We start from the raw sequence: 45,412 nt of genomic DNA on the forward strand, positions 1-45,412 counted from the left end.
TGGCTCCACCGAGGTCGAGGTGAAGGAGCGCAAGGATCGCGTCGACGACGCGCTGCATGCGACCCGCGCCGCGGTTGAGGAAGGCATCGTTCCCGGTGGTGGCGTGGCCCTGCTGCGCGCCAGCCTGGCGCTGAAGGCGCTTGATCCAGCGAATGCCGACCAAAAGTTTGGAATCGAAATTGTTCGGCGCGCGATTGCCGTGCCGCTGAAGCAGATCGCCGAGAACGCTGGCAAGGACGGTGCGATCATCGCAGGTGAGGTGCTCCGCAGCGACGCCTACGAGTACGGCTATGATGCCCAGACCGACGAGTACAAGAACCTCGTTCAGGCCGGCATCATCGACCCAACCAAGGTCGTCCGCTCGGCCCTGCAGCACGCGGCCTCGGTAGCATCCCTTCTGATCACCACAGAAGCGATGGTAGGCGAGCACGTCGAGAAGCGGGGGCAGCCCAGCGGCTCGGGTGCGGAGATTGGCACTTCGGACTACTAGGTCGCGTTCACTTGAGAAGCCGGAGGACAGTGCCCAGACACACACCGCCTCCGGTGCCTCGCTTCTGGCCGAACCGCCGGTGTAGATAAGCATCCAACCGGGGCTCTGACGCAGTTTCGCTGATCGTTGGTGATCATGCGGCGCCGATCAGTCGTGCTTCGAGCAGGTCAAGCTTGGCACGGCCATACATCTGACGCTTGACCAGCTTGAGCCTGGTGATCTGGCCTTGGGTTTGTCCGTTCGACCAGGGTTCGGTGATGGCGGCCCGGATGGCTGCGACATCCCGGATGACGCCCCGAGCGAGCGGGGCGATCAGGCTGGCCCTGGCCTGCTCGATCCAGCCATCCAGTTCCGCAGCCGCTTTGGTCCGGATCATGGTCTGGACTCGCTCCACCAGGTTTCGGGCCTCGGCCAGGCCGGGCGCCCCTGCCTCGACGGTAGCAACGGTCACCGTATCGGCCTTGGGGAGGTGATCGCGTCCCACGCCCATCAGCCGGTCCAAGGTGCGGGCCGAGGGTGCTTTCTGCAGGCCCTGCGCTTGCATCTGGTCCGCTCGTTGGCGCCGCGTGGCCCACTCGCCGTGGCGAGGCTGGCGCGCTCATGCGTGCTCACGACTGGTCAGGTTCGCCGCTCGGCCCTCCGTCGACCTGGCCACACTCGCTCCGGACGGCCATCAGCATCGTCATCAACTTCCGTCCCCCGATGTTTGTCGCATGGGGGCTGGACCTCGCCTTCCTATACGATGACGGTTACGCGCCGATCCTCGGCGCCAAGCACCCCGCCGCTATTGGCAGACCTTTCCAAGCCGTCTGGCCGGATGTCCTGCCGCTCGTTGAGCGCGCGCTGGGCGGCGATGCAACGTGGTCCGGCGACCTCAGGCTCGTCATGGAGCGGAACGGCTACCCAGAGGACGTCTATTTCACCTTCTCCTACAGCCTGATCCGTGACGAGCGCGGAGGTGTCGGAGGCATGTTCTGCGCCTGCACGGAAACGACCGGCCGGGTTCTGGCCGAACGGCGCCTCCGTGAGGCATCTGAAGCGCTGGAGGCGAGCGAGCAGGCTCTGAGGGCGGGCTGAGCGGCGATTATGGAGAAAGCCCTCGCCAATCGCGTCCATCTGCCCGATGTTAGGCCAAAGCGGGCGGCGGTAAGCCGCCGGAGCTCAGATCGCGGCGTGCCCCCGCAAAATGGGGGCGCGCCCAAGAAGCAAGGGACGACGCTCACCAGGCGCACGGAGGTCAACCTGATCGACGATCAATTGATGACCCCGACCCGCCGCCACCTGCTTGCCGGAAGCGCCGCCATCGCGGTGTCCGGCATGCCCTATATCGGCCCTGCCCGCGGGCAGTCCGCCGCGCCACTGCGCTTCATCCCCTCGACACCGCTGCCCTCGCTCGATCCGATCGTAGCAACGAGCTACAACATCCGGAACCACGGCTACCTTGTCTATGACACGCTCTTCGCGACGGACGAGAAGTTCCAGATCAAGCCGCAGATGGTACAGGCCTGGGAGACCTCGGCCGACGACCTGAAATGGACCTTCCAGCTCCGCGGCGGACTGCTCTTCCACGACAACACGCCGGTGCGTGCCCAGGACTGCATCGCGTCGATTCGCCGCTGGTCCGCGCGCGACGCCTATGGACAGACCATGGCCGCCTTTGTGGAGGGCTACGAGGCGGTGGATGCCCGCACCTTCGCTATCCGCCTCAAGCGACCCTTCCCGCAGATGACAGCGGCACTGGGCAAGCTGTCCTCCAACGTGCCCTTCATCATGCCGGAGCGCATCGCCTCGACTGACGCGATGCGCCCGATCAGCGATCCCATCGGCTCCGGCCCCTATCGCTTCGTCACGGCGCAATGGGTGCCCGGGCAGAACAGCGTCTATGAGCGCTTCGCCGGCTACAGGCCGAGAGAGGAGGCGCCCTCATGGGCCGCCGGAGGAAAGGTCGCGAAGATCAACCGCATCGAGTGGCTGACGCTGACAGAGCCCTCGGCCGCCGTGAACGCCATCACCCAGGGCGAGGCGGACTGGCTGGAGCAGGCGCCGGTTGACCTGCTGCCCGTGCTCAAGCGGGACCGCAACGTCACCATCGAGAACGTTCCACTGGGCCTCGTGATGCTGATGCGCTTCAACCACCTGCAGCCGCCCTTCAACAACCCGAAGGTGCGCCAGGCCGTCGTCATGGCCATGAAGCAGGAAGACCACATGCAGGCTGTGGTCGGCAACGCGGAATACTACACGGAGGCGAAGACCTTCTTTACCAAGGGCTCGCCGATGTCCACGGGAAGGGGCGGCGCCGAAGCGATGCGCGGCGACATCGAACGTGCCAGGCAGATGCTCGCCGAGTCCGGCTACAAGGGCGAGAAGGTCGTGCTCCTCGCCCCGGCCGATCAGCCCATCGCCTACAACCAGTCCCTCATCACCCAGGCGATGCTCGCTCAACTCGGCATGAACCTGGAGTTCATCTCCACGGACTGGGCGAGCTTCATCGGGCGCCGCGGCAATCGCGGCCTGCCGGACCAGGGTGGATGGTCGCTGTTCCACACGCAGTGGTCGGGGGCGGACCTGCTGAACCCCGCCCTCAACCCGCTGATCCGCGGCAACGGCGCGCCCGCCTGGTTCGGTTGGCCAACCGACCCCGATATCGAGATGCTGCGGGACCGGTGGCTGGCCACGAACGACGAGGCGCAGCAGAAGGAGATCGCCGCAGAGATTGAAAGCCAGGCGTTCCAAAGCCTGCCTTACGCGCCCTGCGGGCAGATCGCGCAACCTATGGCCATGCGGAAGAGCCTCACGGGCTTCATCAACTCGCCTGCCCAGTTCTTCTGGAATCTGGAGAAGTAGGCGGATGGGCCGGGGTCCGTGCCCCCGGCCAGATCTGTTAAGGCTCAAGTCAGGCTTGGGGGGGCTACTGCGAACCGCATGCTTCGGCTCGGAAGACCGACGTATGTCCGCATTGCCTGATCCAGAACGTCGGAGGCTATGCTGCAGCCCCCAAGCTGCATCCGAGCAACGCAGATTCCGGCTGCCGCTTACGAAGCCGCCGTCATGAGGCAGAGGCGCGGGAGGCCACGCCGCGCGGCGTGGCCTCCTTGCGCCGCCGCAGCGCTTTACCAGTCGCCATCTGCCTGACGGCGGTGATGCTCAGCAGTTCAGAGTTGTTGGGGCCCGATCGCCAGAGATCCGGCCACGGATGACGACACCGGCCGGACCGCCGCGTTCATGCTGACCGGCCACTATTTCGATGATGGCTCGCTGGTCGGCGCCTTGCTCGACCAGATCAATAGTCTGGTCGTAGCGTTCGCTGCTGATGGCGCGATCGGGCCTTGTCAGGTTGGCGGCTCGGTAGGGCAGTGGCAGCCTGCGCAGTATGACGACCTCGCCCAATCCCTATCGCGGCTTCCGGTACCCGGTCGGGGTCATCCAGTATGCGGTCTGGCTGTATCACTGCTTTAGTTTGCGCCTGCGGGGCGTCGAGCTGATCCTGGCCGCCCGGGGGGTCGTGGTGAGCTACGAAAGCATCCGCGAGTGGGGCCTGCGTTTCGGCCGACTGTTTGCCGATGCCCTGAAACGGCGTCGGCCAAGGCCGGGTGACAAATGGTACATGGATGAGGTGTTCATCCGCATTCGCGGCAAGCAGCATTACCTCTGGCGTGCGGTGGATCAGGACGGCAACGTGCTCGACAGCACGGTGCAGAGCCGGCGTAGTGCCAGGGCCGCCAAGCCGTTCTTCCGCAAGCTGCTGAAGGGCTTGCAATACGTCCCGCGTGTGATCGTCACGGACAAGCTGAAGAGCGACGCCGCAGCGAAGCGCGACATCCTGCCCGGGGTCGAGCACCAGCAGAGCCGGTATCTCAACAACCGGGCCGAAGTGTCACACCAGCCGACACGACGACGAGAGCGGCAGATGCAGCGCTTCCTTTCCACACACAGCCGGATCCACAACCACTTCCAGCTTCGCCGCCACCATCTGACCGCCACTGCATACCGGACCGCTCGTGACGCCGCATTTGCCACATGGCGGGATGTGACCGGAGTCGCATCCGCCATGTGAGGCCACCACCAGCCGTAGGCTCTCGGCGTCGCCGTCGTCGCCAACCTGACAAGGCCATGCCGACGACGGTTCGAGGGTCGGGCCTTTGCTCGACCTCGCCGACGGGCGTCAGGAAGCCGAGGTGGCTGCCGCCGCCGACGTGCTGAACCGCATGCTTGAGCTCGGGCGCCCGGAGTACGTCCGCGTCACGTAAGCCCAGATCAGGGTTGGGCGCCATGCGCCCAAACTTGCGACCCATGCACCACGTTGGATCGGCAGGGCAGAGGAAGCCGCCCTCATCTGGGAGCAGGAAAATTGGCGTTCCAGTGCCGGGCCACGTCGATGCCCCGGCAGAACCACACGCCCTCAAAGCGCTTCATGTGCTCCAGTAGGCGGATCAGCCCCGGCGCGCGGCCTGGGCGCCCGATGAGGCGATCGTGCAGCCCGATGGAGAGGAGCTTCGGAGACCCTACCTCTCCCTCGCGGTAGAGCAGGTCGAAGGCGTCGCGCATGTACTCGAAGAAGTGGGCAGCGGTGGAGAAACCGCTGTTCTCGTTGAAGCGGTTGTCGTTCGCCTCGTAGGAGTAAGGGATGACGAGGTGGGGCCGGCCGTCCACCGCGAGCCAGTAGGGCAACTCGTCCGCCAGGGAGTCGCGGTCGTACAGGAACCCGCCCTCCTCGGCGAGGAGCCGCCGCGTGTTCGGCCCAGGGCGCCCGGTCATCCAGCCTAGCGGGCGCTCCCCGGCAAGGCGCGTGATTCCTTCGACGGCCTGCCGGATATGGGCGCGCTCCACCTCCTCCGGCACGGCGCCGTAGTCGATCCAGCGGTAGCCGTGGCTGACCAGCTCGTGGCCGCGCTCCACGCAGGCGCGCGCCAGCGCCGGGTTCTGCTCCAGCGCCCGCACCACGCCGAGTACGCTGACGGGAACAGCGTAGTCGCGGAAGATGTCGAGCAGGCGCCAGACGCCGCGGCGGCTGCCGTACTCGAACACGGACTCCACCGCCGGCACGCGACGCCCGGCGAACTCCGGCACGCCGATGTCATTCAGCATGGCCTCGGATACCGCGTCGCCGTTGGCCAGCGTCGATTCCCCGCCGCCTTCGACGTTGAGGTTGAAGTTCACAGCAATGCGTGCCCCACCCGGCCAGCGCGGGTCGGGCAGGCGCTCGCCGTAGCCTACAAGGTCACGCTCCACCATCGGGTCGGGTCGTGCCTCGAACATCGTCAGTCCTTTCACGCTACGAGGGGAGCGGTGCAGGCGTCATGGCCGAAGAACCAGTCCAGCTCGGTCGGCCCGCGCATCCAGCTGTTCTCGATTGAAATCCGCTGCACCTCCGCCACGCGGGGAATCCGGGTGGCGGCGTAGCGGCCGAAGGCGGCCTCCGGACTGCCGGTCTCCGCCAGGCAGCGCGCGAGCACGGCGGCATCCTCAATCGCGCTGGCACCGCCGGCGGCCATGTAAGGGCGCACCGGATGGCAGGCATCGCCCATCAGCACCATGCGGCCCCGGCTCCAACGGTCGTCCCGCGGGCGGTCGAGGATCGGCCAAGTCATCACCCGGTCCGCCGCATTCAGCACGTGGCGCAGGTCGGGATGCGCCGCGTCGAAGCCGTCCAGGAACGCCTCCCGCGTGCCGGGCACCGAAGCGTCATTGCCATCCCAGCCCGCCGCGGGCACGCTGGTCATCACGTAGACCTCCTCGCGCCGCGCGGTCATGAAGTAGGTCAGCACGTGACGGTCCGTGCCCCACCACTTGGTGCAGTCGCGCATCGGCACGCCGCGGAGGCGCGCGGCGGGAAAGATAGCGCGCATGGCGACGCGGCCGGTGAAGCGCGGCGCGGCCTCGCCCTGCACCGCGGCGCGCACGCGCGAGTGGATGCCGTCCCCGCCGACGACGACGTCCGCCTCCTCGGTCGCGCCGTTCGCGAAGCGCAGGCGAACTGGGCCGGGCCCGTCCTCCAGCGCGGCCAGGGCATAGCCGAAGCGGATCGTGCCGGGGAGGAGCGGAGATTGTAGCAGCGCGTGCAAATCCGCCCGGTGGATGTTCACGAAGGGCCCGCCGAAGCGGAGCTCGCTCGCCTCGTCCAGCGTCAGCTCGTAGGTCGTGTCGCCCGAGGCGATGTCGCGGCTCACGAAGGCGTCCGGACGGATGCCCGTGGCCAGCACGCCCTCCTCAAGCCCAAGCCGCCGCAGGACCTTCACGCCGTTGGCGCTGAGGATAATGCCCGCCCCGATCCGCGCGAAGGCCTCGGCCTGCTCGAATACCCGCGCCTCGAAGCCCTGCCGCTGGAGCAGCCCGGCCAGGGTCAGCCCGGCCAGCCCTGCCCCGACGATCGCGATCCGTGCCTGCGCCTGCATGAGCCATCCTGCGGGCAGCCGCGCCCGCGCCGCGATCCGGTACATAACCAGATCATTCGATAACGAATGATCGAACGCTATGGTTCAGGCGATCCGGTGTCAACGCCGGTCGGCCCGCCCTCCCCCTCGATGGCCTGTGCGAAGCGCCGCAGCAGCCCGGCAAGGTCTGCGCAGGCCTCCTCGCCGAGCGGCCGCAGTCGGCTCCACTGCGCGGCGAAGACGCGCGGGATCGCCTCGTTGATCAGCGCCTCGCCGGAGGCCGTGAGCATGATCCGCACGGTGCGCCGGTCGCTGGGCTCCGGCAGGCGGGCGATCAGGCGCTGCGCCTCCAGCCGGTCCAGCCGGCTGGTCAGGCCGGCGCCGCTCAGCAGCAGCGAGGTGGCGAGCTGCTTGGGGGTGAGGCAGTAGGGAGCGCCGGCCCGGCGCAACGCCGTGAGGACGTCGAAGGTGCCGCGGACAAGGCCGAGCGGGGCCAGTGCCTCGTCGATGAACGCCGTAGCGCGCTGCTGAATCATCGCGATCAGCCCGTAGATGTGCACCGGGGCGGGGTCGATGTCCGGACGCTCCGCGCGCCACTGCTGGAAGATGGCGTCCACCTGCGCCTGCGCGCTGCGCTGCCCGGCCAGCCGATGCCCTGCCCGACGCCGCCCCGGACCACCCGGTCCCGCCGCTTTCCCTGCCTGCATCCGTCGCGCTCGACCTCCGGCGGGCGATCCCTGCCGCCGCAGGCTGCCTTACCCCTTGTCGACGGCGCGGTCACGCCGCGGCCGCGGGCAGCACATGCCGCGCTGTCCTCATCCTGGGCACGCGCGACCCGTTTAGCGGCATTCAGCCGCTCCGATGGGCAGTCGCGCGCGCCCCCCCCGGCGGAACCCCCACCTCGGGGCCGCGATTTCCCCTTCCCGCGCCCTGCCTGATCAGAGATCATTCGAACTCGAACGATCTGTCCGGCGCCGGTTCAGCCACTCGGAGACCGCCATGGCCCTCATTTCCCGCTTGGCCGTCTGGGCCCTGCTCCTGACAACCTGCTTCCTCTCGGCGCAGGCACGGGCGGAGGCCGTGACCTTTATCACGGACTTCGGCTTCAACGGCCGCCACAGCTACTTCTTTGTGGCCCAGCAGAAGGGCTTCTACCGCGAGGAAGGATTGGAGGTGAGCATCCTGCGCGGGCAGGGCTCGGCGGACGCCATCCGCAAGGTCGCCGCGGGCACCGCCACCTTCGGCTTCGCCGATGCGGGCTCCCTGGTGCTGGCCCGGGCCAACGACGGCATCCCCGTCCGGCTCTTCTCCATCGTCTATGCCTCTCCGCCCCAGGCAATCTTCTCTCTCGCCGAGCGCGGCATTACCTCGCCCCATGCCCTCGAGGGCCGCACCATCGCCGACACGGCCTCGAGCGCCATGCGGTTGATGTTCCCCGCCTACGCCCGCGCCGCCGGAATTGATGCCAGCAAGGTGACCTGGGTGACGGCGGACGGCGCCGCCCTCGCCTCCATGCTCGCCGCCGGGCGGGTGGACGCGATCGGCCAATTCACCGTCGGCGAGCCGCTCCTCGCGGCTGTCACCGCGCCCCGCCCCCTCGCCCGGCTCGCCTATGGTGATGCGGGGCTGCGCTACTACGGCAACGGCCTCGTCGCCACGGAGCAGACCATTGCCACCCGGCCGGACCTCGTGCGCGCCTTCGCCCGCGCTACCCTGCGCGGCCTGCGCTACAGTATGGAGAACCCCGCCGAGGCCGGCGCGATCATGAACGCGCAGAACCGCCAGGTCACCGCCGAGGTCGCCGCCGCCGAGACACGGCTAGTGGGGGAACTGGCCGAGGTTCCTGGCCGCCCGCTGGGCGCCATCGATCCTGCCGCGATCCAGGCGACAATTGAGGTGGTGACCGGGGCCTTCTCCCTCCGCCAGCCCGTCCGTGCGGAGGAGCTGTTCGCTCCCGGCCTCGCGGAGTGAGCGCCCCTCCGCCCGCCATCGAGGCGAGCGGGGTTTGCCGCCGCTTCGCCGCGCACGGCAAGCCCGAGGTCCTCGCGCTCGGGCCGGTAGACCTACGCATCGCACCGGGCAGCTTCGTCTCCGTCGTCGGCCCGTCCGGCTGCGGCAAGTCCACCCTGCTGCGCTTGGTAGCGGGGCTGGACACGCCCAGTGAGGGGCGGCTGCTGCGGCATGGCCTCCCGCTCGACGGCCCCTCGCGCGAGGTCGGCATCGTATTCCAGGAGCACGTGCTGTTTCCCTGGGCCAGCGTGCTCGACAACGTCCTGCTCCCCGCTGAGGTGTTCGGCCTGCCGAAGGCCGCGGCGCGGGAGCGCGCCATGCACCTGCTGGAGCTGACCGGCCTGCGGGACTTCGCCCAGGCGCGCCCGCAGGAGCTGTCCGGCGGCATGAGGCAGCGCGCCGCCTTCTGCCGCGCGCTGCTGGCCGACCCGCAGTTGCTCCTGCTCGACGAGCCCTTTGGTGCGCTGGACGCGCTCACGCGAGAAGAGCTGTCGCTGGAACTATCCCGCCTCTGGGGCGAGCTCGGCCGCACCGCGCTGCTGATCACGCACGACATCGACGAGGCCATCCTGCTGGGCGACCGCGTGCTGATCATGTCCCCCCGCCCCGGGCGGATCCGCGCCGACGTGCCGGTAGACCTGCCCCGGCCGCGCGGCGTGGACACGGCCGCCCACCCCCGGTTCGGCGAAATCCGGCAGCAGATCCGCGCGATGATCTTCGCGCCGGCCCGGAGCTGAAGGCAGCCTGATGCAAAGCGCCATCCTCGGGCGGCTCGTCATGCCGCTCACCTACGTCCTGCTGCTGCTGGCCTGGGAGGCCGGCGTCCGCGCCTTCGCCGTCCCGGCCTGGCTTCTCCCCGCGCCCTCCGCCGTGCTGGCTGCCGGCGTGGAATGGGCGCCGGAGCTGGGCGCGAACACCCTTGTCACGCTGCGGGAAACGCTGCTGGGCTTCGTCCTCGCCCTCCTCCTGTCTGTCCCGCTCGCGGTGCTGATCGCCTTCCACCCGCTGGCCCGGCGCCTCCTCTACCCGCTGCTCTTGGGCCTGCAATCCGTGCCTAAGGTCGCGCTGGCGCCGCTGGTCACCCTGTGGTTCGGCGTGGGCGAGTGGCCGAAGATCGTGATCATCGTGCTCGTCTGCTTCTTCCCAATCCTCGTGAACGTCGTGGCTGGGTTCGAGGCGGTGCCCCGCGGGATGGTGGACCTGATGCACTCGCTCCGCGCCTCGCCCCTGTCCATCTTCCGGCGGCTCCGCCTCCCGGCGGCGGCGCCGCACCTGTTCACCGGCTGCAAGGTCGCGGTGACCTTCGCCGTGATCGGCGCCGTGATCGGCGAGTTCGTCGCGGCGCAGGACGGGTTGGGCTACTTGATCCTGATCTCCTCGGCCCAGTCGCAGACGCCGCTGGCCTTCGCCTCCATCCTCGTGCTCACCGTCATCAGCATCGGGCTGTTCGAGACAATCGAGGCGCTGGAGCGACACCTCATCCAATGGCGGTACTGAGGGCCGTAGAGGGACCTTGGTGCGTGGATCGGTCTTGACGCGTTCGCAGGGTAGGATGGGAAGGGACCGTGGTGCATGGATCGGATTTGAGTCCGAGGTAGGGAGGAATAGGCTGGAGTGCCCTGCTCACCGACGGGGACACCGCGCTTGCCCTTCAAAGCGAACAAGGACCGGCGCCACCGAATCCCGAGGCAGCGGCGTCGGGTTACGAACTGGGCCGAGTATGAGGCGGGCCTTCGCTCGTGGTAGCCTGACGGTGTGGTTCACCGAGGACGCCATTGAGGGCTGGCGGGCGGCGCCTCGGACCACCCGCGGCGGGCAGCCATCCTATTTGGGCTTGGCGATCCCGACTGCGCTGACGCTGCGTCCCCTGTTCCATCTGGCACTCCGCCAAACAGAGGGCCTGATCGCCTCGATACTACAGTTGCTCGGCCTCGATCTCGCCGTGCCCGACCATACGACCTTAAGCCGGCGGGCGGAGACGCTCGAGGTGCCGCGGGCACGCGGCGGGCAAGCGCCCCTGCACCTGCTGGTGGACAGCACGGGGTTGAAGCTCTGCGGGCCCGGCGAGTGGCTGACGGAGAAGCACGTGACACGACGACGCCGATCGTGGCGCAAACTGCACTTCGCCACCGACGCCGACACGGGGCGGATCGTCGCGTCGGTGCAGACAGGCCACGATGCCGATGATGGTGGGCAAGTCGGCCCGCTGCTCGAGGGAGTGGATGGACCCGTCGCATCCTTCACCGCTGATGGAGCTTACGATCGCGGCGACGTCCATGCGGAGATCACGGCACGTCACCCGGAGGCGGAGATCACCGTGCCGCCTCGGTCAGGCGCCGTGCCCGGCGCGTCAGCCGAAACCGCTCCAACGGAGCGAGACTGCCACCTGAAGGCCATCGCAGAGCGCGGCAGCATGGGCTGGCAGAGAGCGTCTGGCTACAACTGGCGTGCCCTGGTCGAGGCCGATGTGTCGCGCTGGAAGCGCGTCATCGGTGACGGCCTGCGCTCGCAAACGGACGGACGCCAAGCGACCGAGGTGGCCATCGCCGCCGAGGTGCTGAACCGCATGTTGGACCCGGGTCGCCCAGAATACGTCCGCATCGTCTGAACGTCAGGGTTCTTGGCGCCCATGCGTCCAGCGTCCTGATCGGTGCAACAAGGTCACGCAAAGGGCAAGTTTGGCAGGTCGGCGGGCGAGACATGCAAGCGCAGGCGACGTTCGCCGCCGAGCTGTTCCAGATCGCGGACTGATTAGGCGCCCTGCAGGACACCCTTCAGACCGCCCCCCCCGACTTTGCGACGGAACCGGCGGAGAGCGGCACGGCGGTGGCCGAGATCTGCCGCAATCCCGCCACTCACGCCGGCGCAAAGCGGTCAGGATACGAGCCGCTGAAGCATCTGCAGGAAAAGTTCCTGCTCCGCAGGTCGAAGCGCTTGCAGTGTCGCATCATGCGCCGCCCGGGCCTGACCCTCGATGGAACGAAGCAAGTTTAGGCCCGCCTCCGTGCAGCTACAGAGCCGCGCACGCCGGTCTCCCACAGAAACAGTGCGAGTAATCAGCCCACGAGTCTCAAGCCGGCGGATCGCTCCAGCCGTAGTGGTGCGGTCCAGCACCACGTCCTGGGCAAGTGTAGTCTGGTCAGCCTCTCCCCGACGGGCCAGCGCCCCGAGCAGGCTGTATTGCAGCGGCGTGATGTCGAAGCCACCGCAGTTCCTTGTGAACAGCGCCACATGGATCTGGTGCAGACGCCGGATCAGAAAGCCTGGCCGCCGGGACAGCGGCCAGGGGCGCCTGGGTGGGTCAAGCTGTGCCGGATTCTCCAAAAACAGCGGCCCTCACGCCTCGGCCAGGACGATGCCACGATCCTTCAGGACATAGCCCCGGTGCTGTCCGAAATAGTCGGAAGTCGGCCAGGGCTCACGGAACTTCAGCCACAGCCGCAGCATGTGCCGCTGCTGGTGTCGCTCCGGCCCGTCCACGAACTCGGTGCGCGAATGCAGCATGGTGTAGTTGTTGCAGAACTCCATGTCGCCGGGCTGCAGCATGAAGTCGAAGCGCAGATCGGCCCGCTGGGTCTGCGCATCCATGAAGTCCAGCGCCTCGGCCTCCATGGCCGTCAGCGGCACCTCGCGCTTCACTGCGCCGGCATTGATCTGGTTCCGCAGGTAGCGGCAGCTGATCACCCCATCCTTCTGCCCGAAGACCGGGATCGGCATCTCGGAAACACCCTTGCTGCCCAGCGCCTCCTCGCGCCGGATGTAATAGAAGCCGTTATAGAGCAGCCCCAGATACTCCGGATGCTCCGCCAGGATGGCGTTGTGCACGGAAACCGAACTGACCAGGCTGCTCAGCCCGCCGGACAGCCCCTGCCGCAGGCACATCAGCCCCAGGAAGTCGCAGCTGTCGGTATGATAGGGCAGATAGGCGGCCGTCTCGTAGCCCCGGACATCCAGGTTCCCGTAGCTCCGCCCCTGGTCATAGACATGGCCCAGCAGGTCGCCCTTGGGATTCTGCCCCAGTGGCTCCCCCAGATGCACGCCGAGGCCCCAGTAGATCATCCCGACTTCGTCATCCGAGAAGCCGGAGATATCCAGGCCGCGTAGGATGGTGATGCCCAGCCCGTGCCGGAGCTGCCAGGCCATGCCGGCCAGCTTCTCCTTCAGCGTCTCCAGCGGGAAGTCCCCCTCCCGCCAGTGCAGCATCGGCAGGCCCGTCTTCTGGGCATGGTGCAGCGCCGCCACGATCTCCTTCTGCTCCGCGGGCGTAACATGGAGCAGCCAGGGCCCATCCGTTCCCAGATCCGCTCCCCGCCAGGCCATCGGCCCGTCGATCTGCTCCTGCCAAACCATGCCCATGTCCGTACCTCTCCCAGATCAGCGGCGCTTGGGGTCCAGCGCGTCGCGCAGCCCGTCGCCGAAGATGTTGAGGGCGATTACCAGGATAAAGATCACCGCCCCCGGCGCGATCGCCATCCAGGGCGCCGCGGCCATATGCCGCTGCGCCGCGTTGAGCATGCTTCCCCAGGAGGGCGCCGGCGGCTGCTGCCCGAGTCCGAGGAAGGAAAGCGAGGCTTCCGCGATGATGGCGGAAGCCGCCATGACGCTCGCCTGCACCAGCAGAGGCGGCAGCATGTTCGGCAGGATGTGCCGGAAGGCGATCCGCAGATGCGAGCTGCCCACCGCCCGCGCCGATTCCACATAGTCCTCCGCCCGGATCGTCATCGCCGCCGCCCGCGCCAGCCGCAGGAAGACCGGCAGGGAGGCGATGCCGATCGCCAGCATGGCATTCCAAAGGTCCGGCCCCAGGAAGGCCGCAAGGGCGATGGCGATGATCAGATAGGGAACGGCCAGCATGGCGTCGGTAATTCGCATGATCACCATGTCGATCCAGCCGCCTGTATAGCCGCTCAGCACGCCCAGCGGCACGCTGAACACCAACGCCACCACCACTGGCACCGCCCCGGCCAGGAGCGAGCTGCGCGCGCCCCAGATCAGCCGGGACAGCACGTCGCGCCCCAGCTCGTCCGTCCCCAGCCAATGGGCGGCGGAAGGAGCCTTGCGCACGAGCATGAAGCTCGCCTTGGCCGGGTCATAGGGCGCGATCCAGGGCGCCGCCAGCGCGGCCAGGATGAAGACCAGGATGACAAGCCCGGCCACAAGGCTCGCCGGCTGCTTGAGCAGCCGCTTCCCGGCCCGGCGCAGCCGGCTCTCCGAACGCGGCATGCTCAGGCCGGCCGACAGGACAAGGCTCGCCATGGCTCAGCTCCGCAGCCGCGGGTTGATGAGGAAATACAGCATGTCCGCCAGCAGGCTCACCAGGATGAACAGCACCGCCGAAACCAGCACCAGCCCCTGCACCACGGCATAGTCCCGGTACAGCACGCCATCGACCAGCAGCTTTCCGAAGCCGGGGATGGAGAAGATCTGCTCCGTCAGCACCGCGCCGGCCAGCAGGTGCCCGAACTCGATCGCCCCCAGCGTCACCACCGGCATCAGCGCGTTCCGCAGCGCGTGGCGCAGCACCACCCGCCGCTCCGTCAGCCCCTTGGCTCGCGCGGTGCGCACGTAATCGGTGCCGAGCGACTGCAGCATGGCGCTGCGCGTATGCCGCATCAGCACCCCCGCGATTCCCGTGCCCAGCACGACGGAGGGCAGCACGAAGCCATTGATGCTGCGCCAGGGATCTTCACTGAACGGCACATAGCCCGAGGAGGGAAACCATTGCAGGTTCACCGAGAAGGCGAGCACCAGCATGATCCCCAGCCAGAAATGCGGGATGGAAATACCCGAGAGCGCGAAGGCGCTGCCCAGGAAGTCCGCCACCGATCCCCGTCGCGCGGCCGAGACGATGCCCACGGGGATTCCGATCAGCAGCGCGATTGCCATGGACGCCACGGCCAGCTGCAAGGTGATTCCCAGCTTCGCCAGCAGCAGCTCCGTCACCCCCATGCTGTTGCGGATCGAATGGCCCAGATCGCCCATCACCGCCCCGCCCAGCCAGATCAGGTACTGGACATGGATCGGCTCGTTTAGCCCGTATTTCTGCCGGATCTCCTCCAGTGCCTGCGGGTCCACCTCGTCTCCAGCCAGGGCCAGCGCCGGATCGCCTGGCAGCAGGTGCTGCAATAGGAAGACCAGCACCGTCAGGATCAGTACTGTCGGCACCGCAAGGGCCAGCCGCTGGCCGATGAAGATTAGGAACCGCATCGGTCTCTCCCTTCTGCCATCACGCGACCCTCGCGCCTCGCCATCCCTACTGCAGCTTCAGCCCGCGCACGCGGATTGTGCTGTCCGGATGCGGCACGAAGCCGCTCACCCGCGTGCTGATTCCCGTGAAGGTCTGCCGGTGCCACAGGATGATGCTCGGCACGTCCTCCGCGATGACCGCATTGGCCCGCCGGTACAGCGTCCGCCGCTCCTCCTCACTGCCCGTCTCCCGCGCCCTGGTCAGGATCTCGTCCAGTTCCTTGTTGCAGTAGCGGGAGTCGTTCTGCGGCCCCTGGCAGGCGTAATGGGCATAGACATTGCCGTCCGGATGCGGCCGCCCGCTCCAGAAAGAAAAGGCCGCCTCGAACTGCCCACGCTGCGCGCTCTGCAGCATGGTGGCGTTGTCCTGCGTCTCGATGTTCATCGTGATCCCGGCCTCGGCCAGCATGGCCTGCACGAACTGTGCGGCTTCCTGCCGCTCGCGCTCGGCCGGCACCAGTAGGGTGAAGGTCAGGTTGGGCGCCCCCGCCTCTCGCAGCAGCTTCCTCGCTGCAGCCACGTCGCGCTCCGGCACCGGATACGTCGGGTCGTAATAGGGGCTGGACGGGTTCACGAACTGGTTGCCCGCAAGATACTTGTCGTCGAACAAGGCCTGCACCATCGCGCGCCGGTCGATCGCCAGGCTGATCGCGCGCCGCAGTCGCACGTCGCGGCCCAGCAGCTGCCCGCGCGGCCCGTTATCCGTGTTCAGCCGAATGTTGTGGTAGCCCAGATCGGCCGTGGCGATCACCCGGATGTTCCGCTGCCCCTCTAGCTGGGGCAGGTCCGTCGGCGTCAGTCGCTCCGCGATTTGGATCTCGCCCGAGCGGAGCGCGGAAATGCGCACCGTGGAATCCGTGATCGGAAGGTACTCGATCCGCTCCGGCCCGATCATGGACTTGTCCCAGTAGTCCGCGAAGCGCTGCACGGCGATGCGCCCCTGCGGAACGCGCTCCACGAAGCGGTAGGGCCCGGTGCAGACCGGCTGGGTGCCGAACCGGTCCCCCAGGCTCCGTGCCGCCTTCGGCGACACGATCATGCCCGACCGCTCCGCCAGGTTCACAATCAGCAGATAGCCCTGCGGTCGTTTCAGCGCGATCCGCACCGTCAGCGGGTCCACCACCTCCACCCGCTCCACCGCCGTCAGTTCGGAGCGGCGCAGCGAACCGGCGGTGGTCATGTTGCGCTCGAAGGTGAAGCGCACGGCCTCCGCGTCCATCGGCTCGCCGTCATGGAAGGTCACGCCAGGCCGCAGCCGGAGCGTGACGGACATCCCGTCCGGCGCGATCTCATAGGATTTCGCCAGCTGAGGGACGACCTGGAGGTTGGTGTCCACGTCGAACAGCTTGTCGCAGATCGCGGTCAGCGGCTGCCGCCCGCTGGCCAGGCGATTGGTCACGGGGTCCAGCGCGTCCGGATCCTCGTTGATGCCGACGCGCAACGTGCCCTGGGCGGAGACCGAGGCGGCCCATCCCGCCATCAGCGCCATCGTGAGAAATCCAAGCCTGCGCCTCATGCGTCCGGTCCTTGTCCTGGGATCATGCCTCGGCCGCCGCGGGTTCGGCCTTCTGGCGGAAGCGCTCCAGCAGCCGCGCCAGGCGCGGCTCCACGGGGCGGGTCAGGGCGGGACTCAGCCCGGCCCAGCGCGGAATCTCCCGCCAGTTATGGCAGGCCACCGCATGCCCAGTGTCATCCTCCACCAACTCCGGCGCCTCGGCCGCGCAACGCACGCTGGCGAAAGGGCAGCGCGGATGGAAATGGCAGCCCGGCGGCGGATCCAGCGGGCTCGGAAGATCACCATCCAGCACCAGCTTCGGCCGCAGCTCGACCTCCGGCGCTGGAATCGCGTCCAGCAGCGCGCGCGTATAGGGATGGCGCGGCGCCGCGAAGATGGAGGGCGTTGGCGCCACCTCCACCAGCTTGCCCAGGTACATCACGGCCACCCGGTGCGCGATGTAGCGCACGGCCATCAGGTCATGGGAGATGAAGAGCAGCCCGATCCGCATCTCCCGCTGCACCCGCCGCAGCAGGTTCAGGATCTGCGCCTGCACGGAAACATCCAGTGCCGAGACCGGCTCGTCGCACACGATCAGCTGCGGGTTCAGCGCCAGCGCCCGCGCGATCCCGATCCGCTGCCGCTGCCCGCCCGAGAACTCATGCGGATACCGCGCCATGTGCCGCGGGTTCAGCCCCACCATCTCCAGCAGATCCGCCACGCGCCGCTGGATGCCTGATCCGGCATCCACATGGTGCACATGCAGCGGCTCTCCGATTATCTCCTGCACGGTCATGCTGGGATTCAGAGAGCTGAACGGGTCCTGGAAGATCAGCTGCAGGTCGCGCCGACGGGACACCATGGCCCGCGCATCCAGCCGCAGCAACTCCTGCCCCCGGAAGGCCACGCTGCCCGAGTTCGGCTCGATCAGACGCAGTATCAGCCGCCCCGTGGTGGACTTGCCGCAGCCGCTCTCCCCCACCAGCCCGAGCGTCTCGCCTTCCGCGATCTCGAAGGACAGCCCGTCCACGGCCGCCACGCGCCCGCGCCGGCCGAACATCCCGCCCACCGGGAAATGCTTGCGCAGGTCCCGAACACGCAGCAGCGGCACCGCCCCGCTCATGTCGCGCCATCCAGCAGCGGCGCGATGTGGCAGGCCGCCAGATGCCCGGGCTTTAAGGCCCGCAGCGCCGGCTCCGCCTCCCGGCAGGGCGGGCCGGAAAAGGGGCAGCGCGGCTCGAAGACGCAGCCCGGCGGCAGGCGCCGCAGATCCGGCACCATGCCGTCGATCCCAACCAGCGGATGATCCCCCGGCTGCGCCCGCGGCACCGCCCCCAGCAGCCCGATCGTATAGGGATGCTCCGGATGCCCGATCACGCGCGCCGAAGGCCCGCGCTCCACTACGCTCCCCGCGTACATGACCACGATCTCGGAAGCGAGGCCGGCGATCAGCCCGATATTGTGGGAGATCAGCATGATCGCCGTCCCCCGCGCCTGGATGCCGCGCAGCAGCTCGATCACCTGCGCCTGCACGGTCACGTCCAGCGCCGTCGTCGGCTCATCGGCGATCAGCAGCTTCGGGCGGCAGGCCAGCGCCATGGCGATCATGACGCGCTGCCGCATTCCGCCCGAAAGCTTGTGCGGATGCTCGTCGACCCGCTTCTCCGGCGCCGGAATCCGCACGTCACGCAGCAGCTCGACCGCCCGGTCCCGCGCCTCCCGCGCGCCCAGCGCCTCATGCGCGCGGATGGCTTCCATGATCTGGTCGCCCACCGTGAAGGCCGGGTTCAGCGACGACATCGGCTCCTGGAAGATCATGGAGATCGCGGCGCCGCGCAGCGCCCGCACCTCGCGCTGCGGCATAGCCAACAGGTCTCGTCCCTCGAACAGGATCCGTCCCCCGGTCACCCGCCCCGCCGGCTGCGGCAGCAACCCCATGATGGTCAGGGAGGTCACGCTCTTCCCGCTGCCGGATTCCCCGACGATCCCGACGCATCCCCCCGCCGGAATGTCGAAATCAGCGTTGCGCACGGCCGGCACGCGCCCGCCCTCCGCCGCGAAGCTCACGGACAGCCCGCGGACCTGCAGCAGCGGCGCGGTGTTGGCGGCCCGGGGCGGCTCCATCGAAAGGGCCTGGCTGACAGCGCCGTCCATGCTCAGTCCCCCAGCGTCGCGCGGCCATCCACGGCCACCGCTCCATGCCCCGCCGGGCGCACCATCAGCGGGTTGACCTCCAGATCGATCAGCCGCTCGCCTAGGTCCTGCGCCAGCCAACCGATCCGGACCACGGCCTCTACGATCGCGCCTACATCCAGGGCCGGCTGCCCACGCGCGCCATGCAGCAGTGGCGCCAGCCGTAGGGATTCCACCATCCGCCGCGCCCGCTCCGGCGAAACCGGCGCCGGGGCCAGGGCGACATCCTTCAGGATCTCCACGATGGTGCCGCCGAAGCCCACCAGCACCACCGGGCCGAACACCGGATCGCGCCGCGCCCCAACGATCACCTCGGCCTCGCCGCGGATCATCTCCTGCACGGAGAACCCGTCCAGCCGCGCCCCTGGCGCCCGGGCCGCGACCGCCTCGCGCATCGCCGCCATTGCCGCCTCGACCGCCGTCGCATCCCGCAGCCCGACCGCCACGCCGCCCACATCGCTCTTGTGCACGATGTCGCGCGACACCGCCTTCAGCACGACGGGAAAGCCCAGCTCCGCCGCGGCAGCCGCCGCCTCGGCCGGCCCGGCCACGATGCGCTCCCGCGCCGTCGCGATGCCATAGGCCGCCAGCGCCGCCTTCACCTCGCTTTCCGTCGCCGCACCCGCCGGCAGCGCCACGCCGCCCGGCAGCCCGGCCGGCCGCGCCGGGGCGGGCTCCGCCGCCTCCCGCAGCCGGTCATGCTGCGCGACCAGCTCCAGCACGCGCAGCGCATCCTCGAACCGGTCGAAATGCGGCTGCCCCAGCGCCCGCAGCGCCGCCCGGGGCTCATCCCCCGCATCACCCGGCGTCACCGCCACGAAGCAGGGCTTGGCATGGGCCGCCGTCACCTCGCCCACCAGCCGCGTCTTCTCCGTGAAGAAGGGCATGGAGGTCAGCACGACGAGCCCATAGGCCACCGCCTCGTCATCGAGCAGCAGCCGCGCCGCATCCTGGGTAATGTCGACGCTTTCCGGCCCCTTTCGCCCACCGATGTCCACGGGATTGTCGGCCTGGGGAGGCAGCAGAATCTCGCCCAGCCTCTCCTTCGTGGCGGCGGACAGCACCGCCATCTCCAGCCCCACCTCCGTCACACGGTCGGAGGAGATCCCCGCCGTGCCTCCAGAATTCGAATAGACACCCACCCCGCCATAGCGCCGGAGCTGCGGATGCCGGACCAGCATGTTCGCCGCCCGCACCATGTCGTCGGGGTCCTTGGCCAGCACCACCCCGGCATCGCGGCCGACAGCCTCGAACACGTCGAAGGACCCCGCCAGGCTCGCCGTATGGGAGCGCGCGGACTTCACCCCCGCCTCGGTCCGCCCCGTCTTCACCATCAGCAGCGGCTTGCCCGCCTCCCGGCAGGCCAGCGCCGCCTTCCGGAAGCGCGGCCCGTCCTTCAGCCCCTCGACATAGAGGCACACTGCCCGCGTCTGCGGGTCCTCCACCATGAACTCCAGGAAGTCGCAGATCTCCAGGTCCGACTGGTTCCCCACTGAGACGCAGTGGCGGAACCCGATCCCATCCGTCGCCGCCCGGTCGAACACCGACACCATCAGCGCGCCGGACTGGCTAACGAAGCCGATCTCCCCCCCCGGCAGCCCCTCGCGGTCCAGCACCACGGAGGAGCAGAGTGCCATGCGATGATGCGGCACGATCATGCCCATGCAGTTCGGCCCGACGATCCGCATGCCGGACCGCTCGCCGATCGCTGTCATTTCCGCTTGCAGCCGCGCCCCTTCCTCATTCGCCTCGGCGAAGCCGGTCGAGATGATGACGCAGCACCCGACCCCCGCCTCCGCCGCCTCGGCAACGTTGCGCAGCAACGTCTCGCCAGGCACCGCCATGATCGCCACCTCCGGCGCTACCGGCACGTCGGCCAGGCTCCCATAGCTCTTCCGCCCCAGCACCTCCGGGCGCGCGCGGTTGATCGGCACCAGATCACCGGCGAAGCCATGCTTCACCAAGTGATACATGATCCGCCCGCCGAATTTCCCCCGGCTCTCCGAAGCGCCAACCACGGCAACCGAGGCCGGCTCCAGGATCCGCCCGACTGGCAGCCGCGGCGGCGCCTTCGCGGGGGCGATGATCGTGTCCATCCTGGGCTCTCCTAGAGGAAGGCGGACATGCCGAGCGTCTCGCGCCCGACGATCAGGCGGTTGATGCCGCCCGTCCCATCGATGGCGGAGAGCATGGCAGCGTCACGCCAGCAGCGCTCCACCTCGGCCTCCTCGGCTGTGCCCTGCGCCCCCATGCTTTCCATCGCGGCTTGCGCCACGGCCTGCGCCGCATCCACCGCATAGGCCTTGGCCATGGACACGTCGCGCGGTGCCCGCCGCCCGCTGTCCAGCATCGCCAGCGCGTTGAAGCAGAGCAGCCGCGCCGCCTGCAGCCGCGTCGCGGCCTCCGCCAGAGCAAGCTGGATGGCCTGAAATTTCCCAATCGGGCGCCCGAAGGCCGTGCGTGACCTGGCATAGGCAACCGCCTTGTCCAGCGCATGGCCCGCAATGCCCACGGCTTGGACGCCGATGAAGGCGCGCGACGCCTCGATCCCCCGGTGGAACTGTTCCCCGCCAACGCCCGCCTGTCCCAGCAGGTTCGCGCGCGGCACCCGCGCATCCTCGAAGCTGATCTCCGCCAGCGAGATGGACTTCAGCCCGACCGTCTGGATGTCCCGGCTTTCCCAGGGCGTCGCCGCGCGCTCCACTACCAACCGGCTCAGCCCGCCACCCGCGGGATCGACCACCATCAGCGTGATCAGATCGGCGATCCCGCCCAGCTTCAGCCAGCGCTTGCGCCCGTTGACCACGTAATGGTCCCCGTCCAGCACCGCCGTCGTCGTGAAGCCGCGCATGTCGGACCCGGCCTGCGGCTCGGTGATGGCGGCGGTCGAGACCCAATCGCCGGAGAAAAGCTTTGGCATCCAGCGCCGCTTCTGCTCCTCGGTGCCGAGATAGTTGATCGTGCGCGGCGGCACGACCTCGCCGAACAGCACCGGCCCGCGCGCCACCGCCTCCAGCAGCATGCCGTACTGCACATAGCTGAGCCCGGCGCCGCCCAGATCCCGGGGGATGGTGCTGCCCAGATAGCCCAGCGGCTGCAGCGCCCGCAGGCCCTGCCGATAGGCCTCGGCGCTCAGCTTCCCCCCGGGCGGAACCGCGGCGGCCAGTGGCACGATCACGCGCTGCACGACCTCGGCCACCGCCTCCTGCAGCTCGCGGGTCGCGGGCGTATCGAAGACGGTCATCTCAGCGGCCCGGGAACACGGGCGCACGCTTCTCGCGCGATGCCGCCAGCCCCTCCCGCTGGTCCTCCGACTTCCCGCCGATCTCGCTCCAATGCGTCTCCAACGCCTGCGCCGCGGCGGGGGAGAGCACGTATTGCGCGCGCACCGTCTCCTTGATCGAGCGGAAGACGACCGGGGACCCGCCCGACACCCGTTTCGCCGTCCGCGCCACTTCGGCGTCGAAATTCTCCTCGGGTATCACGCGGGTGACGAGTCCCATCTCGCGCGCGCCCTCCGCATCCAGGTCCTCGCCCAGGATCAGCATGTCCAGCGCGCGGTTGCGCCCGATGAAGTGCGCGAGCCGCGTCAGGCTCATCCCCCAGCTCGGCACCACGCCGATATAGGCATCGGCCGTGCGGAACTTCGCCGTCGTGGAAGCCAGCCGCACGTCGCAGGCCATGCCGATCGCGAAGCCCCCGCCGATGCACCAGCCCCGGATCGCCGCGATCACCGGCTTGGGGAAGGTCTCCAGCCGGTCGACCACCGAACGCCCGAGTTCCCGGAAGCGCGGCCCCGATCCCGGCCCGCTGCCCGACGCCTTCAGGTCCGCGCCGGCGCAGAACGCCTTGGTCCCCGATCCCGTCAGCACGACGCAGCGCGTCTCGTCGCGCCCCTCCAGCGCCTCGAGCGCGGCCAGCACGTCCCGCATCAGCCCCTCGCTCACTGCATTCACCGGCGGGCGGGACAGGGTGATGGTGGAAACGCCCGCCTCGTGGCTCAGCTGAATGGCCTCGTACTGCATTGCGCCGCAATTCCCCCGAGAGATATCGAGCGTGCCCCGCATCGGGCCAAAGCTAGGTCGCGAAATTATTCCGGAAAGCGTTCAGCAAGGGCCATGCCAGCACCAGGCTGTCACCAGGACCGGCATTTGCGTGGCCGTAGCCACATATTGCACTCTCTTGCGCCACTTCCTGCCCGTTTTACGTTCAGCACGATCCCAGCAGAAAGGCCGAGGAAAGCATTCCCCGGCCTTCGGCACGTCCAAATTCTCGATCTGCGTCGCCGCTACGGAGCACCAGCGAAACCGGCCGCTCGGTCCAGAGGAGGCAAGCATTCCTCCTCTCGCCTGCCTCATTCTCAGGCCGCCGCAGCCGCACGGGCCAGCATGCGCTGGAACTGACCCGCGGACGGCCGCCCGATGCCCAGATGCTCCCGCAGCGTCGTCCCGCTGTAATCCTGGCGGAAGATCCCGCGCCGCTGTAGCAGCGGAACCACCTGCTCGACGAAGACCTGCAGCTGGTCCGGAAAATAGGGCGGCATGACGTTGAACCCGTCGCATCCGCCCTCGTCGAGCCAACGCTGCATCAAATCCGCCAGCTGCTCCGGCGTGCCCACGAAGTTCTGATGCGACCGGGACCGGGCGATGAAGCGCGCGGCCCCATCGATGGTCAGCCCCCGGCGCTCCGCCTCGGAAAGCAGCGTGTCCGCATTCGCCGTCGGCTTCTTCGCACTGCGGATCAGCTCCACGGGAAGCCTTTCACTGGGATCATAGTCATAGAGCGGAAAATTCAGATTCTCACTCAGCATCCAGATCCCGACCTCGGGATGCACGAGGTCGCCGATCTCCTCCTCCAGCCGCAGCGCCTCAGCCTCGGTCGAGCCGAGCAGAGGCGACAGACCGGGCATGATCACCACTTCATCCGCGCGCCGCCCGTATTTCGCCATTCGCGCATGGGTGGAGGAGCGGAACTCCTTCGCCTCGCTCAGCCTCGTCTGCGCTGTGAAGATCGCCTCCGCCACCATGGCGGCGAACTCGCGCCCGGGTGGCGACCCGCCCGCCTGTACCAGCACCGGCCAGCCCTGGGGCGGACGCGGCTGCCGCAGCGGACCGCGCACGCTGAAGCTGTCGCTCCGATGTTCCACCGGGCGAATCAGCGCGGGATCGAGGAATCGCCCGGAAGCCCGGTCCTGCAGGACCGCTGCATCGTCCCAGCTGTCCCAGAGCGCCGTGCAGGCATCGATGAACTCGCGCCCGCGCACATAGCGGTCCGCCTTCTCCATCGCCTTGCTGCGGCTGAAGTTCAGCGCAGCCTTGTCCTCCCAGGTGGTCACCACGTTCCACCCGGCCCGCCCGCCACTCAGATGATCCAGCGTCCCGAATTTCGAGGCGACGGCATAGGGCTCGTGATAGGTGGTGGAGAGGGTGGCGACGAGCCCGATCCGCTCCGTCACGGCCGAGAGGGTCGAGATCAGCGAGACCGGATCCGGATTGGAGGTTGCCTGCCGCCCGAAGAAGCGTCCGTCCTTCTCCCGCGTGAACAGCGTGTCGCCGACGAAGAAGAGATCGAACTTCCCCCTCTCCGCCCACTGGATCTGGGTGCGGTAATAGTCCAGCGAGGTCAGCCCCGCCGCCTGGACACTCGGATGCCGCCAGCCCGCGATGTGGTGCCCGCCGGGATAGATGAACAGCCCGAGATGAAGCTGCCTCGTCATCGTCCTCTCCCCTTTTCCGATCGCCTCAGGCCGCGCCCTGCAGGGCGAAGATGCTGGCCGGCCGCGGCAGCCCGAGATGCTCGCGCAGCGTGCACCCCGCATAGGTCTCGCGGAACAGCCCGCGCTCCCGCAGTAGTGGAAGCACCGCGCGCACCAGCGCCTCCGCATCGTCCGGAAGCACGGCCGGCAGGATGTTGAAGCCGTCGCACCCCGTCTCGTCCTGCCATGCGGCCAGCCGGCCGGCGAAGTCCGCCGGCGTGCCGGCGAAGCGCGCGCCGGCACCGGGCGCGGCCATGCCGTCCAGCGCCGCCTCTCTCTCCCGCGCCGCCTCCAGCGTTTCCGCCAAAAGCGGGGAGATGTTCAGCAGGATCTTCAGCGCGCCCGCCGGGCGGCCCTGTGCCGCCGCTATCGCGCGCAGCGCCGGAATTAGCGCCGCCTCATCCGCCAGGAAGAGATCGGCCTTCTCCGCCGCCAGCCGGAGCCCCTCCGCAGAGGCATCGCGCATCACCACCACCGGATGGCCCTGGATCGGGCGCACCGCGGTCAGCGGCCCGCGCACCGTGAAATGCGCCCCCACATGGTGGATCGGATGGATCCGGCTGGAATCGGCGAAGAGCCCTGCGGCCTTGTCGGCCACCACCGCGCCGTCCTCCCAGCTGTCCCACAGCTTCCCGGCGACCGTCAGATACTCCGCACAGCGCTCGTAATGCGCCACGCGCCCCAGCGCGCCGTCATGCGCGAAATCCGCCTCTTGCTGATCCACCCCCTCCAGATCGACCACCAGGGCAGTGCGGCCTGCCGAGAGATTGTCCAGCACCGCCAGGGCGCGTGCGGTGTGGAAGGGCTGCGTATGCGCCATGTAGACGGTGCCACCCAGCCCGATTCGCTCGCTGCACGGCACCAGCGTCGCGATCAGTGGCAGCGTGTCGATCTGAAGCCCGTCGCTGCGCCCCTCGAGTAGCACCCCGGGCCCCACCGGCGGGGGCAGGAACAGCACGGCATCCAGCCCGCCCTCCTCCGCGCGCCGCAGCAGCGCCTCGTAACGCGGCACGCCGGTCGGCGTCCGCTCCAGGCCGGACACGCGCCAGGCCGCGGGATGGTGCCCATGGCCATGGACGGAAAGGGTGATGTGCATCGGGTTTTCCTTCTCGGACCGGCCGCCGCGTCGCAGGCTCACTCGCACAGCACGTTCAGCAGCGCCTGGCGCCGCTCCGTGCGGATCACTTGGATGGCCCGCTCCAGCGCCGCCGGCAGATCCTCGGCGCGCTCCACGCGCTCGCCATGCCCACCGCTCGCCTGCACCAGCATCTCATAGGCCGGCGCCGGGGAGAGCGAGACGAAGGGTAGCGTGTTCGCGCGCGCCGCATACCCATCCGGATACATGGCGGCGGTCGCGCGCCGCACCGCACCCCATTCCAGGTTGTTGAAGACCACCGTCAACACGGGCAGCTCATAGGCCTGCGCGATCTGATGGCAGGCCGTGGGATTGGCGAACATGTAGGCTCCGTCGCCCAGCGTCGCGACGACCAGCCGCCCGCGATCCACGAGCTGCGCGCCAAGCGCCGCCGGCAATCCCCAGCCCAGCCCGCTGGCGGAGCTGCTGCCGAAGAACTGCCCGGGCCGCGTCAGCCCCGCGGCCTCCGGCATGAACGGATATTCGTTGACGATGATCGCGTCGGCATCGATCGCCTCAGCGATACAGCGGCTGATCCAGGCCCGGCCCATCGGGGCCGCATCGCGCGCCTGCCGCACTCGCGCTTCCACCACCTCGCGGATCGCCGCGCAGCGCGCCACGATACGCGCGCGCCGCGCCGCCACCGCATCCTCCTGCCCCGCCAGCCGCTCCGCCAGCTCCGCATCCAGCGCGCGGATCGCTGCCAGCGGTTCTGCCATGATGCTAATGTCGGAGGCGAAGCCGCGGATTGGGTAGCGCGCAAAGAGCGGATCCGGCCCGACCTGGATCACCGTGCAATCCGGGGAAGGCCCGCCATCCGGCAGCCAGGGCACGTCACTGTCCAGCACCAGGATCACGTCCGCCTCGCCGATCCAGGGCACCAGCTCATGACCCGCATGCATCGGATGTCCCGCCGGGAGGTTCAGGTAGCGCGGCCGGTACTCCACCACGGGCAGCCCATATCGCACCGCGAAGTCGCCCAGCACCGGCACCGCGGCGGGATCGCCTCCCAGCCGCGTGGCGATCACCAGCGGGCGCCGCGCCCGGGCCAGCAGCTCTGCCGCGGCCCCGATCTGTCCTGCATTCGGCCCGGGCGGAGCAGAAGCGGTGATCCGCGGCGCGTCCGTCACGCCCTCCTCCGGCACCTCCTCCGCCAGCACCTCGCGTGGCAGCGCCAGATAAACCGGCCCGCGCGGCGTGCTAGTGGCGATCGCCAGCGCCCGGTCCACCACCGTGCCGAGTTGCCGCGCATCCCGCAACTCGTAGTCCCAGCGCACCACCTCCCGGACGATGCCGGCTTGGTCGAACATCTCCTGCGCCCAATGTATCGGCATGGAACGTGCCCCCGGCGCTCCCTTTTCCAGGATCGGGGTGCGCCCGGCGGCGAGGAGCATCGGCACTCCTTCGCGGGAGGCGTTCATCAGCCCCGCCAACGCGTTGGCCGTGCCTACATTCACGTGCACCATCACGGCCTGAGGGCGCCCGGTGAGCATCGTGTATCCATGCGCCATCCCCACAGCTGCATTTTCATGCGGGGCGAGGATTGGTGTCGGCAGGGCGGCGCCTTCTCCCCCTGCCCGCGCAAAAGCCTCGATGATCGAGGGAAAGTCGGTCCCCGCATTGCCGAACAGGTAATCGACTCCGCGCGCCTTAAGCAGCTGCAGCCAAGCATCAGCGACGGAAACAGCTGGAACGGCTGGCATGTGCCGTTCGATGCCGTCGAAAGCTCCGACCTCAAGATCCGGCATCACTAGCCCTTTCTGGGAAGGATAGCGCAACTGATTGTCAAGTATACGCGACGTCCACGAGGCAACTTTCATGCCATACTCGGTACGAGCACATGGCGGCTGTGCTGACTGCGTTGCATGGACCGCCTTGCAGGCGCATTAGACCCTGGGCTGGTCCGCATTCACGTGATGCGGACATACTCCGGTCGCCCGAGTTCGAGCATGCGGTTGAGTGCGCGGACGGCGATGGCCATTTCAGTTGCGCTGCGCCCGTCGGTACACGAGTGTAGTCCACCGCCGATTACCCGCTTGAAGCGCGCGATTTCCGCCTCGACCAGGGCACGCCAGTTATAGCCCGAGGGCATTGGCAAGTTGTTTGACGAGAAGGCGAGTTCGGCCGCGTAATCGAGGGTGCGGCAGGATCAGGGGGCGGCTTGGGCGCAGGTTTCCTGTCGCCGGATCCGAAAGGCCTTGATCCGGGCGCGTTGGTACTCGCCAGCTGTCATCAGGTGGCGGCGCGGACGGAAATGACCGTCGATCAAGCTGTGTGCAGAGAGGAAACGCTGGGCCTGCCCGGCCGACTTGCACCGCTGCATTTGCCGCTCTCGTCGCCGGGTAGGCCGATGCGAGTTCTCCGCCCGGTTGTTCAGGTACCGGCTGTTCCGATGCCGCACCTCGGGCAGGAGTTCGCGCCTCGCCACGCCGTAGCTCCTCGGCCCTTCCGTGACCAGCCGACGCGGCCTTTACTTGAGCCCAGCAAGCAGGCGCTTGAGGAACCGCTTGGCTGCACATCCGTTCCGCCTATCCTGAACCAGGACATCCAGCACCACGCCGTGCTGGTCCACCGCGCGCCAAAGGTAATGCAGCGCGCCGTTGATGCGCAGGAACACCTCATCGAGGTGCCAGCTGTCGCCCGGCTTGGGCCGGCGCTGCCGCAGCCGGGTCGCGAACTCCGACCCGAATTTGCGGCACCAGTTCCGGATGCTCTCGCGCGTGACGGTGACGCCCCGCTCCGCCAGGATCAGCTCTACGTCTCTCAAGCTCAGGCTGAAGACATGATACAGCCAGACGGCCTGGCGGATGATCTCGGCCGGAATGCGATACCCAGGATAGGTGGCGGGGTCTGCCGTCATCCCCTCAGCTTGGCCCAGCTACTTCGGTCCGGCCAGAGACCATCAACTTGGCAATGCCAGCGCGGCGGGTGCAATTCGGGCGCGAAAGTCTCGCCGAAGCCCTTATGCAGCCGCACCGCCGTAACGTTGCCCCCAGCCTACGGAAGCGCGGCCTGCCGCATCCCCACCGGGGGCGGGGCGCCCCCCTGGGTCAGCGGTTTGCCGCTTTGTGGGTGCCGACGTTCTCGTGCCACTCGACCGGCATGCCGTCCCAGGAGGTGATCTGCTTCCCCGGCCACTTCTTGCGGACATAGACCTGGAAGCCGTCGGCGGTGGCCTCGACGTAGCCGGACTTGCCGTCCGTGAGCCGGAGGTGCTGGGCGAGCGCCTCGCCCTGGTTCTTCATGTAGTCGTCGCTCATGGTCCGCGCGGTCCTGATGCCCGGCCCAGTATAGCCGAGCTTCGTCATCGTCGGCGGCCACCTTCTGCTGATCACGGGGGCGGGACTCCCACCCTGGGGAAGGAGAAGCGGCTGTGGTGGTCTGGAGCGCTTGGGTAGAAGGACGGTTGGCGCCTGCTTCCGGGCTCAGGTCGCCGGACCTCATCGGCTCGCCCCAGAATGCGCTCGGCCCACTCGCCACCCCGGTCTGCCCGCGAGAGGCTATCGAGAAGGTCGGAGCGGTCCTCCAGCCTGCCGACGATCAGGTGGTTCACCGGCACCTCGACGTGCTCCTCAAGCCGTTCAACCCGCCCCTCCGCCACGACGAGGCGAGCGCCGACCAGCGCCTGCCGGTTCGCCTCGGCCACCTTGGCAAAGATGACGAGGTTACCGACGCCATGCTCGTCCTCCACGGTCATGAAGATGACGCCTTTGGAACTGCCCGGGCGCTGGCGCATCAGCACGATGCCGGGCAGCCGAATCCTTGCGCCGTGGCGCAGGGTGGCCAGCTTCCGGGTGTCATCCAGGTCCAGCCGGTCCAGCACGGGCCGCAGCAGCGCCATCGGGTGCCGTCCCAAGGTCAGACCGGTCGAGCGGTAATCCTCGACGACATGCTCGCCCTCGCCCTGATGCGGCAGCACCGCCTCAGGCTCCGCCATCAGGGGCGTCTCCGCCATGGCGGCCTCCGCCGAGTCCCGCGCCACGGCGAAGAGCGGCAGGTTCTGCGGCCCGGACGCGGCCACCCCGGCGTCCCATGTGGCCCGCCTCCGGGTGATGCCGGTCGAGCGGAAGGCGTTGGCCGCCGCCAACGCCTCCAGGGTGCGGCGCCCGATCTGCGCCCGCATTGCGGCATCCTCGACGCTCGCGAAGGGGGCCCCGTTCCTGGACCGGCGAGCCTTGAGCAGGAGCTTGGCCTCTTCCTCCTGGAGCCCGCTGACCAGCCGCAGCCCTAGCCGGATGGCAAGCCCTCCGCGGCTGGCGGCCTCGGGCTCCAGGCTGCTGTCCCAATCCGACAGGTTCACGTCCACCTCGTGCACGATGACGCCGTGCTCCCGCGCGTCCCGCACCAGTTGGGCAGGCGAGTAGAACCCCATCGGCTGCGAGTTCAGCAGCGCGCAGGTAAAGGCCGCCGGGTGGTGGCACTTCACCCAGGCACTCGAGTAGACGAGCTGCGCGAAAGACGCTGCGTGGCTCTCGGGGAAGCCGTAGGAGCCGAAGCCCTCGATCTGGGCGAAGACCTGCTCGGCGAACTCCTTCTGGTATCCGCGCCGGACCATGCCCGCGACAAGGCGCTTGCGGTAAGCCGCCACGCCGCCCGTGACCTTGAAGGTCGCCATGGCGCGGCGGAGCTGGTCGGCCTCGTCCGGCGTGAACCTGGCCGCGACGATGGCGATCCGCATGACCTGCTCCTGGAAGAGCGGCACGCCCAGAGTCTTGCCGAGAACCCGCTCCAACTCGTCCGGCGGCCCGTGCTCCAGGGAAGGGGAGGGAAAGGTGACCGGCTCCTTGCCCGCCTTCCGGCGCAGGTAGGGGTGCACCATGTCACCCGCGATGGGGCCCGGGCGGACGATCGCGACCTCGATCACGAGGTCGTAAAACTTCTCCGGCCGCAGCCGGGGCAGCATGTTCATCTGCGCCCGGCTCTCGACCTGGAAGACGCCCACGCTGTCGGCCCGGCGCAGCATGGCGTAGGTGTGCGGGCACTCGCGCGGCAGGGTGGCGAGGTCGTGGTCGGGGCCGCCGTGGCGGCGCAGCAGGTCAAAGCAGCGCCGGAGGCAGGAGAGCATCCCGAGCGCCAACACGTCGACCTTGAGGATGCCGAGGGCGTCGATGTCGTCCTTGTCCCACTCGAGAACGGTCCGACCGTCCATGGCGGCGTTGCCGACCACCGCTAGTTCGATCAGCGGCCCCCGGGTGATGACGAAGCCGCCGACATGGGTCGCGGTGTGGCGAGGGAAGTCCTGGATCTCCTGGGCAAGTTCCATGGTCATGGCGAGCCGCGGATCACGGAGGTCCAGCCCCTCGCTGGCGGCCAACTCGGCGAGATCTTTGTCGTGCCCCGGCCCCCAGCTCGCCTTGGCGAGGCGGCTGGTGATGTCCTCGGACAAGCCCATGGCCTTGCCGACCTCGCGGATGGCCGACCGGCCGCGGTAGCGGATCACCGTGCCGCAGATGGCCGCCCGCTCCCGGCCATAGCGCTCGTAGATATGCTGAATGACCTCTTCGCGTCGCTCGTGCTCGAAGTCTAGATCGATGTCGGGCGGCTCACCGCGGGAGGCGGAAACGAAGCGCTCGAAGAGGAGGTCGTGCTTGCCGGGATCCACGGCCGTGACACCGAGGACGTAGCAGACGGCCGAGTTGGCGGCCGATCCCCGGCCCTGGCAGAGGATGCCTCGCTCGCGCGCGAACCGGACTATCTCGTGGACGGTCAGGAAGTAGGGGGCGTATCCGAGCTGGTCGATGAGCCGAAGCTCATGCTCCACGCGGCCTGAGATTTCCTCGGGCACGATGGTCCAGCGCTCCGCCAGCGCTTGGTCGACCCGCGCCCGAAGGGTCTCCATGGCCGTTCGGCCGGGCTCCAGCACCTCGTCCGGATACTCGTAGCGAAGCTGGTCGAGGTTGAAGCCGCGGGCGGCGTCAAGGACTCGCAGAGTGTTGGCAATGGCATCCGGGTGACGGCGGAAGCGGCCGCTGACCTCATCGAGGGGCTTGGGTCGGCGCTCCGCGTTCGGCTCGGCGTCGAAGCCGATCTCATCCACGGTTCTGCCCGTGCGGATGGCGGTGAGAACGTCGGCGAGCCGACGGCGCCCGGCCACGTGGTAGCGGACGTCGCCGGTGGCGAGCAGCCAACCACCGGCATCGTGGGCGATGTCTGCGAGCAGGTCGAGGCGCCGCCTGTCATCGCTCCTGAGAGTGCATGAGCCCGCCACCATGAGCGGGAGAGCCAGGCGGCGCAGGGCGTCGGCGTCACGCCGGACGCGCGCCGCGAAGCCCTTGTCAACATGTGGTGGGGGGACCACGGCCATGGCCCAGCCCTCAGCACTCTCGATCAAGGCGCCCCGGCCAAGCCGGACGTTATCCTTCCACGAGGTCAGCCGCACTCGGGACAGGAGCGCGGTCAGGCGCCCGTAAGAGGTCCGGCAGGTCGGCCAGACGAGGTACTCGGCCCCGTCCTCAAGGATGAGGCGGCAGCCCACCACGAAGGGGATGCCCGCCTCCTTTGCGGCCACATGTCCGCGGACGACTCCGGCCAGGGTGTTGCTGTCGCAGATGCCGATGCCCGCGTAGCCTAGGACCCCGGCGGTCGCGACCAGCTCGGACGGGTGGGACGCCCCGTCCAGAAAGCTGAAGTTGGACTTGGCACCGAGCTCCGCGAAGGCCTGCGGGGCGTCGGCATGCCAGTCCGGCGCGGACCGGCCGACCTGGGCAGGCATCAGGTGCTGTGGGGCGGACGGGGCGGCTTCTTGACCACCATCAGGTTGGCCCGCTCGAGTTGCGCCGCGAGCTGCTCGGCAAGCACGGCGGCCGCGACCTCCCAGGCGGCGCCGCGGCGTGGGCGGCCGCGCTCGTCGTGCCGAAGTGCGTAGGCGAGCACCTCGGCCACTTCGTCACCAGAGGCAGGAACCAGAGGCGGCGCCGAGGGCTCATCCGCCACGGCGTGTCTCCTGGCCAACAGGGAGGAGGCCCGGAAACTCGAGTTGCCGCTCATCGCACAGGGGCATGTCATCCTCATCGGCAGGCGCGGACGATCCAGCCGCCCGGGCCGGAGAGAACCGGGGTTCTGCTGGGACTCTAGCGGGGGATGAGGACGATTCGCGCATGCGCCGAAGCTGTCGGACGCACGCGAACGAATCAAGAACAATCAGCTGACTGATTCGATGTCGTTTCCAAGCTGGCCGTTGCCCGGTAAACTTAAATCCTTGAGCGGCTACCCACATTGCCTGGGTGGCTTCTTCTTCACGGGCGCGCTGGCTGGGGAAGAGGGTCACCGAGGGAGCACGACCATTCCCGACTCTGCCGCACTCGTGCGGGTGAACCGCGCTCCCGTCCTGACGCTGTGGGCGGCGATCGTTGCGGAGCGTCTCGGGCACCCGCCCGACACCGCGCTGAGCCTCGCGAGTTACGTTGCGGGGACGGGTGCACGCGTCAAGGCCCGGCGCCTCGGCATCGCCGAGGGCGGCGACGACGCACGGACGAAGGCTGAGGGGCTTGCGACGAGGAAGCGCGAGACGATCCGGCTGTTAGGGTGCGACGGCAAGCCGCAGTTCTCTGCCCCGGTCAGGGCCTATGTCGAGTAGGCGTTCGGGAAGCGCTTGGCCGAGGTGGAGGCCGCGATGTGCGAGCTGGCTGCCTCGATGGAGCCTGACGAACTCAACCGGGTGGGCTTCTTCATGCCTGCCTGATCAAGCGGTCGGTGCTCGGCCGTCTCGCCAAAATATCCATCACGGCCGGTGGACCGCCCGCTGCGAAGTCTTGCAAGCGATCCAGCGCTCCAGAGGGAGCGCAAGCAAACGCCTGCGCTCGGGCCTGTTCAGCCCTCCATCCGGATGTCCGCTTCGCGCACCAAGGTCCGAAAGCGCCCCATTTCATCGGCCACGAATCGAGCGAAATCAGCGCCGAACAGGTTCCCGGGCTCGGCACCCACGTCCTTCAAGGCGCTGGCCATGCGTGTTGAGGCAAGGGCCTGCCGCGTCTCCCGCTCCAGGTGTTCCCGGATTGCGGTCGGCGTCCCTGCAGGGGCGAAGAGGCCGAACCAGCTCGAGATTGCATAGCCGGGAAAGCCGGACTCCGCTACCGTAGGCAGATTGGGAAGGGCCGGATTGCGCATTGACGTGGTTACCGCCAGAGCCCGTATCTGGCCGTCGCGCACAGCCGGAAGCGATGCCCCGATGCCATCGAAGTTGATGTCGATCTGACCGGCCACGAGGTCTGCCATGGCCTGTCCGCTGCCGCGATAGGGAACGTGGACCAGCGGAATCCCGGCGGCCAGGCGGAACATCTCAGCCGCGAGGTGCTGCGCGCTGCCGACGCCGGAGGAGGCGTAGTTCAGGCCGCTGCGTGTCTGCTTTGCCAGAGCGACGAGCTCCGCCACGCTGCTCGCCTGCAGATCCTTGCGTACAAGTAGCAGGTGCGCTTGGCTGGCGGTGAGGGCAACGGGCATGAGATCCCGCTCTTGATTGTAACCCAGACGCGGGAAGAGAACCGGCGCCACCGCGTTCGAGTTCATGTGCCCGAAGAGGATCGTGTAGCCGTCCGGCTGCGAACGCGCGACTGCCTCGGCTGCCACGGTACCGGTCGCGCCCGCCCGGTTCTCCACGACAAAGGGTTGACCAAGCTGGCCCTGGAGCTGCTGAGCGAGAACGCGAGCGACGAGGTCCGTCGCGCCACCCGGCACATAGCCGACCAGGAAACGCACCGGACGGCTCGGCCATGGTTCCTGGGCTAGAGCGGGCTGGAGCAGGAAGGGAGCCGAGAGACCGGCAAGCAGGGAGCGACGCGGAACCATGAGACATTTCCTCTTCTCTCATTGACGCTAATCCGGCTCAGCTCTGAAGGCGGGTTGCTGCCGGATCGACGTTCGCAAGTCTGTGAACTCAGAGGGCGAAAGCTGCCTCCCTCGCTTTGAGGATGGACACGACCGTCTCGTTTACTGGCGTGGGAACACCGAACTTGGTGCCGAGACGAGGAATGGAGCCGTTGATCGCATCGATCTCCGCACGCCGCTTCTCCAGATGATCGAGAAGCATCGAAGGTCGTGCGTCAGGGATTTTGCCGCCCAGCTTCCGAACGTGCTCAATCGGGTCACCCACGTCGAGCCGGATGCCTGCTGCCCGAGCCACGGCAATCGCTTCTTCAGCGCAGCCCCTTGCAACCATCCAGGCATTGGGATCGGCCATCACCTGACCTATCGTCATACCGGTGACGCAGGTAGTACCGGAGAATGCGACGTTCATGATCAGCTTCTCCCAGACCATCTGGTCCAGGTCATCGAAGAGAGCGGCCGTGAATCCCGCCGACTCCCAGATCCTCGCCGACGCGACCAGCGATGGTCGCGGCAGTCCGGCGTAGGCCCCGAAGCGGATCATCTCCATCCCGTTGTGGTGGGCGTGCCCGGGGCCACGCATGGATGCCCCGAAGCCGCCTACCACGCCAACAGCCAGCCGGTCCTCACCAACAATGGGCGCGACGAGCTCCGCCGAGCCCAGACCATTCTGGATAGTCTGGACCACCGTGTCCGGGCCGAGCAGCGGCGGCACGCTCCGCGCGGCCTCCTCCACGTCGAACGCCTTGGTCGCGATGACCACAAGGTCGACCGGACCGATCCCCTCCGTCGTGGTGCTGCCACGGACTGCAGCTACACGGTCTCCGCTCGCTCCTTCGACCCGGAGACCGTTGCGCTCCATGGCTTCGGCGTGGTCCGGCCAGAGGGTGATGCCGAAGACCTCGTGTCCGGCATCGGCCATCAGACCCGCATAGACGGAGCCCATGGCCCCGCAACCGACGATCGCGACGCGCGACATCTCCGCTCTCCTTAGGCTGCCGCGGCTTCGCCGCGCAGTGAAATCGCGTCGACGATCGCCCGTGTAACATCCTCGGTGCTCGCCTGCCCTCCGAGATCGCGGGTTCGCGGCCCGTCCGCCAGCACCGCCTCCACTGCGGCCTGAATGAGCCCTGCCGCATCGGTGCAGCGATGATCAGTATGCCGTTCCGCCAGCCACTCCAGCATCATGACAACGGAGAGAATGGTGGCGACCGGATTGGCTACTCCCTGACCCGCAATATCCGGCGCACTGCCATGTGAGGGCTGAAAGACGCCGTGCGTGCGGCTTATGTCGGCCGAGGGCGCAAGACCGAGGCCGCCCACGATGCCCGCGGCAATCTCGGAAGTGATGTCCCCGAACTGGTTCTCGCTGACGACCACGTCGAAGCGGCCGGGGTCGGTGACGAACATCATGCAACCTGCATCAATGTAGAGGCGAGCCGAACCGATGTCCGGGTATCGCGACGCCACCTCGTCGAAGACACCGCGCATGAAGGCCATGCTGCGCAGGACGTTCGCCTTGTCGAGCAGCGTCACATGTCCACGCTTCCCCGCGGCCTTTCGTAGCCGGGCCTGCTCGAACGCGATCTCGAAAAGGCGTTCGGCACCTTTGCGCGTGATGGTCAGGCGGTCACTGGCCTCGTCCGGGTTGTTGTTCACCGGGTCGTGGCGGCCAGCGAACAGCCCTTCGGCGATCTCCCGAATCACGAGCATGTCGACCTCGCCTCGGGCGAGGACCGGGGGAACTCCCCGGAAGAGACGCACCGGCCGGAGGCTGGCGAACAGGTCATAATGCTCACGGATGTCGATCTGAGGCGCGAGCTCGGTGCCGTCCGGCTTACGTATGTTTGGTAGGCCTGCGGCGCCAAGCAAAATGGCGTCCGCCTCGCCGACGGCCTCCATCGTGGCGGCCGAGATGGCCTCGCCTGTGTCCCGATAGAGGCCTGCACCAATGGCGTGGAAGGTGGTGCCGAAGGATAGTCCAACCTGTGCCGCAGCGGCCTCAAACACCTTCAGCGCAGCGTCGACCACCTCGGGGCCGATGCCATCACCCGGCAGCACGGCAATCTCATAAGACGATTTGGGCATGGGCTTCCTCCAAGCCCGTTTAGAACAGCTGCAATTCTTGCATGCAACTTGAAAAGCAGTCAGGAATGCAAAAATTTCCGCGGCTGGGCCATGGCAGCCAGGATGGGGACAAGGGTTTCGATCCCTCTGGTCCGGTGGGCTTCCAACGCCGCGCGGGCGCCCCCCGGGTCACGCGCCAGGATTCTCTGAAGAATGAGGCGATGGTCGGCGTTCGACGCCTCGGGCCGCGGACGCAGCCGAATTGTCAAATTTCGTGCGCGCTGTGCTTGCTCCATGACGAACCTCGCCATTTGGGCAAGGTGAGGGTTCCCGCTCGTCTCAACGAGAAGATGGTGGAATTCCCCATCAGCGTCCGACCAAGCGGTCAGGTCGTCCTGCGTCAGAGCCGCCTCAGTAGCCTCACAGGCTGCGGCAATCCGAGCATCGATTCCGTCCGCGTCCCCTTCCGGGCGGCGCGCCAGCCGTGCGACGGCGGTGCCCTCCAGCGCCATGAGGGTTTCGTAGACATGGTGCAGTTCGTCGGGAACGATCGGCGCGATAACAAGTCCGCGGCGGGCAGAGAGATCAATCCAGCCCTCATGCTGGAGGCGCACGATCGCCATGTGCACCGGCGTCCGGCTCATACCCAGTTGGGTGGCGATCTGCTGCTCAGCCGCTTGGAGGCCAGGTGGAAGGCTTCCGTCGAGGATCGCGGCCTTGATCCGCCGATAAGCAATCTCCGCCAGCGGCTCACCGAGCGCATCTTTAGGTGTGGTGGTCATGTCTGCGGTGGGAGGCAGTCTTCGTGGGGGGCGAGCCATGCTCTCCTCCATACCAGATCTGACGGCGGGCCAACCGTCCGGCTTCATGGCCGAAGCGAACGACGTATTCTACCGCTAGCTCTGAGCGGGCCTGAGGGGACCAAGGGGGGAATGGCTTCTGCTGCCGCACAGACCGCCCCGACTGAGGCCCTGGCCGGGTTGGTGGAGCGGGTCACCCACCACAACGCCACCACCGGCTGAGCCCTCGCATGGGATCGAGATCTATGGCCGCAACCCGGCTGATGCCTCCTTTGAGGGCGGCAACCGCAAGATGCCGGGCGGTTACTGTTTTCCCCGCTCCCCCTCTCGACTCGCGGATACGATCACTTTCATGCAGCCCAATCCCCCAACTGGCCTAGGAGCCTTCCTGATTCCGCAGAAGTCCATTGAACCCCAATTGGGCAGATCTGGCAGCAAGTTTGCATGCCAGCACCATCGCCAACAGAAGGCCGGCTAAAGGTGCTCTGCTGAAGTAGGTTCAGCATGCTCCGTTGCGCGTAACACCTGCAGTCGCCACCAAGGTCCGCTCGACGTAGACCTGGGCGGAAGGGCCTATCTCCCGCGCTCGCTCACCAGACAGCAGCACCGCCCGGATATAGTCCTCTCCCGCCCCTCGGCCGCGGAGGCGCCGCGCGATGGCATAATCGAGCCGGGACCGATCAAGATGCCCGTCGAACAGCTCCCCACTGACCCGACGACGGCCCTCCTCCCACTCCTGCTCTGGCGTACAGGCCCTGAGGCCACGTCGGCGCCGCGAGAGCATGCCGCTTCCGGCTCCTGCGACGGGCAATCGGTCAACGTCTCTAGCCGCGAGTTCGGCGGCGCCCGCTTCAAGCAGCTCTCGTCCCTTCGGATCCATTTCCCCTGGGGCAGCGCGAAGCAGGACGAAAGGATGGCGCCCGTACCGATCAGCGTAGATGACTTTCCTTTGGGTCAGGCCGCACAGCCGGCCAGCTTGGCCAGCTGAGGCCGCCCCTGGATCCCCGCCGAAGCGCCGCGCTGCTATGCGGGCGACCGCGGAGGAGAGATCAGGCGAGATCGGCCCCTCGTCCTCTGGCAGCCGGAGCCAGGCCTGGTGGTTGTTGGGGCTGGTGATGACGACCGCCGCGGGCCGGTGGCCGGCCGCGTGGAGAGCGTCCAGGCCATCTTCATCGAGGTCGTCGATCAGCACGTAGGCCGGCGAGGCTGGACGGGCGTAGACGTGATGATCCCTGGCGTTCATCGACCGCAGCCAAGGGAGGAGGCGTAGGAGCCCCCCTCCCGAGACCCGCCGGCGGAGCGCGGGTCCATCCCCGTCGGCCGGAACGAGGCGGACATCGTAGGTGGCGGCGGGGAGCGCGGCCAGCCATCCCCTGACCGCCCTCTCCGTGCGAAACGCGGCCCGCATCACCGCCCCGGACCGGCCGGCCCGGAGCGCGCGGCTATCAGGGCGGCGCGCCAGCCGCCGGACGGGGAGGGGAGGGGATGCACGAAGATCCGGTCCTTAAGGTCCGCGAGCGCCTGCTCGCGCATCCGCTGTCCCGCGGGATGGTGATCGGAGATCGCGACGTTGATGCAGCACGCCCGGGCATTGATGGCGAGGCAGTCGATCTCCTCGAGTACCTCGGCGTTCCAGTGGCCGCCGAGACCGACGACCATCACCGTCTCTCCAAGACCTACGGGGTTGAGGGCTGCAGCGGCGAGGGCGGCCAGCGCGCCCTCGACCAGGATGATTTCGCAGCCCTTGGAGCGCGGGATCCGCGTGGCCACGAGCCCCTTCTGGGCGCTCCGGGTGTAGGTAACGGCCAAGCGGCCATTCCGCCCCTCCGCGTAGACCTCCCAGCCGAGGGGGTTCCAGGCACTGTCGATGTGACGGGCGATGACACTGTCGGGGGTGAGCCGGATGATGTGACCAAACGGCGTGGCGTCGGCCGGGCGAAGGCCCTGGCGGGCGGCGAAGGAGTTGGAGGGGAAGGTGGGAAAGCGGGGGTCGATGTAGCTCATGGTGATGCTCCTGGATGAGCACGCGCGCGGATGCGCTCCGGCACCGGGCGTCGTGCGGGGTGGATTGCGAAAAACCAGCGATCGGCCGGAGTCCGGCCCGGATCAGGCCCGGTTGGGGGAGGGCCGGACGAAGCCGATGGGGTGACGGCCCCCGGTCGCCCGGGCGGCCGACAGGACCTCCCGGGCGGCGGCGAGTGGGTCGGCGCCGGTGGCCTGTGCGCCGAGGGCGGCGCGCAGGGCCCGTGCGACCCGGCGGAGCGCCGTCCCCTCCTCCGCGAAGGCGGTACCGAGCGCCGCCCGGACCTCATCCGACAGGCCGGGCAGCCCGTCAGGGGCGATCCCGACCTCGGCGGCGATGTCCGCCATCATGCCGGTGAGCACGGTGTCGACGGCGGTGGCCGGCGGGGAAGGGACCTCGATCCGGTAGAGGCGGTCGAGGAGCGCGTCGCCCAGGGGCTCGGTGGCATTAGCGGTGAGGATCCAGTTCACCGCCGCCAGATCGCAGGGGACGGCGAGCAGCGGGTCGAGATAGCCCTGTGCCGTGCCGCGTTCGAGGAAGGCGAGGAGGATGGCGCGCGGGTCACCATTGTGGGTGCCTGTCGGCATGCGGTCGGCGTCGTCGACGAGGATGATGGGGTTGCGCACCCCGAGTGCCGCGATCGTCTCCACTGGTGCGGAGGCCTGCGGCGCTCGCCAGCCGCGGCCGTTCCCCGCCAATACTGTCACGATGCTGGCGTCCGGTCCGGCGATCCGCCGCAGGGGCAGGCCGCATGCGTCGGCGAGGACGCGCGAAAAACGGCTCTTCCCGGCCCCGGGAGGACCGTGAAGCAGCAGGGGCGGCAAGCGCGCCGCACCGCCTCCGAGGCGAGAAAGGGCGAGTTCCCGGGTCAGGGCGGTGATGGCGGGCCCGAACCACGGGAAGGCCCCCGTCAGTGCGTCGTGCACGACCTCTGGATCTGGCGTTGCGACGGCATCGATGCGCATCTGGAGCCGCTGCAGCCGCAGGAGCGCAGTTTGCTCGGCTGCCTCCGAGGAGGGAGGAGGCACGGAGAGGATGACCGGCGCCGCGAGGTGATCCGCGACATCGTCCGTGGAGCTCTCCTCCAGGTCCAGCGGTGTTCCATCCTCCTGCGCGGATGCGCGTCGGTGCGGCCCACCGGGGAGGTGACGGCCCCTTCGGGGAACGGGCGGCGCCGACACGGCGTCGTCCGTGATGTCGGGCGGCAGAGGACCGAGAGCCAGGTGACCGCCGCGCAGGAGTTCCAGGGCGGGCGACGGCAGCTCGGAGAGCATTGGCACCGTGGCTGTGCTGGCCGGAGCGGCATCCATGGGGAGGAAGTCTTCATGGACGAGAAGGGCGGCGAGGGCGGCGCGGCGCTCCGCAAAAAGTGGCAGGCTTGGTAGCAGCCCCACCGCCCGTGCCATGTCGACCGCGACAAGAACCCGATCGCCGTGAAGCGCGGGGTTGATCGGCCAGACCGTCAGGCCGACCCGGTTGGCGATCCGCCACAGCACCGCCGGATCCGCTCCGTCTGGGAGCACCGTAGCCACCGGGTGGCCGGCACGCGCGAGTGCATCGTGAACTTCTTGATCCGAGGCGAAAGCGACGAGGGGCTCCAGGCGGCCGAGGTCCTCAAGGTCCTGTGGGCGCACCTCGATGGGGTTGATGAGCTTCATCCCCTCGGTGGCGACCTGGACGAGAAGTATGTCCGGTGCGCCGGTCGTGTCCGCGAGGGAGGCCGGAGCGAAGGACCGGAGCCAGGTCGGGCCGATGAGAAGCGAGGCGAACTCCGGGATCATGCCCGCGCACTCCCTGAACCGCTCTGCAGCCCCGACGCCGCCACGCTGCCCCGCAGGGCCATGAGGGCGGCACGCAGCGCCTGACGCATCGCCGGTGAAAGGGGACGGCGCCCCGCCAGGCGGGCGGCGATCGCCTCCTTCTGGGCGCGGGGAAGCCGCTGCGCCGCCGCCCAGACGGCCTGCATCTGCCGTTCATGCTCTCTGGCGAGGAGGACATCCTCGGCGGACGGCACCCGCAGGGCTGCGGGGTACCCCGTGACGGCATCAAGGAGGGCAACGGTGTCGGCGCGCCGCAGCGGATCCACTCGCCGCGTGACGTTCCGCCGGCGGCCATGGCGGGCCCGGACGAGATCGCGGGCGAGGCGCTGGGCCGTCATGATGGCGACGCGGTCGAGCACGGCTCCACGCAGGACGGCCTTGGGGGTGAGAGGAAGGTCAGCCCGGGCGAGGGCCCGGAGGGCGGCGGCCGTGGCGACGTCGTCGAGATCTGCGTCGTTCTGACCCAGGATGCTGCGGCCAGTGGTGCGGGCGGCCGCGAAGACCGTGCGCCAGGCCAGGGCCAGGAGGGGTGGATCCACGGACCGGAGGTGAGCGACGGATATGGAGGTCGGCGACGCCGCGCCGCCTACGGCGGGGCCATGAATGATGGGAGATATTGGCTTCTGCACGGGGGGTCCTCTGGTGGACCACCCTCACCCTCAGCTCCGCATCGGCGGGGGCGTCGGGGTGGGGCGGCGACCAGCCGCGGCCCACCCGACGCCCCGCCAGGCGGGGCTTCCATTCACTCCTCTGGCCTTGCGGGCCTCTGTCCTGGATCTCTCTCCATGGCGGCCGGCCGCCATCCTCACCCTTCGGGCTCACGTTTCGCGGGGTCGTGTCGTCTTGCCTTCAGAAGGGTCCGTGCTTCGCGGATCCGGCAGCGGAGCGACCACTCATGCCCTCCATCATCACCAAGACCCCCATCTTTGACACCGATCACCTGGTCCTGACGGCCGAGGCCGCGAAGCGTCGCTTCGACCGCCTGAGGCTTGACCGCGTGGCGCTCCTGTTGCTGCAGGACGCTCCGCGCCCCGAGGACCGTGACCGGGAAGCTCTGGCGCGTGGGACGGCCACGCGGCGCAACGCGATCCGCATCTGGCAGCTCTCGGACGAGGCCGATCTCGGCCGCTTGCTCGCGATCAACGCGCATCCCGCTCCACCTCGCATGCTGAGGAATGCGGTAGCCATCGCCGCCGCCCGGATCGAGGCGGTGCTGCGGGTGGCGGGTGAACGGGTCGGGACCGTGGCGGCGGTCGGGGCTCCGCAGCGCGAGCCGTTGGCCCGGGTTCTGGGTCTGCCGCAGGTGCCGAACTGGAACGCGACCACCCGGCTAGGGGAGATGGAGGTGGCGACGATCTACCACCCCAGCCCCCGGTGCCGTGCCTATAATCCCGGCGGCCCCGGCGCCGCGGCCGTGCCTCTTCTGCGCCGCTGGCTGAAGGCGGCGTAGCGCGCCCGCGTCAGAGGGGCTCGTACCGCGCCGGGAGGGGCTGCAGGCCCTGCGCGGCTGCCCGCTTGCCGATGGAGGTGAGGAGCTGACGCTTGGCCTCCGTCCGGCGGTCGCCCGGGTTGCGCATCGCCTCGGTCGCCGCCGGCGTGTCGAGGCCGAGTTCGCGGGCCTTCGCCTCGGCCCGGCACCAGTTCTCACGGAGGCGGATCGTTCGGCACATCGTCGGGCTCCTCCTCGTTCGGGGCTGAAGGTATTGCGGGCGGGTGGAGCAGGAGGGCGGGATCGCCGCCCTCCTCCCGGGTCCGTCTTTCGAGGTAGGGCCAATCCACCTCCGGTGCCATGCGAAACATCGCGACCGCCTGCAACAGGCGGGACTGGTCGGTCGGCGAGGCGATCGCGTGCTGCGCGAGGCGATCGGCGATGAGGTCCTCTACCGCGGGCACGGTGATCGACAGCCCGTCCCGCAGGACGACCTCGACCGCCATCTCGGGAGCAGCGCGCCCGTCGAAAAGTGGGCCACGGACTTGCTGAAAGCCAAACAGGGGATGGTCCGGATGGTACCAACCCACCCGCAGTCGCCCGGGGCGATCCTCCGCGACGAAGCCCTGGTCCGCCATGCAGGCCGCCATGACCGCGCTGTCCCCGGCCACGAAGTCGAAGTCGCCAGAGAAGAACGCGCCACCGATATGGACGATGACGGCGCCGCCCCCCACGAGGATCGCCTCGCCGCCAGTCCGGGCCCTGTAGTCCCGGAAGGCGGCGGCGAGCACCTCGAGCGCCGCGGCGAAGGCGTCCAGTTCCGCCCCGGTCATCGGTCGCGCCTGGGCCATGGATACCTCCTCTCCCCTATCGTGCCCGTCACGGCTGCCGCGGTGAAGACGGTCCCGGATCACCCTCTTCGTCCGGGAGGATGCCAGCATCGCGGAACCGTTGACGCGTAGTCTCGACCGTCCGCAGCAGGCCCCTGGCCCGGTGGGCTCCACCCGGCGTCACGGCCGCGACCAGGGGGGGGTCTCCGCCGATCCAGATCTGAGGCTCGATCAGCCATCGACGGGCCATCTCGTCCCCGCCAAGCACGCGTCCGGCCTGGACCATAAGCTCGGCGATGCGGGAGCGGACGGGCGCGTCCTCGTCGCCGTCACCGTCCCACACCCATCTTTCCACCTCCGACCAGGTGCTGAATGCGATCGTTGGCGGGGACGTTGGGAAGGTGGGCGTGACCCCTCCACGCTCTACATCGCAGAGGCGACGTAACGCTCGCCGGAGCGAGAGTCCCAACGGTGTCAGGCGGGGCCGGCGACGGCTGCCCTCTGCCACGGCAACCGCGACCTCCGCGGTCAGGACCGCGTGCACGGCTCGAAGGTCGTCCAGACCGCCCGCGAGAAGCCGGTCGAGTGGCGGGCGCCGGTCCAACTGCGGGTGAGGGGTGGTCAGCCATTCGAGATCCTGGCTGGGGCGCGGGTCACGCCGTCGCAGCAGCCGTCGCAGCGCGACGAGGAGGCCGATGCGACGGAGAGAGTTGGGCGCCAGGACGGGCGCATGACTCCGGAACCATATCGGGATCATCGCGCCGTCCGGATCGCCGAGCAGTTTGTAGAGCTGAACATCGTCGAGAGCCCAGGTCCGTCCAACTCGCCAGACGAGGCGGAGCGCCTTTCGGAGCGCCTCCGCCGGAGGCGTCGCCGGAGAGAGGGGGGCGTCATTCGATAGAGTGTGAAGAACACCAGGAGCGGGGAGGGGGAGTGGATCTGACATAAGGAAGCTCGTTCCATCGCGGCGGCGGCGTGAGGCCGGGGCCGGCACGAAGGCCGGCCCACGGCTCACGCGCCGCGTGCCCCTCCTCTTCAGCTTCCCATGACGGGGTTCAGCCTGCTCGCGGCAGGTCAGTCCTTCACCAGCGCCGGCACGGTGTGAACCGCGATGGCGTGCGGCAGCGCATCCGCCGCCTGGGAATAGTCCGCTTCGTACCGGGCCATGGCAGCTTCCCAGTTGCGGCGCGAGAACGTCCGCGCACTGTGGAGGCCCTCGGCGTAGAGAACCCTGACCGTCCGGTAGAGCGAGGCCGGGAGCGAGACGAAGCGGATGGCGCGCAGGATGCCTCGTTCGTCGATCAACTCGATCATGAGCCGGCCAGCTCCCTCGGGTCCGGCTTCAGGCATCCTGCGGTTCGCGGGATGCTGGAGTGCCGGTGCGAAGGTAGCCTCTACGACGGTGCCAGGGAGGATCTGGAGCAACCAAGCCCAGCCACGGGAGGTGATCGGCAGAAGGCCAAGCCCGAGCTCTCCACCCTCGACCGCGTCGATCAGGGACGGCTCCGGACGGGGAACAATCAGGTAGAGGTGCCACATCATGTCGTCGTGCTCGGCGATAGCCCCGTCCTGGCCTGGACTGGGTTTGAGCAGCGGGTGAGGTTGGCCGACGGAGAGGATGTAAGTCATGTCTTGAGCTCCGGGTGCGAATTCCACGCGATGGTGGGCAGTGATTCCACGGCATCGTGGGCAGCGATTCCACGGGATGATGGGCACTGATTCCACGGGATCGTGGGCACCCTGTTGAGGGTTGCCCGGGGTGGATTGCCGACAGTCTGAGCCGGCTAAGGGACCTCGTTCTGAACGGGGTCTGCCTGATGCCTACCGAGAGATTGTCGATGCGACGGATCCGCGACGTACTGCGTTTGAAGTTCGAGGCTGGACTGAGCGACCGGACCCTTGCGGCCGCGGTTGGCATCAGCAAGGGG

43 protein-coding genes and 3 pseudogenes are annotated in these 45,412 nt (G+C 68.4%); 10 read left to right on the forward strand and 36 right to left on the reverse strand.

From position 1 onward, the window contains the following. On the forward strand, positions 1-490 hold a 490-nt coding region (locus tag ACO1BU_RS23905; RefSeq protein ID WP_424138481.1), incomplete at its 5' end, for a TCP-1/cpn60 chaperonin family protein. A gap of 133 nt (positions 491-623) precedes the next feature. Here the strand turns inward: ACO1BU_RS23905 and ACO1BU_RS23910 are convergent. After that, positions 624-1,070: pseudogene (locus tag ACO1BU_RS23910) on the reverse strand (transposase); the annotation flags it as partial. Positions 1,071-1,192: 122 nt separating this feature from the next. Here ACO1BU_RS23910 and ACO1BU_RS23915 point away from each other — a divergent pair. Together ACO1BU_RS23915 and ACO1BU_RS23920 are read left to right on the forward strand one after the other, a co-directional pair. Beyond that, positions 1,193-1,567, forward strand: coding sequence for a PAS domain-containing protein (locus ACO1BU_RS23915; protein WP_424138482.1), 375 nt, complete (start codon positions 1,193-1,195; stop codon positions 1,565-1,567). Between the two features lie 183 nt (positions 1,568-1,750). After that, a complete protein-coding gene (locus tag ACO1BU_RS23920; protein ID WP_424138483.1) occupies positions 1,751-3,334 on the forward strand; it encodes an ABC transporter substrate-binding protein in 1,584 nt (527 codons plus the stop codon). A gap of 300 nt (positions 3,335-3,634) precedes the next feature. On the opposite strand, the gene ACO1BU_RS23925 is transcribed toward ACO1BU_RS23920, so the two are convergent. Then, complete coding sequence (locus ACO1BU_RS23925; protein WP_424138484.1) at positions 3,635-3,877, reverse strand: hypothetical protein; 243 nt, start codon at positions 3,875-3,877, stop codon at positions 3,635-3,637. Here ACO1BU_RS23925 and ACO1BU_RS23930 point away from each other — a divergent pair. Beyond that, positions 3,861-4,544, forward strand: a complete 684-nt coding sequence (locus ACO1BU_RS23930) for an IS6 family transposase (protein WP_424138485.1) — start codon at positions 3,861-3,863, stop codon at positions 4,542-4,544. The genes ACO1BU_RS23925 and ACO1BU_RS23930 overlap by 17 nt on opposite strands. 275 nt (positions 4,545-4,819) lie before the next feature. Here ACO1BU_RS23930 and ACO1BU_RS23935 read toward each other — a convergent pair whose 3' ends face one another. From ACO1BU_RS23935 to ACO1BU_RS23945, 3 genes are read right to left on the reverse strand one after another with little or no spacing between them, the layout of a single operon-like run. After that, positions 4,820-5,746 carry a polysaccharide deacetylase family protein gene (locus ACO1BU_RS23935; RefSeq protein ID WP_424138486.1) on the reverse strand — a complete coding sequence of 309 codons (927 nt, stop codon included), beginning with the start codon at positions 5,744-5,746 and terminating at the stop codon, positions 4,820-4,822. A gap of 11 nt (positions 5,747-5,757) precedes the next feature. Further along, entirely contained in the window at positions 5,758-6,927 is a 1,170-nt protein-coding gene (locus tag ACO1BU_RS23940; RefSeq protein WP_424138487.1) for an FAD-dependent monooxygenase, read from the reverse strand. Positions 6,928-6,959: 32 nt separating this feature from the next. Further along, entirely contained in the window at positions 6,960-7,568 is a 609-nt protein-coding gene (locus ACO1BU_RS23945; protein WP_424138488.1) for a MarR family winged helix-turn-helix transcriptional regulator, read from the reverse strand. Between the two features lie 292 nt (positions 7,569-7,860). Between ACO1BU_RS23945 and ACO1BU_RS23950 the strand changes: the two genes are divergently transcribed. The 4 genes and pseudogenes from ACO1BU_RS23950 (at position 7,861) to ACO1BU_RS23965 (ending at position 11,479) form a co-directional block, all read left to right on the forward strand. Continuing rightward, the gene (locus ACO1BU_RS23950; RefSeq protein ID WP_424138489.1) at positions 7,861-8,832 is read left to right on the forward strand and encodes an ABC transporter substrate-binding protein; all 972 of its coding nucleotides are present in this window, start codon (positions 7,861-7,863) and stop codon (positions 8,830-8,832) included. Further along, complete coding sequence (locus tag ACO1BU_RS23955; RefSeq protein ID WP_424138490.1) at positions 8,829-9,608, forward strand: ABC transporter ATP-binding protein; 780 nt, start codon at positions 8,829-8,831, stop codon at positions 9,606-9,608. The genes ACO1BU_RS23950 and ACO1BU_RS23955 overlap by 4 nt, the downstream gene beginning before the upstream one ends. 10 nt (positions 9,609-9,618) lie before the next feature. Then, complete coding sequence (locus ACO1BU_RS23960) at positions 9,619-10,368, forward strand: ABC transporter permease (RefSeq protein ID WP_424138491.1); 750 nt, start codon at positions 9,619-9,621, stop codon at positions 10,366-10,368. Positions 10,369-10,515: 147 nt separating this feature from the next. Continuing rightward, a pseudogene (locus ACO1BU_RS23965) lies at positions 10,516-11,479 on the forward strand (IS5 family transposase). Positions 11,480-11,745: 266 nt separating this feature from the next. Here the strand turns inward: ACO1BU_RS23965 and ACO1BU_RS23970 are convergent. The 18 genes and pseudogenes from ACO1BU_RS23970 to ACO1BU_RS24055 form a co-directional block, all read right to left on the reverse strand. Next, the gene (locus ACO1BU_RS23970) at positions 11,746-12,102 is read right to left on the reverse strand and encodes a MarR family winged helix-turn-helix transcriptional regulator (protein WP_424138492.1); all 357 of its coding nucleotides are present in this window, start codon (positions 12,100-12,102) and stop codon (positions 11,746-11,748) included. 105 nt (positions 12,103-12,207) lie between these two features. Further along, positions 12,208-13,227 (reverse strand): TauD/TfdA family dioxygenase, encoded by a 1,020-nt coding sequence (locus ACO1BU_RS23975; RefSeq protein WP_424138493.1) that lies wholly within the window; start codon positions 13,225-13,227, stop codon positions 12,208-12,210. An 18-nt stretch (positions 13,228-13,245) separates the two neighbouring features. Beyond that, positions 13,246-14,127, reverse strand: a complete 882-nt coding sequence (locus tag ACO1BU_RS23980; protein WP_424138494.1) for an ABC transporter permease — start codon at positions 14,125-14,127, stop codon at positions 13,246-13,248. Between the two features lie 3 nt (positions 14,128-14,130). Further along, positions 14,131-15,078, reverse strand: coding sequence for an ABC transporter permease (locus ACO1BU_RS23985; protein WP_424138495.1), 948 nt, complete (start codon positions 15,076-15,078; stop codon positions 14,131-14,133). Between the two features lie 46 nt (positions 15,079-15,124). Next, the gene (locus ACO1BU_RS23990; protein WP_424138496.1) at positions 15,125-16,633 is read right to left on the reverse strand and encodes an ABC transporter substrate-binding protein; all 1,509 of its coding nucleotides are present in this window, start codon (positions 16,631-16,633) and stop codon (positions 15,125-15,127) included. A gap of 22 nt (positions 16,634-16,655) precedes the next feature. Continuing rightward, positions 16,656-17,735 (reverse strand): ABC transporter ATP-binding protein, encoded by a 1,080-nt coding sequence (locus tag ACO1BU_RS23995; RefSeq protein WP_424138497.1) that lies wholly within the window; start codon positions 17,733-17,735, stop codon positions 16,656-16,658. Further along, a complete protein-coding gene (locus ACO1BU_RS24000) occupies positions 17,732-18,766 on the reverse strand; it encodes an ABC transporter ATP-binding protein (RefSeq protein WP_424138498.1) in 1,035 nt (344 codons plus the stop codon). The genes ACO1BU_RS23995 and ACO1BU_RS24000 overlap by 4 nt, the downstream gene beginning before the upstream one ends. A gap of 2 nt (positions 18,767-18,768) precedes the next feature. Continuing rightward, the gene (locus ACO1BU_RS24005; protein ID WP_424138499.1) at positions 18,769-20,901 is read right to left on the reverse strand and encodes an acetate--CoA ligase family protein; all 2,133 of its coding nucleotides are present in this window, start codon (positions 20,899-20,901) and stop codon (positions 18,769-18,771) included. Between the two features lie 11 nt (positions 20,902-20,912). Next, positions 20,913-22,049: an acyl-CoA dehydrogenase family protein gene (locus tag ACO1BU_RS24010; RefSeq protein WP_424138500.1), complete on the reverse strand. Its 1,137-nt coding sequence runs from the start codon at positions 22,047-22,049 to the stop codon at positions 20,913-20,915. Position 22,050: 1 nt separating this feature from the next. Next, positions 22,051-22,830 carry an enoyl-CoA hydratase/isomerase family protein gene (locus tag ACO1BU_RS24015; RefSeq protein ID WP_424138501.1) on the reverse strand — a complete coding sequence of 260 codons (780 nt, stop codon included), beginning with the start codon at positions 22,828-22,830 and terminating at the stop codon, positions 22,051-22,053. Between the two features lie 335 nt (positions 22,831-23,165). Further along, entirely contained in the window at positions 23,166-24,521 is a 1,356-nt protein-coding gene (locus ACO1BU_RS24020) for an LLM class flavin-dependent oxidoreductase (protein ID WP_424138502.1), read from the reverse strand. A gap of 25 nt (positions 24,522-24,546) precedes the next feature. Continuing rightward, positions 24,547-25,656 carry an LLM class flavin-dependent oxidoreductase gene (locus tag ACO1BU_RS24025; RefSeq protein WP_424138503.1) on the reverse strand — a complete coding sequence of 370 codons (1,110 nt, stop codon included), beginning with the start codon at positions 25,654-25,656 and terminating at the stop codon, positions 24,547-24,549. Positions 25,657-25,694: 38 nt separating this feature from the next. Beyond that, positions 25,695-27,443, reverse strand: coding sequence for a thiamine pyrophosphate-requiring protein (locus tag ACO1BU_RS24030; RefSeq protein WP_424138504.1), 1,749 nt, complete (start codon positions 27,441-27,443; stop codon positions 25,695-25,697). Between the two features lie 161 nt (positions 27,444-27,604). Continuing rightward, positions 27,605-27,793, reverse strand: coding sequence for a hypothetical protein (locus tag ACO1BU_RS24035; protein ID WP_424138505.1), 189 nt, complete (start codon positions 27,791-27,793; stop codon positions 27,605-27,607). A gap of 51 nt (positions 27,794-27,844) precedes the next feature. Further along, positions 27,845-28,555 (reverse strand): annotated as a pseudogene (locus tag ACO1BU_RS24040) (IS6 family transposase). Positions 28,556-28,745: 190 nt separating this feature from the next. After that, positions 28,746-28,955, reverse strand: coding sequence for a hypothetical protein (locus ACO1BU_RS24045; protein ID WP_424138506.1), 210 nt, complete (start codon positions 28,953-28,955; stop codon positions 28,746-28,748). 71 nt (positions 28,956-29,026) lie between these two features. Next, positions 29,027-32,407, reverse strand: coding sequence for an error-prone DNA polymerase (locus ACO1BU_RS24050; RefSeq protein WP_424138507.1), 3,381 nt, complete (start codon positions 32,405-32,407; stop codon positions 29,027-29,029). Then, complete coding sequence (locus tag ACO1BU_RS24055; RefSeq protein WP_424138508.1) at positions 32,407-32,628, reverse strand: hypothetical protein; 222 nt, start codon at positions 32,626-32,628, stop codon at positions 32,407-32,409. Before ACO1BU_RS24055 ends, ACO1BU_RS24050 begins: the two co-directional genes overlap by 1 nt. Positions 32,629-32,893: 265 nt before the next feature. Between ACO1BU_RS24055 and ACO1BU_RS24060 the strand changes: the two genes are divergently transcribed. After that, on the forward strand, positions 32,894-33,271 hold the full coding sequence (locus ACO1BU_RS24060; RefSeq protein ID WP_424138509.1) for a hypothetical protein: 378 nt from the start codon (positions 32,894-32,896) through the stop codon (positions 33,269-33,271). Between the two features lie 233 nt (positions 33,272-33,504). Here the strand turns inward: ACO1BU_RS24060 and ACO1BU_RS24065 are convergent, their stop codons facing one another. From ACO1BU_RS24065 to ACO1BU_RS24105, 9 genes are all read right to left on the reverse strand, one after another. Beyond that, complete coding sequence (locus ACO1BU_RS24065; RefSeq protein WP_424138510.1) at positions 33,505-34,479, reverse strand: Bug family tripartite tricarboxylate transporter substrate binding protein; 975 nt, start codon at positions 34,477-34,479, stop codon at positions 33,505-33,507. An 88-nt stretch (positions 34,480-34,567) separates the two neighbouring features. After that, entirely contained in the window at positions 34,568-35,494 is a 927-nt protein-coding gene (locus ACO1BU_RS24070) for a ketopantoate reductase family protein (protein WP_424138511.1), read from the reverse strand. Positions 35,495-35,505: 11 nt separating this feature from the next. Then, on the reverse strand, positions 35,506-36,576 hold the full coding sequence (locus tag ACO1BU_RS24075; protein ID WP_424138512.1) for an isocitrate/isopropylmalate dehydrogenase family protein: 1,071 nt from the start codon (positions 36,574-36,576) through the stop codon (positions 35,506-35,508). Positions 36,577-36,662: 86 nt separating this feature from the next. Then, the gene (locus ACO1BU_RS24080) at positions 36,663-37,415 is read right to left on the reverse strand and encodes a GntR family transcriptional regulator (RefSeq protein ID WP_424138513.1); all 753 of its coding nucleotides are present in this window, start codon (positions 37,413-37,415) and stop codon (positions 36,663-36,665) included. A 160-nt stretch (positions 37,416-37,575) separates the two neighbouring features. Beyond that, a complete protein-coding gene (locus ACO1BU_RS24085) occupies positions 37,576-37,746 on the reverse strand; it encodes a nucleotide-binding protein (protein ID WP_424138523.1) in 171 nt (56 codons plus the stop codon). A gap of 135 nt (positions 37,747-37,881) precedes the next feature. Further along, positions 37,882-38,790 carry a DNA-primase RepB domain-containing protein gene (locus ACO1BU_RS24090; RefSeq protein ID WP_424138514.1) on the reverse strand — a complete coding sequence of 303 codons (909 nt, stop codon included), beginning with the start codon at positions 38,788-38,790 and terminating at the stop codon, positions 37,882-37,884. Continuing rightward, positions 38,790-39,386, reverse strand: a complete 597-nt coding sequence (locus tag ACO1BU_RS24095; protein ID WP_424138515.1) for a hypothetical protein — start codon at positions 39,384-39,386, stop codon at positions 38,790-38,792. The genes ACO1BU_RS24090 and ACO1BU_RS24095 overlap by 1 nt, the downstream gene beginning before the upstream one ends. A 102-nt stretch (positions 39,387-39,488) precedes the next feature. After that, complete coding sequence (locus ACO1BU_RS24100) at positions 39,489-41,186, reverse strand: AAA family ATPase (protein ID WP_424138516.1); 1,698 nt, start codon at positions 41,184-41,186, stop codon at positions 39,489-39,491. After that, positions 41,183-41,764, reverse strand: coding sequence for a hypothetical protein (locus tag ACO1BU_RS24105; protein WP_424138517.1), 582 nt, complete (start codon positions 41,762-41,764; stop codon positions 41,183-41,185). The genes ACO1BU_RS24100 and ACO1BU_RS24105 overlap by 4 nt, the downstream gene beginning before the upstream one ends. Before the next feature lie 356 nt (positions 41,765-42,120). Between ACO1BU_RS24105 and ACO1BU_RS24110 the strand changes: the two genes are divergently transcribed. Beyond that, a complete protein-coding gene (locus ACO1BU_RS24110; RefSeq protein WP_424138518.1) occupies positions 42,121-42,675 on the forward strand; it encodes a hypothetical protein in 555 nt (184 codons plus the stop codon). 10 nt (positions 42,676-42,685) lie between these two features. Here the strand turns inward: ACO1BU_RS24110 and ACO1BU_RS24115 are convergent, their stop codons facing one another. The 4 genes from ACO1BU_RS24115 to ACO1BU_RS24130 all read right to left on the reverse strand — a co-directional run bounded on the left by ACO1BU_RS24115 (position 42,686) and on the right by ACO1BU_RS24130 (position 45,113). Then, on the reverse strand, positions 42,686-42,895 hold the full coding sequence (locus ACO1BU_RS24115; RefSeq protein WP_424138519.1) for a hypothetical protein: 210 nt from the start codon (positions 42,893-42,895) through the stop codon (positions 42,686-42,688). Beyond that, on the reverse strand, positions 42,870-43,505 hold the full coding sequence (locus ACO1BU_RS24120) for a hypothetical protein (protein WP_424138520.1): 636 nt from the start codon (positions 43,503-43,505) through the stop codon (positions 42,870-42,872). Before ACO1BU_RS24120 ends, ACO1BU_RS24115 begins: the two co-directional genes overlap by 26 nt. A 28-nt stretch (positions 43,506-43,533) precedes the next feature. After that, positions 43,534-44,430 (reverse strand): hypothetical protein, encoded by an 897-nt coding sequence (locus ACO1BU_RS24125; protein ID WP_424138521.1) that lies wholly within the window; start codon positions 44,428-44,430, stop codon positions 43,534-43,536. Between the two features lie 128 nt (positions 44,431-44,558). Next, positions 44,559-45,113, reverse strand: a complete 555-nt coding sequence (locus ACO1BU_RS24130; RefSeq protein ID WP_424138522.1) for a hypothetical protein — start codon at positions 45,111-45,113, stop codon at positions 44,559-44,561. Positions 45,114-45,412: the final 299 nt, after the last annotated feature.

The organism is Roseomonas chloroacetimidivorans, assembly GCF_049629625.1.
GTDB classification, from domain to species: Bacteria; Pseudomonadota; Alphaproteobacteria; order Acetobacterales; family Acetobacteraceae; genus Roseomonas; species Roseomonas chloroacetimidivorans.

What these genes read in the sequence shown, in the direction of transcription:
- ACO1BU_RS23915 (WP_424138482.1), top strand. Translation starts at nt 1,193, where the DNA reads ATGTTTGTCGCATGGGGGCTGGACCTCGCCTTCCTATACGATGACGGT.
- ACO1BU_RS23920 (WP_424138483.1), top strand. Translation starts at nt 1,751, where the DNA reads ATGACCCCGACCCGCCGCCACCTGCTTGCCGGAAGCGCCGCCATCGCG.
- ACO1BU_RS23930 (WP_424138485.1), top strand. Translation starts at nt 3,861, where the DNA reads ATGACGACCTCGCCCAATCCCTATCGCGGCTTCCGGTACCCGGTCGGG.
- ACO1BU_RS23935 (WP_424138486.1), bottom strand. Translation starts at nt 5,746, where the DNA reads ATGTTCGAGGCACGACCCGACCCGATGGTGGAGCGTGACCTTGTAGGC.
- ACO1BU_RS23940 (WP_424138487.1), bottom strand. Translation starts at nt 6,927, where the DNA reads ATGTACCGGATCGCGGCGCGGGCGCGGCTGCCCGCAGGATGGCTCATG.
- ACO1BU_RS23945 (WP_424138488.1), bottom strand. Translation starts at nt 7,568, where the DNA reads ATGCAGGCAGGGAAAGCGGCGGGACCGGGTGGTCCGGGGCGGCGTCGG.
- ACO1BU_RS23950 (WP_424138489.1), top strand. Translation starts at nt 7,861, where the DNA reads ATGGCCCTCATTTCCCGCTTGGCCGTCTGGGCCCTGCTCCTGACAACC.
- ACO1BU_RS23960 (WP_424138491.1), top strand. Translation starts at nt 9,619, where the DNA reads ATGCAAAGCGCCATCCTCGGGCGGCTCGTCATGCCGCTCACCTACGTC.
- ACO1BU_RS23975 (WP_424138493.1), bottom strand. Translation starts at nt 13,227, where the DNA reads ATGGGCATGGTTTGGCAGGAGCAGATCGACGGGCCGATGGCCTGGCGG.
- ACO1BU_RS23980 (WP_424138494.1), bottom strand. Translation starts at nt 14,127, where the DNA reads ATGGCGAGCCTTGTCCTGTCGGCCGGCCTGAGCATGCCGCGTTCGGAG.
- ACO1BU_RS23985 (WP_424138495.1), bottom strand. Translation starts at nt 15,078, where the DNA reads ATGCGGTTCCTAATCTTCATCGGCCAGCGGCTGGCCCTTGCGGTGCCG.
- ACO1BU_RS23990 (WP_424138496.1), bottom strand. Translation starts at nt 16,633, where the DNA reads ATGAGGCGCAGGCTTGGATTTCTCACGATGGCGCTGATGGCGGGATGG.
- ACO1BU_RS23995 (WP_424138497.1), bottom strand. Translation starts at nt 17,735, where the DNA reads ATGAGCGGGGCGGTGCCGCTGCTGCGTGTTCGGGACCTGCGCAAGCAT.
- ACO1BU_RS24000 (WP_424138498.1), bottom strand. Translation starts at nt 18,766, where the DNA reads ATGGACGGCGCTGTCAGCCAGGCCCTTTCGATGGAGCCGCCCCGGGCC.
- ACO1BU_RS24005 (WP_424138499.1), bottom strand. Translation starts at nt 20,901, where the DNA reads ATGGACACGATCATCGCCCCCGCGAAGGCGCCGCCGCGGCTGCCAGTC.
- ACO1BU_RS24010 (WP_424138500.1), bottom strand. Translation starts at nt 22,049, where the DNA reads ATGACCGTCTTCGATACGCCCGCGACCCGCGAGCTGCAGGAGGCGGTG.
- ACO1BU_RS24015 (WP_424138501.1), bottom strand. Translation starts at nt 22,830, where the DNA reads ATGCAGTACGAGGCCATTCAGCTGAGCCACGAGGCGGGCGTTTCCACC.
- ACO1BU_RS24020 (WP_424138502.1), bottom strand. Translation starts at nt 24,521, where the DNA reads ATGACGAGGCAGCTTCATCTCGGGCTGTTCATCTATCCCGGCGGGCAC.
- ACO1BU_RS24025 (WP_424138503.1), bottom strand. Translation starts at nt 25,656, where the DNA reads ATGCACATCACCCTTTCCGTCCATGGCCATGGGCACCATCCCGCGGCC.
- ACO1BU_RS24030 (WP_424138504.1), bottom strand. Translation starts at nt 27,443, where the DNA reads ATGCCGGATCTTGAGGTCGGAGCTTTCGACGGCATCGAACGGCACATG.
- ACO1BU_RS24045 (WP_424138506.1), bottom strand. Translation starts at nt 28,955, where the DNA reads ATGAGCGACGACTACATGAAGAACCAGGGCGAGGCGCTCGCCCAGCAC.
- ACO1BU_RS24050 (WP_424138507.1), bottom strand. Translation starts at nt 32,407, where the DNA reads ATGCCTGCCCAGGTCGGCCGGTCCGCGCCGGACTGGCATGCCGACGCC.
- ACO1BU_RS24065 (WP_424138510.1), bottom strand. Translation starts at nt 34,479, where the DNA reads ATGGTTCCGCGTCGCTCCCTGCTTGCCGGTCTCTCGGCTCCCTTCCTG.
- ACO1BU_RS24070 (WP_424138511.1), bottom strand. Translation starts at nt 35,494, where the DNA reads ATGTCGCGCGTCGCGATCGTCGGTTGCGGGGCCATGGGCTCCGTCTAT.
- ACO1BU_RS24080 (WP_424138513.1), bottom strand. Translation starts at nt 37,415, where the DNA reads ATGGAGGAGAGCATGGCTCGCCCCCCACGAAGACTGCCTCCCACCGCA.
- ACO1BU_RS24090 (WP_424138514.1), bottom strand. Translation starts at nt 38,790, where the DNA reads ATGCGGGCCGCGTTTCGCACGGAGAGGGCGGTCAGGGGATGGCTGGCC.
- ACO1BU_RS24095 (WP_424138515.1), bottom strand. Translation starts at nt 39,386, where the DNA reads ATGAGCTACATCGACCCCCGCTTTCCCACCTTCCCCTCCAACTCCTTC.
- ACO1BU_RS24100 (WP_424138516.1), bottom strand. Translation starts at nt 41,186, where the DNA reads ATGATCCCGGAGTTCGCCTCGCTTCTCATCGGCCCGACCTGGCTCCGG.
- ACO1BU_RS24110 (WP_424138518.1), top strand. Translation starts at nt 42,121, where the DNA reads ATGCCCTCCATCATCACCAAGACCCCCATCTTTGACACCGATCACCTG.
- ACO1BU_RS24115 (WP_424138519.1), bottom strand. Translation starts at nt 42,895, where the DNA reads ATGTGCCGAACGATCCGCCTCCGTGAGAACTGGTGCCGGGCCGAGGCG.
- ACO1BU_RS24120 (WP_424138520.1), bottom strand. Translation starts at nt 43,505, where the DNA reads ATGGCCCAGGCGCGACCGATGACCGGGGCGGAACTGGACGCCTTCGCC.
- ACO1BU_RS24125 (WP_424138521.1), bottom strand. Translation starts at nt 44,430, where the DNA reads ATGTCAGATCCACTCCCCCTCCCCGCTCCTGGTGTTCTTCACACTCTA.
- ACO1BU_RS24130 (WP_424138522.1), bottom strand. Translation starts at nt 45,113, where the DNA reads ATGACTTACATCCTCTCCGTCGGCCAACCTCACCCGCTGCTCAAACCC.